At 62.0% G+C, this 57671-nt stretch carries 44 protein-coding genes, 1 tRNA gene and 6 rRNA genes (2 of these 51 running past the window's edge); 14 read left to right on the top strand and 37 right to left on the bottom strand.

What is annotated here, in order from left to right:
- Together AC3ANQ_RS22660 and AC3ANQ_RS22665 are read left to right on the top strand one after the other, a co-directional pair.
- Nucleotides 1-289, top strand: the end of a protein-coding gene (locus AC3ANQ_RS22660) for an IS1380 family transposase (RefSeq protein WP_488303123.1). The gene continues 1106 nt to the left of window position 1, outside the view; the window shows 289 of its 1395 coding nt (coding positions 1107-1395); its start codon lies beyond the left edge, outside the window; its stop codon occupies nt 287-289.
- 225 nt (nt 290-514) lie between these two features.
- Nucleotides 515-1219 carry a DUF3800 domain-containing protein gene (locus AC3ANQ_RS22665; RefSeq protein WP_488303124.1) on the top strand — a complete coding sequence of 235 codons (705 nt, stop codon included), beginning with the start codon at nt 515-517 and terminating at the stop codon, nt 1217-1219.
- Nucleotides 1220-1577: 358 nt separating this feature from the next.
- Here AC3ANQ_RS22665 and AC3ANQ_RS22670 read toward each other — a convergent pair.
- Nucleotides 1578-1650 (bottom strand) — tRNA-Lys (locus tag AC3ANQ_RS22670).
- Between the two features lie 254 nt (nt 1651-1904).
- Here AC3ANQ_RS22670 and AC3ANQ_RS22675 point away from each other — a divergent pair.
- From AC3ANQ_RS22675 to AC3ANQ_RS22685, 3 genes are all read left to right on the top strand, one after another.
- Nucleotides 1905-2564, top strand: coding sequence for a hypothetical protein (locus tag AC3ANQ_RS22675; RefSeq protein WP_265980649.1), 660 nt, complete (start codon nt 1905-1907; stop codon nt 2562-2564).
- 237 nt (nt 2565-2801) lie between these two features.
- Nucleotides 2802-3419 carry a DUF47 domain-containing protein gene (locus AC3ANQ_RS22680; RefSeq protein WP_488303125.1) on the top strand — a complete coding sequence of 206 codons (618 nt, stop codon included), beginning with the start codon at nt 2802-2804 and terminating at the stop codon, nt 3417-3419.
- A gap of 4 nt (nt 3420-3423) precedes the next feature.
- Nucleotides 3424-4434, top strand: a complete 1011-nt coding sequence (locus tag AC3ANQ_RS22685) for an inorganic phosphate transporter (protein WP_488305394.1) — start codon at nt 3424-3426, stop codon at nt 4432-4434.
- A 213-nt stretch (nt 4435-4647) separates the two neighbouring features.
- On the opposite strand, the gene pstB is transcribed toward AC3ANQ_RS22685, so the two are convergent.
- The 4 genes from pstB to pstS all read right to left on the bottom strand — a co-directional run bounded on the left by pstB (nt 4648) and on the right by pstS (nt 8774).
- Nucleotides 4648-5427 (bottom strand): phosphate ABC transporter ATP-binding protein PstB, encoded by a 780-nt coding sequence (pstB, locus tag AC3ANQ_RS22690; protein ID WP_488303126.1) that lies wholly within the window; start codon nt 5425-5427, stop codon nt 4648-4650.
- 48 nt (nt 5428-5475) lie between these two features.
- Complete coding sequence (pstA, locus tag AC3ANQ_RS22695; RefSeq protein WP_488303127.1) at nt 5476-6585, bottom strand: phosphate ABC transporter permease PstA; 1110 nt, start codon at nt 6583-6585, stop codon at nt 5476-5478.
- Nucleotides 6585-7517: a phosphate ABC transporter permease subunit PstC gene (gene pstC / locus AC3ANQ_RS22700; protein ID WP_488303128.1), complete on the bottom strand. Its 933-nt coding sequence runs from the start codon at nt 7515-7517 to the stop codon at nt 6585-6587. The genes pstA and pstC overlap by 1 nt, the downstream gene beginning before the upstream one ends.
- A gap of 138 nt (nt 7518-7655) precedes the next feature.
- Nucleotides 7656-8774: a phosphate ABC transporter substrate-binding protein PstS gene (gene pstS, locus AC3ANQ_RS22705; RefSeq protein WP_488303129.1), complete on the bottom strand. Its 1119-nt coding sequence runs from the start codon at nt 8772-8774 to the stop codon at nt 7656-7658.
- Between the two features lie 282 nt (nt 8775-9056).
- Here pstS and AC3ANQ_RS22710 point away from each other — a divergent pair, with 282 nt between their 5' ends.
- Complete coding sequence (locus tag AC3ANQ_RS22710; RefSeq protein WP_488303130.1) at nt 9057-10187, top strand: FUSC family protein; 1131 nt, start codon at nt 9057-9059, stop codon at nt 10185-10187.
- Between the two features lie 41 nt (nt 10188-10228).
- A complete protein-coding gene (gene radA, locus AC3ANQ_RS22715; protein ID WP_265980657.1) occupies nt 10229-11602 on the top strand; it encodes a DNA repair protein RadA in 1374 nt (457 codons plus the stop codon).
- 162 nt (nt 11603-11764) lie between these two features.
- On the opposite strand, the gene AC3ANQ_RS22720 is transcribed toward radA, so the two are convergent.
- Entirely contained in the window at nt 11765-13378 is a 1614-nt protein-coding gene (locus tag AC3ANQ_RS22720) for a peptide chain release factor 3 (protein WP_488303131.1), read from the bottom strand.
- 855 nt (nt 13379-14233) lie between these two features.
- On the opposite strand from AC3ANQ_RS22720, the gene disA reads away from it, so the two are divergent.
- Nucleotides 14234-15310 carry a DNA integrity scanning diadenylate cyclase DisA gene (gene disA, locus AC3ANQ_RS22725; RefSeq protein ID WP_184740662.1) on the top strand — a complete coding sequence of 359 codons (1077 nt, stop codon included), beginning with the start codon at nt 14234-14236 and terminating at the stop codon, nt 15308-15310.
- Between the two features lie 27 nt (nt 15311-15337).
- On the opposite strand, the gene AC3ANQ_RS22730 is transcribed toward disA, so the two are convergent.
- Complete coding sequence (locus AC3ANQ_RS22730; protein ID WP_488303132.1) at nt 15338-15907, bottom strand: hypothetical protein; 570 nt, start codon at nt 15905-15907, stop codon at nt 15338-15340.
- A 312-nt stretch (nt 15908-16219) separates the two neighbouring features.
- On the opposite strand from AC3ANQ_RS22730, the gene AC3ANQ_RS22735 reads away from it, so the two are divergent.
- On the top strand, nt 16220-17188 hold the full coding sequence (locus AC3ANQ_RS22735) for an HhH-GPD family protein (protein WP_488303133.1): 969 nt from the start codon (nt 16220-16222) through the stop codon (nt 17186-17188).
- 22 nt (nt 17189-17210) lie between these two features.
- Here AC3ANQ_RS22735 and AC3ANQ_RS22740 read toward each other — a convergent pair whose 3' ends face one another.
- From AC3ANQ_RS22740 to AC3ANQ_RS22755, 4 genes are all read right to left on the bottom strand, one after another.
- Nucleotides 17211-17912 (bottom strand): class I SAM-dependent DNA methyltransferase, encoded by a 702-nt coding sequence (locus AC3ANQ_RS22740; RefSeq protein WP_488303134.1) that lies wholly within the window; start codon nt 17910-17912, stop codon nt 17211-17213.
- A gap of 551 nt (nt 17913-18463) precedes the next feature.
- Complete coding sequence (locus AC3ANQ_RS22745) at nt 18464-19042, bottom strand: hypothetical protein (protein ID WP_488303135.1); 579 nt, start codon at nt 19040-19042, stop codon at nt 18464-18466.
- A 161-nt stretch (nt 19043-19203) separates the two neighbouring features.
- Nucleotides 19204-20451, bottom strand: coding sequence for an MFS transporter (locus AC3ANQ_RS22750; RefSeq protein ID WP_488303136.1), 1248 nt, complete (start codon nt 20449-20451; stop codon nt 19204-19206).
- Between the two features lie 4 nt (nt 20452-20455).
- Nucleotides 20456-21592, bottom strand: a complete 1137-nt coding sequence (locus AC3ANQ_RS22755; RefSeq protein WP_488303137.1) for a radical SAM protein — start codon at nt 21590-21592, stop codon at nt 20456-20458.
- Nucleotides 21593-22005: 413 nt separating this feature from the next.
- Between AC3ANQ_RS22755 and AC3ANQ_RS22760 the strand changes: the two genes are divergently transcribed.
- Together AC3ANQ_RS22760 and AC3ANQ_RS22765 are read left to right on the top strand one after the other, a co-directional pair.
- Complete coding sequence (locus AC3ANQ_RS22760; RefSeq protein ID WP_488303138.1) at nt 22006-22626, top strand: helix-turn-helix domain-containing protein; 621 nt, start codon at nt 22006-22008, stop codon at nt 22624-22626.
- A gap of 179 nt (nt 22627-22805) precedes the next feature.
- The gene (locus AC3ANQ_RS22765) at nt 22806-23291 is read left to right on the top strand and encodes a hypothetical protein (protein WP_488303139.1); all 486 of its coding nucleotides are present in this window, start codon (nt 22806-22808) and stop codon (nt 23289-23291) included.
- A 58-nt stretch (nt 23292-23349) separates the two neighbouring features.
- Here the strand turns inward: AC3ANQ_RS22765 and dhaM are convergent, their stop codons facing one another.
- The 9 genes from dhaM to lysS form a co-directional block, all read right to left on the bottom strand.
- Nucleotides 23350-24045 carry a dihydroxyacetone kinase phosphoryl donor subunit DhaM gene (dhaM, locus tag AC3ANQ_RS22770; RefSeq protein ID WP_488303140.1) on the bottom strand — a complete coding sequence of 232 codons (696 nt, stop codon included), beginning with the start codon at nt 24043-24045 and terminating at the stop codon, nt 23350-23352.
- Nucleotides 24042-24692, bottom strand: coding sequence for a dihydroxyacetone kinase subunit DhaL (dhaL, locus tag AC3ANQ_RS22775; RefSeq protein WP_488303141.1), 651 nt, complete (start codon nt 24690-24692; stop codon nt 24042-24044). Before dhaL ends, dhaM begins: the two co-directional genes overlap by 4 nt.
- 2 nt (nt 24693-24694) lie before the next feature.
- Nucleotides 24695-25696, bottom strand: coding sequence for a dihydroxyacetone kinase subunit DhaK (gene dhaK / locus AC3ANQ_RS22780; RefSeq protein WP_268024133.1), 1002 nt, complete (start codon nt 25694-25696; stop codon nt 24695-24697).
- Between the two features lie 518 nt (nt 25697-26214).
- Nucleotides 26215-26724, bottom strand: coding sequence for an amino-acid N-acetyltransferase (locus AC3ANQ_RS22785; protein WP_488303142.1), 510 nt, complete (start codon nt 26722-26724; stop codon nt 26215-26217).
- A gap of 87 nt (nt 26725-26811) precedes the next feature.
- On the bottom strand, nt 26812-28914 hold the full coding sequence (locus tag AC3ANQ_RS22790) for a S9 family peptidase (protein ID WP_488303143.1): 2103 nt from the start codon (nt 28912-28914) through the stop codon (nt 26812-26814).
- Between the two features lie 170 nt (nt 28915-29084).
- Nucleotides 29085-31577, bottom strand: coding sequence for an ATP-dependent Clp protease ATP-binding subunit (locus AC3ANQ_RS22795; protein ID WP_488303144.1), 2493 nt, complete (start codon nt 31575-31577; stop codon nt 29085-29087).
- Between the two features lie 380 nt (nt 31578-31957).
- Nucleotides 31958-32284: a histone-like nucleoid-structuring protein Lsr2 gene (locus tag AC3ANQ_RS22800; protein ID WP_488303145.1), complete on the bottom strand. Its 327-nt coding sequence runs from the start codon at nt 32282-32284 to the stop codon at nt 31958-31960.
- A 127-nt stretch (nt 32285-32411) separates the two neighbouring features.
- The gene (locus AC3ANQ_RS22805) at nt 32412-32588 is read right to left on the bottom strand and encodes a hypothetical protein (RefSeq protein WP_488303146.1); all 177 of its coding nucleotides are present in this window, start codon (nt 32586-32588) and stop codon (nt 32412-32414) included.
- 2 nt (nt 32589-32590) lie between these two features.
- Nucleotides 32591-34120 (bottom strand): lysine--tRNA ligase, encoded by a 1530-nt coding sequence (gene lysS / locus AC3ANQ_RS22810; RefSeq protein ID WP_488303147.1) that lies wholly within the window; start codon nt 34118-34120, stop codon nt 32591-32593.
- 75 nt (nt 34121-34195) lie between these two features.
- On the opposite strand from lysS, the gene AC3ANQ_RS22815 reads away from it, so the two are divergent.
- Genes AC3ANQ_RS22815 through AC3ANQ_RS22825 form a run of 3 tightly spaced genes read left to right on the top strand, consistent with a single transcriptional unit; the run spans nt 34196 to nt 36815 of the window.
- Nucleotides 34196-35086, top strand: a complete 891-nt coding sequence (locus AC3ANQ_RS22815; RefSeq protein ID WP_488303148.1) for an alpha/beta fold hydrolase — start codon at nt 34196-34198, stop codon at nt 35084-35086.
- A gap of 9 nt (nt 35087-35095) precedes the next feature.
- Nucleotides 35096-35950: an alpha/beta fold hydrolase gene (locus AC3ANQ_RS22820; RefSeq protein ID WP_488303149.1), complete on the top strand. Its 855-nt coding sequence runs from the start codon at nt 35096-35098 to the stop codon at nt 35948-35950.
- Nucleotides 35951-35981: 31 nt separating this feature from the next.
- Nucleotides 35982-36815, top strand: coding sequence for an alpha/beta fold hydrolase (locus AC3ANQ_RS22825; protein WP_488303150.1), 834 nt, complete (start codon nt 35982-35984; stop codon nt 36813-36815).
- A 309-nt stretch (nt 36816-37124) separates the two neighbouring features.
- Here the strand turns inward: AC3ANQ_RS22825 and rrf (AC3ANQ_RS22830) are convergent.
- The 17 genes from rrf (AC3ANQ_RS22830) to folB form a co-directional block, all read right to left on the bottom strand.
- Nucleotides 37125-37241 (bottom strand): 5S ribosomal RNA (gene rrf / locus AC3ANQ_RS22830).
- A 172-nt stretch (nt 37242-37413) separates the two neighbouring features.
- A 23S ribosomal RNA gene (locus AC3ANQ_RS22835) occupies nt 37414-40550 on the bottom strand.
- A gap of 539 nt (nt 40551-41089) precedes the next feature.
- Nucleotides 41090-42614 (bottom strand): 16S ribosomal RNA (locus AC3ANQ_RS22840).
- Together the 16S, 23S and 5S rRNA genes form the textbook arrangement of a ribosomal RNA operon.
- A gap of 811 nt (nt 42615-43425) precedes the next feature.
- Nucleotides 43426-43539, bottom strand: a complete 114-nt coding sequence (locus AC3ANQ_RS22845; protein ID WP_488303151.1) for a helix-turn-helix domain-containing protein — start codon at nt 43537-43539, stop codon at nt 43426-43428.
- A complete protein-coding gene (locus AC3ANQ_RS22850) occupies nt 43536-43745 on the bottom strand; it encodes a hypothetical protein (RefSeq protein ID WP_488303152.1) in 210 nt (69 codons plus the stop codon). Before AC3ANQ_RS22850 ends, AC3ANQ_RS22845 begins: the two co-directional genes overlap by 4 nt.
- A 9-nt stretch (nt 43746-43754) precedes the next feature.
- Nucleotides 43755-43970 (bottom strand): hypothetical protein, encoded by a 216-nt coding sequence (locus AC3ANQ_RS22855; protein WP_488303153.1) that lies wholly within the window; start codon nt 43968-43970, stop codon nt 43755-43757.
- A gap of 986 nt (nt 43971-44956) precedes the next feature.
- Nucleotides 44957-45073 (bottom strand): 5S ribosomal RNA (rrf, locus tag AC3ANQ_RS22860).
- Between the two features lie 172 nt (nt 45074-45245).
- Nucleotides 45246-48382, bottom strand: a 23S ribosomal RNA gene (locus AC3ANQ_RS22865).
- A 542-nt stretch (nt 48383-48924) separates the two neighbouring features.
- Nucleotides 48925-50449 (bottom strand): 16S ribosomal RNA (locus AC3ANQ_RS22870).
- Between the two features lie 707 nt (nt 50450-51156).
- Nucleotides 51157-52605, bottom strand: coding sequence for a DHA2 family efflux MFS transporter permease subunit (locus AC3ANQ_RS22875; RefSeq protein WP_488303154.1), 1449 nt, complete (start codon nt 52603-52605; stop codon nt 51157-51159).
- A gap of 115 nt (nt 52606-52720) precedes the next feature.
- Nucleotides 52721-53623, bottom strand: a complete 903-nt coding sequence (gene panC, locus AC3ANQ_RS22880) for a pantoate--beta-alanine ligase (protein ID WP_488303155.1) — start codon at nt 53621-53623, stop codon at nt 52721-52723.
- A gap of 2 nt (nt 53624-53625) precedes the next feature.
- Nucleotides 53626-54576: a Rossmann-like and DUF2520 domain-containing protein gene (locus tag AC3ANQ_RS22885; protein WP_488303156.1), complete on the bottom strand. Its 951-nt coding sequence runs from the start codon at nt 54574-54576 to the stop codon at nt 53626-53628.
- The gene (locus AC3ANQ_RS22890) at nt 54569-56071 is read right to left on the bottom strand and encodes a PH domain-containing protein (RefSeq protein WP_488303157.1); all 1503 of its coding nucleotides are present in this window, start codon (nt 56069-56071) and stop codon (nt 54569-54571) included. Before AC3ANQ_RS22890 ends, AC3ANQ_RS22885 begins: the two co-directional genes overlap by 8 nt.
- On the bottom strand, nt 56068-56580 hold the full coding sequence (locus AC3ANQ_RS22895) for a PH domain-containing protein (RefSeq protein ID WP_488303158.1): 513 nt from the start codon (nt 56578-56580) through the stop codon (nt 56068-56070). Before AC3ANQ_RS22895 ends, AC3ANQ_RS22890 begins: the two co-directional genes overlap by 4 nt.
- On the bottom strand, nt 56561-57082 hold the full coding sequence (locus AC3ANQ_RS22900; protein ID WP_488303159.1) for a DUF3180 domain-containing protein: 522 nt from the start codon (nt 57080-57082) through the stop codon (nt 56561-56563). The genes AC3ANQ_RS22895 and AC3ANQ_RS22900 overlap by 20 nt, the downstream gene beginning before the upstream one ends.
- A 3-nt stretch (nt 57083-57085) precedes the next feature.
- Nucleotides 57086-57625, bottom strand: a complete 540-nt coding sequence (gene folK, locus AC3ANQ_RS22905) for a 2-amino-4-hydroxy-6-hydroxymethyldihydropteridine diphosphokinase (protein WP_488303160.1) — start codon at nt 57623-57625, stop codon at nt 57086-57088.
- Nucleotides 57622-57671: the 3' portion of a dihydroneopterin aldolase gene (gene folB / locus AC3ANQ_RS22910; protein WP_265978274.1), read on the bottom strand. It continues 310 nt past the right edge of the window; 50 of the gene's 360 nt are visible here — the last part of the coding sequence; its start codon lies beyond the right edge, outside the window; its stop codon occupies nt 57622-57624. The genes folK and folB overlap by 4 nt, the downstream gene beginning before the upstream one ends.

Consider the following 57671-nt stretch of genomic DNA (forward strand, 5'->3'; position numbering starts at 1 on the left):
GGACACCGGCCTGAGGAACCTGCCCTTGCACTCCTTCGCCGCGAACACGCTCTGGTGCCACCTGGTCATGCTCGCGGCCGAGATCACCGCATGGGCGCAGATGCTCGCTTTCCCCGGAACCAAGGCGCGGCGGTGGGAACCCAAGAAACTCCGGGCCCGGATTTTCGAGATCGCCGGCAAGATCAGCCGGCACGCCCGACAGATCACCCTTCACCTGGCATCCAAGGCACCCGAAACGTCTCTGCTGATAAACGCTCTCGCGAGGCTGAGGGCTATCACCCCGCCATAGCCGGCAACCGGACCGGACAACAGGGAACCACGGGAAGCAAAAGCCGCACCCCGGGTGGTAGTGGAACCGCCCGCGCCCAGCCGCCATCGGTCAGCGGCCCTTCCGTCACACCCTCATGCAAAAATCGACCACGTCAGGCCGCCGGTAAGCCCTGACCCCGCCGAAATCCTGCCTCATGAAAGATCGAGGTTAGTAACTTTGATTTATCTTCTATAGGATCAGCGAATGATCCTTGCTTTTCTAGACGAATCCGCTCGGAGCGGACAGCTCTACTATATGGGTGCACTAATGGTAGGCGCTGAGGAAGCAAGAAAGCTTGAGAAGAGCCTAGATGCAATTGTCGCGGCTGTAGTCAATGACGTCCCTGGCTTCGATCCCGCAACTGAGCTTCATGGTTACGAAGTCTTCCACCAGAAAGAGGGTTGGGAAGACGTCCCAGTGTGGCTGGCAGTGAACGTATGCAAGCAAGTCGCCCAGGCCATACATGACTCAGGCGCAGTCTTCGTTTTCCGTGGCATTGACGTCCAGAAGCTCAAAGACAAGTACGCAAATCCACATCCAGCCCACGCGCTTGCGCTCTCGCACGCACTTGAGTCTGTACAGCGCGTCCTCAACCTTGACCACACGGACGAAAGTGCCCTGGTTCTTGCCGACGAGCACCACACTGCGCCGGACAGCAGGACCCGATTCCGCGGTATGCGGGCCGCCGCGCAAAGGGGATATACAAGCATTCCGTTGAGCGACCTCATAGATACGATCTATTTCGGCCCGTCGAACCACAGCCGCCTGCTTCAGGCCGCGGATATGGCGACTTTTCTCACTAACCGCTCGGTCACGATCGCGGAGAGGCATCCTGCCGCGAAGAAGGCAATGCAGGCGATCAAGGGCAATCTCGACAAAGCTACACGGTTTAGCTATGTCTGGCCGTGAGCGCATAGGGCTAACCGCTTAAAACGCGAAACCCCGTGCTTCTGCATCGGGGTTTCGGTCTATGCGGGAGACGTTTCCGCGTCCTGCGTTCACCACGCTAGCAATCATCGACGGCCCGTGCAAGACATGCCGCACTTCACGTCTGCGATCCCCACTGTGCTTAGCATCTTGCGTCGGACCGGCCCTGTACGGACACCCACACCAGCGTCGGCGAAGGCCTCTGGAACCGCAAGGGTGGGCCGGACGGACTTCAAGCACCCGGGATTTACACACATTCTGTCCTGTAACCCCTACTACCCGCAGTTTTGGCGTGGCGCAAGAAAACCCCCGGAACCGCATGGTTCCGGGGGTTTTAGGGTGGGCCCTGTGGGGATCGAACCCACGACCCACGGATTAAAAGTCCGATGCTCTACCAACTGAGCTAAAGGCCCCTGCCGACTGTAGAAACAGCCATAAATACTGTACCTCAAGCTCAGGGGCGTTTTGACACGGCGGACCCCCGCGCCGTCGTGACCTCTTTTGAACCGGCCGCCGACGGCGACGCGCGGCAACTCCGGCGTGTCGCGGCCCCCGCGGATTCAAACCTGGGGAGAACGCTCCCCCACCGCAACAGCCACCGCAACAGCCACCGCAACAGCCACCGTTCAAGAGTGCACGAGCGAAGGCACAGGAGTAGCGTTGGGGCATGAGCGAACAATCGGGACCTCCTGTGTACGGCGGGGCAAATAGGCATCACAAGCCGAAACCCTTCGCGCCGATTGACTTCGAGCCGTTCGCCGGCGGAGCGGACCCCGCGCGCGTGTCCGAAGCCGCACACCTTGCGGCACAGGCTCTCGTGCGGCGCGGCCGCGATAGCGACGATCCCAAGATCACCAGGCGCCTTGTGAAGCTCGCTGACGAGCAAGGCCTCGAAGCCATTGCCGAGATGTGGGCCGAGAGCCCGGCACGGTCCTTGCCGGGCGCTTTGTGGCGGCTCTATGCGCTGCGCGCGGCCACTATGCAGAACTCCGAGCGCATCTCGGTGTACTTCAAGGCCGGCCGGGACACCGCACAGGTTTCACACGTTGTGGCAGGAGCCGCGGAGCCGCCGGGAGCCGACGAAATGAAGCAGATGGCGGACGCCATCCTTTCAGGAGCGTTCGACGGCGATTTCGACGTCGCGCTGGAACGCTCGGCTGCGTTTTGCCGCGTCGTCGCGCTCGGCCAAGCCACCCTGGCGGACAGCGCCGAACATTCCAATGAGGGTCACGCGAGCAAGTTGACCCGGAACTCGCACCAGCTCGTCAAGACCGCTGAGGACCTTGAGCACGCGGCCAACGCATGGCGCCTCGGTGAGTTGGATTAACGTGAAAAATGAGGGTGAAGGGCCGCCGAAATCACCCCGAGCGCCAACTGTCAATGTTGACTTAGCTCGGCCGACGTAGAAAACTGAAACTGGTGTCGAACCGCGAAACCCCCGGGCTTCAACTTATAGCCGCTTCGAGCGGCCTACCGCCGAGAGGCGTATCCGGTTCGGCACCATTTTTATGCCTTTCGGCGAAGACGCCGCGAGTCCCCGTCCACCTCGCCCCCCGGAAGCCAAATGAAGCTGCGTCTCTTCCCTCAAGAACCCGCCGGTTTGCAGTTGCTTTCGCAGATGGCTCGTCAGATTCTTGAGGCCACAGGGACGCTTTCCGAGATTTTCGGAGCCCCTGTCTCAGAGCACGAACGGCTTGTGGAAGAGATGCACGAACACGAGGCGAAATCCACAGATCTGCATTTCGCCCTGCTGACCCACATGCGCACGAGCTTCGTGAACCCGCTCCCCCGCGAGGACATGTACGCCCTTTCCCGCTTCCTCAACGAGGCAATGGAGAAACTGGACGCCGCTGGCGACCTCGTGGCCCTCTACAAACTGGACCGGCTGCCGAAGCGCGCGGCGGATCAGCTGGAGATCATCAGCCGGCAGGCAGAACTCACCGTTGATGCCATGCGCCAGTTGGACGACCTCGACGAGCTCGAGGACTACTGGATCGAGGTCCTCCGGCTGGCCAAGCGTGCCGAGCGCAGCCACCGGACCTGGGTGGCAGAGATGCTCCGAGACATGAAGTCCGCACAGTTTTCGAGGAACCGTGACGTAGCCAACCAACTGGTGGACGTCACCAAGGACATGCGCCGCGTCGCCACCCAGGTAGGCAGCATCATCGTCAAGGAAGCATGACGTGATGGTCGCGTTCTTCGCCCTCGTGGTGACGCTGGCGGCTGGGTTCGCGTTCCTCAACGGCTTCCGCGATGTCTCCACCGCCGTCGCGCTCTCCGTGCGGACCCGTGCCCTCACTCCTTCTGTCGCCGTGGTTTTGGCTGCGGTTTTCAACTTTGCCGGCGTGTTGCTCAGCGGCGGGTTCGCCTTGATTTTCAGCCAATCGTGGGTGGTTCTTCCCTCGGGCATGAGCGGGCTAGCTGTACTTGCTGCAGGGTTGTGCAGCGCCATCCTTTGGGGAACCTACGCTTGGTGGCGCGGTGTGCCCCTCTCGTCAACGCACGCCCTGGTGGGAGGCCTGGCCGGCGCCGGAGCCGCGAGCGCAGTCATGGGAGGCGGCCACATCAACGGGGTGGACAGTATTTTGCTGGCGCAAGTGGTCCTGCCGCTGCTGCTATCCCCTGTGATCGCCTTCATCGGCGCCTACCTCCTCGTCTGGCCCGTCACGTGGGCGGCGCGCTACACCCAGCCCGACGTTGTGCACGGCCGTTTCCGCCATGCCCAGTCCGTCTCGGCCGCCGCGGTGGCATTCGGCCACGGACTGCAAGACGGGCAACGAACCGTGGCCGTGATACTGCTGGGCGCTGTGGCGGCAGGAGTGTCCGACCACGACGACCTCCCGTTCTGGGTCATCCTCCTGACGGCTGTCATGCTCGCGGCAGGGACGCTTTGTGGCGGGTGGCGCATCTCCTACACCTTGGGTTACAAGCTGACCAGGGTGGACCCGTTGCGGGGATTCGTCGCCCAGACCTTGACCTCGCTCATGCTGTTTGTCGGTGCCATCGGACTCCATTTGCCGCTTTCCACCACCCACACCGTGACGTCGGCAGTGCTCGGAGCTGGAACCAACCAGAACTTTTCGGTCACCAACCGTCGGATGGTGCTGCGGATCCTGGGGTTCTGGGTCGCGACGCCGATCGTCACCGCTGCGGTGGCCTTCGTCCTTGGATTAGCGCTCTCGCCGCTGTCGCGCTGACCGGCGAGCCGCGCCAGGCACGCAAAAGCCCGACGGCGGCAGTCACCCCCAAGGTGACCGTCGCCGTCGGGCTTTTTTCGCATCGATTGCTCCAAAACTGTCGTTTTGGACGTCTAAAACGACCCTTGCTCAGCAATCGATGGAGATTCCGAAGTTGGGCCCACAGCGGCGAGGGTCCCGGCCTGAGCTTGCGAAGGTTGGCAGCCGAAGTGGTTATCCGAAGCGGCCGGAGACGTAGTCTTCCGTGGCCTTCTGGGACGGGTTGTTGAAGATGGTGGTGGTGTCCGCGAACTCGATGAGCTTGCCCGGCTTGCCGGTGCCGGCGATGTTGAAGAACGCCGTCCTGTCGGAAACGCGCGCGGCCTGCTGCATGTTGTGCGTCACGATCACCACGGTGTACTCGTCCTTGAGCTCATTGATGAGGTCTTCGACCGCCAAGGTGGAGATGGGGTCCAGCGCCGAGCAGGGCTCGTCCATGAGGATAACCTGCGGTTCCACAGCGATGGCGCGGGCAATGCAAAGCCGCTGCTGCTGGCCGCCTGAGAGCCCGGAACCCGGCTTCTCCAGGCGGTCCTTGACCTCGTTCCACAGGTTGGCGCCACGGAGGGACTTCTCCACGAGCGCGTCGGCCGCACCCTTGGTGATCCTCTTGTTGTTCAGCTTGACGCCGGCTAGCACGTTGTCGCGGATAGACATGGTGGGGAACGGGTTGGGGCGCTGGAAAACCATGCCCACCTGGCTGCGGACAGTCACCGGGTCCACACCGGCACCGTAGAGGTTGTCGCCGTCGAGCAAGACTTCACCCTCGACGCGCGCGCCGGGCAGCACCTCGTGCATGCGGTTCAGGGTGCGCAGGAAGGTGGACTTGCCGCAACCGGACGGGCCGATGAACGCCGTGACCGATTTGGCTTCGATGTTGATGTTGACGCCTTCAACGGCCAGGAAACTGCCGTAGTAGACATTCAGATCCTTGACGTCGATCCGCTTAGACATGGTGTTCCTTCGGTGCTGTGGTTGGAAGTTTGCAGATGGCCTGGCGGCTCAACGGCCGGCCTTGGGGGCGAAGATCCGGGCGATCAGCCTCGCACCGAGGTTCAGGAGCATCACTAGGATGATCAGGACCAGCGCGGCACCCCATGCCCGCTGGCTCGACGCGTCCGGATTGGACGGCGAGGTCGGGTTCAGGATCTGCGTGTAGATGAACGTGGGCAGCGACGCCATCCAGCCGCCGAACACGTTGTTGTTGATGGTGGTCGCGAAACCTGCGGTAACCAAGATCGGTGCCGTCTCGCCAATAACGCGGGCAATCGCCAAGGTGACGCCGGAAGCGATGCCGGAGATCGCCGTCGGGATAACCACTTTGAGGATAGTGCGCCACTTGCGGACACCCAGCGCGTAAGCCGCCTCACGGAGCTCGTTCGGGACGATCTTGAGCATTTCCTCGCTGGAGCGGACCACAACGGGGATCATCAAGACTGAAAGCGCGACGGCGGCGACCGCACCGGTCTTGGTGCCCGGGCCGACCACGGCGAAGAAGAAGGCCGCGGCAAAGAGGCCTGCCACGATCGAGGGGATGCCGGTCATGACGTCGACGAAGAACGTGATCGCACGGGCGAGGGCCCGATCGTTGCCGTACTCCACGAGGTAGATTGCGGTCAGCAGGCCCACCGGCACCGAGATGACAGTGGCCAGCAGGGTGATCTGCACGGTGCCCAGGAGCGCGTGGTAGATGCCGCCGAGGACCTTTGTCCCTTCATCGACACTCTTGTTGTCGAGGGCGCCTGTGACACCGTTCATGGATGTCGTCAGGAAGCCGGGGGTGATGATGCCCGGGATGCCATTCACGAGGACGGTCCAGATCACCGAAATCAGGGGCAGCAGCGCCACAAGGAATGAGCCGACAATGAGGCACGTCGCAAGTTTGTCACTCGCCTTGCGGCCGCCCTCTACGGCCGCGCTCCAGCCGACCAGCCCGATCGTGAAGAGGATGGCGGAGACGAGGCCCCAGCCGAAGGGGTTGAAGCCGATCAGCGCAAGGATCGCCGCGCCGAGTACCAAGGCAACGGCCAGGACGACGTATGGTGCGAAGGCGGGCAACTGGCCCTTGGTCAGGGCAGAGCGTTTGCGCACCACGGGGGCTGTGACAGTCATTAGTTGGCTCCCGAGAATTCTTTGTGCCTGGTGATGATCCAGCGTGCAACCATGTTGACACCGAGGGTGATGACGAACAATACCAAACCGGCTGCGATCAACGTACTGACCTTGAGTCCGCTCGCTTCAGGGAAGTTCAAGGCAATTTCCGCGGCGATGGTCTGGTTGCCGGACTGGATCAGGCTTGCGGTCAGAACGCCGGAGGACAGGACCAACGCTACGGCCATGGTCTCGCCAAGCGCACGGCCGAGGCCCAGCATGACGGCGCTTACGATGCCCGGACGGCCGAACGGCAAAACAGCCATTTTGATCATTTCCCAACGCGTCGCACCGAGGGCCAGGGCGGCTTCCTCGTGGAGCTTCGGGGTCTGCAGGAAGATTTCACGCGACAGGGAAGTGATGATCGGCAAAACCATGACGGAGAGAACGATGCTCGCGGTCAGGATGGTCTTGCCGGTAGCCGAAGCCGGGCCTTGGAAAATCGGCAACCAGCCCATGGTGCTGGCCAGCCAGTTGTAGGCGGGCGAGATCTGGGGGGCAAGGAATGCCGCACCCCACGCGCCGTAGACCACGGAAGGAATGGCAGCGAGGAGGTCCACCACGTAGCCAAGGCCTGAGGCAAGCCTGCGGGGCGCGTAGTGCGAGATGAACAAGGCGACGCCGATGGCAACCGGGGTAGCGATGACAAGCGCGATGACCGCGGCAATCAGGGTTCCCACCACGATCGGCCCAATGTAGGCGAAGAAGCCGTGGCCGCCCTGGATGTCCGCAGGCGGAGCCATAAGAGCCGGAATGGCCTGGATTACAAGGAAAAGTGCGACGCCGAAGAGGACCAGGAGGATCAGGCACCCCGCGGCCAGGGTGGCTCCGGAGAAGACCTTGTCCCCGGCGCGTCCGGCACCTTGGGAAGTGGTCAAGGAGTTGGTGGTCACTTCACGATCCTTCAGATTCACTCAAAAATGGCCAAGTTCCCCGCCCCGCCCGGTGATGTTTCACCGGGCGGGACAGGGAACCTCGGTATTCAGGGTAGTGGTGCCGCGGTCCGCAGCACCACTACTCCATTGTGGTCCTTAGGCCTTGGCCTTGATGGAGTCGACAGCGGCCTTTGCCTTGTCCTGCAGCGCCTTGGAAAGCGGAGCGGACTTGGCAGAGCCGGCTGCAGCCTGCTGGCCGGCGTCGGAGACTACGTAGCTCTCGAAAGCCTTGACCAGGTCAGAAGTTTCCTTCTTGTCGTAGCTGGTGCAGACGACGTGGTAGGAAACCAGGACAACCGGGTAGACGCCGGCAGCGGTGGTGGTGCGGTCAAGCTTGATGGAGAGGTCGTTGGCAGCGCGGCCGGCGACGGGCTTGCCGAGTTCAACAGCCTTGGCGGCAGCGTCAGCGGAGATCTTGACGAAGTCCGAGCCAACCTTGATCTGCGCGGTGCCGAGCTTGCCGGAGACTGCGGAGTCGTCAGCGTAGGTTACGGCACCCGGGGTGTCCGTGACGGTCTTGACGACGCCGGAGGTACCCTTGGCGTTCTCGCCCTTCAGGGATGCGGGCCAGAGGCCAGCAGCCTTGTCGGTCCAGACGTCCGGAGCCGCTGCGGCGAGGTAGTCGGTGAAGTTCTGGGTGGTTCCGGAATCGTCAGAGCGGTTGACCGGGGTGACCTTGAGGTCCGGAAGGGTGACGCCAGCGTTCAGGGCGGCGATGGCGGGATCGTTCCAGTTGGCGATCTGGCCGCGGAAGATCTTGGCAACGGTGGTTGCGTCGAGCTTCAAGTCCTTGACGTTGGGAATGTTGAAAGCTACGGCGATCGGGGAGATGTACACCGGGACGTTGATGGCGCCATCGGTGCCGCACTTGGTCTTGGAGGTGGCGAGCTCGGCGTCAGTCAGGTAGGCGTCAGAACCTGCGAACTGAGCGGAGCCGTCAAGGATGGCCTTGCGGCCAGCTCCCGAGCCGTCCGGGGAGTACTGGACAGTGGCACCCGGGTTGGCGGAAGCGAAGTTGGTCTTCCAGGCGTCCATTGCGGCGCCCTGCGCCGAGGAGCCGATACCGGTCAACGTGCCGGTGACTTTGACGCCCGCGGCAGACTGGGTGGCTGCCGGCGCGTTGGTTGCGTTGTCCGAACCGCAAGCGGTCAGCGCAAGGGCGCCGACTGCGAGGACCGCGATTGCCGCGTTGCGGCCGAAGCGAGTTACCTTCACTGGATGTACCCCTTCCAGGGATTCTCTGATGCGTGCCGAGGGAGAAAGTCGGCATACGAAAGACTTGCGTACGATTTTGTACCTTGATCGACGGTATGAGGCGCAGGTAACGGGACCGGCCGTCCAAAGTGAACAGAAGGTTAACGGCTGTGGACTATTGGCTTACATGTGCAGCGTTGCCCTTGCGCTCAGTACGAGATGAGGGATTAAGTGACACCCCTCACTTTTCCGCAGCGCCCGGCCTGCGACGTCCCGATTCGGCCGTCTGAATAGACTTGAGGCATGGCCGCCCCCCAAGGACTTTCAGCAAGCAAGAAATTCCTGCGGGCGCGCCTCCGCACCGGGTTTGTCCGCAGCCGGAACTCGCTGGTTCCAGCAATGCAGATGACCGTGTGTGCGGTGGGTGCCTACGCGTTCGCTGAATACATCCTGGGGCACAAGGGACCGCTTTTCGCCGCCACCTCGTCCCTGATCGCCCTCGGCTTCTCGCGGGATCCACGGCTTCGCCGGGTCATGGAAGTCGGGCTCGGCTGCACCCTCGGGATAGTCATCGGTGATCTGCTGCTGCACTGGCTGGGCCCTGGGATCCCGCAGGCCGCCGTCGTACTTCTTTTCTCCATCCTCCTGGCCCGATTCCTGGACAGCGGCACCATCTTCACCACGCAGTTGGGCCTGCAGTCACTCCTGGTGGTACTGCTGCCAGCGCCGGAAGGCGGGCCGTTCACACGGAGCATCGACGCCGTGGTGGGCGGGGTCTTCGCGCTCCTGGTCACCATGCTGGTCCCCAAGGATCCTCGCCGGGAACCCCGCCAGGACGTCCGCAAGCTCCTGCACGAACTCTCCGAAGTTCTCCGCGAGTGTGCCGACGCATTGATCAACAGCGACTCGACCCAGGCCTGGCACGCACTTATCCGTGGGAGGAATTGCCAGCCCCTCGTGGACCGGATGCGCCAATCACTCAAGGCGTCCGGTGAGGTGGCCACCCTCGCGCCTGCGTACCGGAGGCACCGTGACGAGCTGACCATGCTGGAGGAATCGTTGGATTCCATCGATCTAGCCCTCCGCAACAGCCGGGTTTTCGCCCGGCGGCTGACCAGCGCCATTAACCATGCGGCCCTGACCGACGAGGCAACGGACAGCATCTCCGAGGTCCTCCAGGACACTTCTGCCGCTGTCGAGGAACTATCGCTTGGTCTCGCGGAAGTGCACGACGGCGCGCGCCGCGCCCACATGCGCGGTGCGCGGCAGGACCTGGCCGACATTGCCACCCGCCTCCATCCGAAAATGCTGCACGTCCAGAAACTCGAGGGCGAAACGGTGGTGATGCTCTTCCGCCCGCTCATGGTGGACCTGCTCGAAGCCGCAGGCATGGACCCCCTTGAGGCAAGGGACGTGCTGCCTCCGCTGCAGTGACGGGGCTTTGACTGTCCTACCCCTCCACTAGCCTTGTACGCATGGCTTCCAAGACCTCACGCACTTCCAAGACACCCGCGTACAAATGTGCCGAATGTGGGTGGACCACGGTCAAGTGGGTGGGCCGCTGCGGTGAGTGCCAGGCGTGGGGCACCGTGGAGGAAACGGGCGCCACTGTTGCGCGTACGACGGCGGCAACAACAGTTTTGGAGCCGGCGCGCCGCATTGCCGAGGTAGACGGCACCACGGCCGCCTTCCTGCCCACCGGCGTAGACGAATTGGACCGCGTCCTGGGCGGAGGCTTGGTTCCCGGCGCGGTGATCCTGCTTGCCGGCGAACCCGGCGTCGGGAAATCCACCCTTCTCCTGGACGTGGCGGCGAAGTTCGCCCGCACAGGCCAGGACGTCCTGTACGTCACGGGCGAGGAATCAGCGGCGCAGGTCAAACTCCGCGCGGAGCGGATCGACGCCGTCGCGCACAGCCTCTATCTCTCTGCGGAAACGGACCTGGGGCAGGCACTCGGTCAAGTGGAGAAGCTCGAGCCGAGGCTGTTGATTGTGGACTCGGTGCAGACCCTGAGCAGCGCCGATGTCGAAGGCAGCGCAGGCGGCGTTTCCCAGGTTCGCGAAGTGGCCGCGTCCATCATCGCCGCCGCCAAGCGCCGCAACATGACCACTCTCCTGGTGGGCCATGTGACGAAGGACGGCTCCATTGCAGGTCCGCGCCTTTTGGAGCACCTGGTGGACGTTGTGTGCCAGTTCGAAGGCGAGCGCCATTCCCGGCTCCGCTTGTTGCGCGCGGTGAAGAACCGCTATGGGGCCACGGACGACGTCGGCTGCTTCGACCTGAACGAAGGCGGCATCGAGGGCCTCGCGGATCCCAGTGGCCTCTTTGTCTCCCGAACACGCGAGCCCGTCTCCGGCACCTGCATCACCGTAACCATGGAAGGCCGCCGGCCACTGCTGGCCGAGGTGCAATCCCTTCTGGCCGAAAGCGCCAGCTCACAGCCGCGCCGGGCCACCAGCGGCCTGGACAGCTCCCGCGTCTCCATGCTTCTGGCCGTGCTTCAACAGCGGGCGGGCTGCATCCTGCACAAGGACGACTCCTACGTAGCCACCGTTGGAGGAGTGAAATTGAGCGAACCGGCCACAGACCTCGCAGTGGCGCTTGCCGTGGCTTCGGCGAAGGCCCGCAAGCCGCTGCCGCAGCGGCTGATTGCCTTCGGCGAGGTTGGCCTCGCCGGCGAGGTCCGTCCTGTTCCCGGGATCAACCAGCGCATCCACGAGGCGCAGCGGCTTGGCTTCACGCACGCCGTGGTGCCCGCGAGTCCCAATGGACCGGGTCCGGTTCCCGAGGGGTTCTCGGTCCGCGAGGTGGGGCATCTGGCGGAAGCCCTGGAGCTGCTGATTACGTAACAGCGGGGTCAGCCTCGGAGTGTCGGGCGCGTCGGGTCGCTACTGACCACGCTTCCACGGACATGCCCCCTGCATGAACCAGGCATTGGACATAACACCACTATGTCCAGTCCTCGGTTTGTACAGGGGGCATGTCCAGAGGATTACTTCGTCTCCGCAGGACTATTTTGCGGGGTTGTGCGTGCCGATCGGCACCAGGGTGAGCTTCGGGTGGTTCTTCTCGATCCGGCGCAGCGCCCAGACGTCGTTGAACAAGGCCAGGTATTCGCCGTCGGACCGCAACAGCACCTCGGCGCCGGGGACGTTGGCGAGCGCCGGCATGGCGTCCGCCGTCGAGATCCTCGCCATCGAGTACGGGAGGCGCTCCAAACGCATCGGAGCGTTGAAGTCGTGGGCCATGCGGTCTTCCACCACTTCGAACTGCATGGGGCCGACGGCGGCGAGGACAGGTGCCTGATCGCCGCGGACGTCCGAGCGGAGCACCTGGATGACGCCTTCGTGCTCAAGCTGCTCAATGCCGCGGCGGAACTGCTTGAAGCGGCTGGGATCCTGGGACCTGGCCACTTGGAAATGCTCGGGGGCAAAGAGCGGAATGGCGGGGAACTCCACGGGTTCGTCCAGGAACAGGCTGTCGCCCACTCGCAGTGAGGATGCGTTGACCAAGCCAACGACGTCGCCGGGATAGGCCTCGTCGATGACTTCGCGTTCACGCCCGAACACCTGCTGGGCGTACTTGGTGGCGAAGGACTTCCCTGTGCGGGTCTGCGTGACCACCATTCCGCGCTCAAACACGCCGGAGCAGACGCGGATGAAGGCGACGTGGTCGCGGTGGGCTTTGTTCATGCCGGCCTGGACTTTGAAAACAAAGCCAGCAAAGGGCGCGTCAACGGAACGGGGCTCGCCGTCGACGTCCGGGCGTGGCGCGGCCGGGGGCGCGAAGTCCACCAGCGCGTCCAGGATTTCCTTGACGCCGAAGTTCAAAGCAGCCGAACTGAAGAGAATGGGCGTTGCCGTTCCTGCGTGGAAGCTCTCAACGTCGAACTCAAGGTTTGAGTCGATCACCAGTCCGGCCTCGTCGACGGCGTCGCCCCAGTTGTCGCCCTGGGTTTCCGCCGCTTCTTCCGGGGTGAAGTACTCGGTGATGGCGATGTTGGCGCCGGCGTTGTTGCGCGTGAAACGGGCGAAGCGGTCGTTGCGCAAGTCCCAGACCCCGCGGAAGTCGCCGGAAATGCCCACCGCCCAAGTCAAGGGCATGGGCTGAAGCCCGGTGCGTTCCGTGATCTCGTCCATCAGGGCGAGGGCGTCCAGGCCCGGGCGGTCCCATTTGTTGATGACCGTGATGATGGGCAGGTTCCGCTGCTTGCAGACCTCGAACAGCTTCATGGTCTGCGTTTCCAGGCCCTTGGCGGCGTCCACCAGCATCACTGCGCAGTCGACGGCGGCCAAGACGCGGTAGGTGTCCTCGGAGAAGTCGGCGTGGCCCGGAGTGTCCAGCAGGTTGATCACGGTGTCCCGGTAGGAGAACTGCAAGGCTGCGGAGCTGATGGAAATGCCGCGATCCTTCTCCATCTGCATCCAGTCGGAAACAGTTTCCTTGCGGTTGGCCTTGCCGCTCGACGCACCCGCGGTACCGATGACTTTGGCATGCAGGGCGAGGGCTTCCGTGAGCGTGGACTTACCCGCGTCAGGATGCGAAATGACCGCAAAAGTCCGACGCCGGGAGGCCTCATGGTGAATTGCCTGGACTCGGGCGGGGCTCAGGACTTCTTGGGACACGGTGCTACTTTCGCTGCGATCTGGGCGTTGCCCGCGCTAAGGAATGACGGGCCAAACGTGGAACGGAGGCTGGATACGGGCCCTGCGCTGGCCGGGGGCCAACTCAGGGAGCGGCACGATGATGCGCCAGCCAAGATACCAAGTTTATCCCAGCCCGCGGATCTAGCCGAAGGCGGCTATGGAAGGCGGCGTTTAACAGGATCGAAACGAGGTGCACAAACCCCCGAAATCACCAGCCGATAGCTTGAATTGACGGCGGTCCGGCTCATTGGGGCTGCGAAGACCTACCCGCCAGGAAAACACTCGATCAGGCCGGCGATGGCACGAAAGGACAAGGCACCAATGAAACCGGGGAATGACTTGTTCTACGATCCCTTCGGACCCCCCTCCGGTCCGGGCCCAGCTGCGAGCTCAGGCGCGAGCACCACTACGGGCACCGCTACGAGAACCGCTCCGGCCAGGAGCCGGCAGGGACACAGCCCGGACAATGCCCCGAGCGGAACCCAGGTTCCTGGCAGGCAGGTACGCCCTGATGCCGGAAGGGGTCCGGCGCGGGAAGCGGCGCTACTGAGTGTGCGACGCGACCTCGAGCGACTCGCACGGCTTCGGGCGGCTCCCTGAGGTCCCCGGAACCGAGCACAAAGTGGCAGTCTGGCGGCCGCCGTCGGACGCGTTTCGAAGCACCCGCCACATGACCTTCTTTGGGGCACTTTAAGGCTTGCCTGTGCGGTTCTTGCCGGTCTATACCTCTATCATTGAGCTTGCGGGAAACCTTGCACTTTGATCCTGCCGGCTCACTGCTGAAAACCAGCATAATCGCGGGCGCGTCTGCTTGCACCTTTGAAGGGAACACCTATGGCTCGGAGCCCCGAAGAATCGCTCAAGGCGACTCTGGGCAGGGTGGCCCCCGGAACGCCGCTTCGCGACGGCCTGGAACGCATCCTCCGTGGGCGCACTGGTGCCCTGATTGTGTTGGGTACGGACCGAACCATCGAGTCAATCTGCTCCGGCGGCTTTGAAATCGGCATCGACTTCTCCCCGACGCGACTCCGTGAGCTTGCGAAGATGGACGGCGCCATCATTTGCGACAAGGACGCCGGGAACATCCTTCGCGCGGCAGTCCAGCTTGTGCCGGACTCCAGCATCGAGACGCAGGAATCAGGGACGCGTCACAGGACAGCCGAGCGCGTGGCCATCCAGACCGGGGTCCCGGTGATTTCGGTCAGCCAGTCCATGCAGATCATCGCCCTTTACGTCAACGGTCTCCGGCACGTGCTGGAGGGTTCCGAGAAGGTCCTCGCGCGCGCCAACCAGGCCCTGGCAACCCTAGAACGGTACAGCGCCCGATTGGACCAGGTCACCAGCGCCCTCTCGGCACTTGAGATCGAGGCCATGGTCACTGTCCGGGACGTAGCAGTCACCCTGCAGCGCCAGGAAATGGTCCGGCGCATCGCGGAGGAAATCGCGCAGTATGTCCTGGAGCTGGGCGAGGACGGCAGGCTGCTCTCCCTTCAGCTGGAGGAACTAACCATGGGCCGCGGCCCGGGCAGCGACGTCATCATCCGCGACTACGCCGGCGCCGATGCCTCACCGGAGGAAATAGATGCCGCCGTCCAGGCCCTGCTTGACCTTGGCCCCACTGAGCTGATTGACCTCGGCAAGATCGCGGGCATCATCGGATTCGCCGGGGGCATGGATGTGCTCGACGCCGGTGTGCAGCCCCGCGGGTACCGCCTCCTGTCCGGGCTGAAGTCGGTTCCGAAGGCCGTCGCCGACCGTCTGGTGGAACACTTCGGGGGACTCCAGAACCTCATGGCGGCCACCATCGACGACCTCATGACCGTGGACGGTATCGGCGACCAGCGCGCCAGGACCGTTCGCGAAGGGCTCAGCCGCATGGCCGAGGCCAGCCTGCTGGACCGGTTCCTCTAGTCCCCACCGCCCCACCGGCTCCCAACCTCAGCCGAGTTGGAAGATGGCCTTGGTGCTCGCTTTGTTTCCCAGGACGGCCTTGAACGTGTATGTGCCGTTGGCCGGTTTGGCCGAGACCGCCCCGCAGCCTTCTAACGTCCTATTGCGTTGCCAGGGGAAGTTGGCCGTCTCGCTCTTGCCCGGATCAATCTGCTTAACGAGGTCTTCGCCCTTCGCTTGGCAGTCCTTCGAAGAGAAGATCCGGTCTTCGCCGCTCATCACCAGGAACTCCATCTGGGACGTCCCAACGTTGACCTGGCATGGAGCGGTTCCGCCGTTGGTGATCTTCATGCTCAGCACCGGGTTCTGCCCTGCCGCATAGGCGGGTTGGTCCGTGGATGCGGTAACTGTCACCAGGTTGAGGTCGCAGACCGGGGTCGGAGAGGGGGTCGTCGTGGCCGCAATGGGATCCGCCGAAGGAATCTGGACAACGGGGGACGCGCCGCTCGGATCGTTCTTGGACGCTCCGGAATCAGCCTTGCCTGAAAGCGACGAACTCATGGCCACGGCCGCAGCCACAAGCATCGCCAAGACCACCAGCAGGGCACCAAAAGCCACGAGCCTCCGACGGCGGTAAACGGCGGGACTCGGCCGGCGCCTTTGTGGCCGCGCTGCACTCCTGGAACGGTTTGCGCCTGCGGTCCGGGCAGCGCTTTTCGCCGGCGGCGACGTGCGCGCCCGTGGCGGTTGCTTGCCCTTGTTGACCATTCTTCTAGGCTAGGCAACACCGGGCCGGGATGGCGTCTCACCACGCCGCCGGGGCCTGATCGAAGCCAGTATGACGTCGGTCATCCTCGGCTGGCTCCACTACAGTGGATGGCAGGAATCGGCCGCCATCAGGGCCTGCCACGAACGCCGACGAGGATCCACATGCTATTGCCAGGCGCCGCTGAACTTGCCGGCACCCACCACCTCTCGGACTTACACCTGTCCATGGACCGTTGGTTCTCCGATATGGCCCGGGTGTTGCCGTGGCGGTCACCGGACTGCAGCCCTTGGGGAATCCTGGTCAGCGAGGTGATGCTGCAGCAGACTCCGGTAGTTCGGGTCTTGCCGGTGTGGGAAGACTGGATGGAACGCTGGCCTGAACCTGCGGATCTCGCGAGCGAGCCCTCGGGCGAGGCCGTGCGACATTGGGGCCGGCTCGGCTATCCCCGCCGCGCGCTCAGGCTCCATGCGGCCGCCGTCGCGATTGTGGAGAAGCATGGCGGCAAGGTCCCGGACACGCATGGCGCGCTGCTGAGCCTTCCCGGCGTCGGCGACTACACAGCAGCGGCTGTGGCCGCTTTCGCGTTCGGGCGGCGCGAAACCGTGGTGGATACGAACATCCGGCGCGTGCATGCCCGCCTCGTTTCGGGATTGGCACTGCCAGCGCCGTCCCTCACGGCGTCCGAGATGCGGCTCGCCCAATCCCTCATGCCCGACGACGCCCGGCTCTCCGTCCGGTGGAACGCCTCCGTCATGGAACTCGGAGCGCTGGTATGCACGGCCCGCTCCCCCAAGTGCACCGACTGCCCTGTCCGCGAGTCCTGCGCGTGGCTTGCCGCGGGCGAACCTGCTCCGACGTACACGCCCAAAGGCCAGGCCTGGCACGGCACAGATCGGCAGCTCCGGGGTGCTGTCATGGCCGTCTTGCGTGTGGCCGCTTCGCCCGTGGCACGGGACTTGTTCGAGCGCCCCGCAGCCGACCTTGGCTTCGCCGCAGACGGCATAGCGGTGCCCTTGGCCGCCTTGCACCGCTTGAATTCGGCCCCGGAGCAGCTGGAACGGGCGCTTGAAGGACTTCTGAGCGACGGACTGGCCGAAATGCACGACGGCGGACTGCGGCTCCCGGCCTAAGCTTCCGTAGACGCTGCTTCCTTTACACGCGGGCCGGCTTGCGGGCTAGAAGGTAGGCCTGCGGGGTTTTTTCGTGCTTGTCGTCTGGTTCGCGAAGCAGTTGTGCTTCCACAACAAGGCCTGCCTGACGCAGGAGTCCCGCGGTGCGGTCCGGCGGCAAGCGGTAGGCATCGAGGTCGATCTCGTGACCGTAAGCGAAATCCAGGTGCCGGGGTTCGTCTCCCGCCTGAAACGCAAGCAGGAGCAGGCCGCCGTCCCGGAGGGCCCGATTGATTTGGGCGAACACTCCGGGCAACCGTGCCGGCGGAGTATGGATAATCGAATACCAGGCGACAATGCCACCCAGCGCGCCGTCCGCCAGGTCCAGGGCCTCCATGGAGCCTTCATCAAACTGCAGGCCGGGGTGGTCCCGGCGGGCTATCGCCACCATCTCCGGCGACAGGTCGATGCCGAAAGCCGTGAGGCCAAGCGAGTCCAAGTGCGCGGTAATCCGTCCGGGACCGCAACCAAGGTCCGCAACTGCCCCTCCGCCAGCCGCCTTTACGAGTTCCGCAAAGGTGCCGAGCATGGCCCGGTCAAACGGCTTCGAGGCTAGTTCGTTGCGCAGGAGTTCGGCGTAGTCCGCAGCTACCGTGTTGTACGCGGCGCGGGTGGAATGTACGTCCGCGGGTTCGGTCATGCCCAGTTCAGTCATGCCCAGTTCAGTCATGCCCAGTTCAGTCATGCCCAGAACCCTACTGCTTCTTCGCGCGCTGACCGAGGAAGACCTACCGGCCCTATTCACGGCTATCGGAAGACCCGAGATTTTCGCTGGCGGCCGGGGTGGGGATATGGGGTGTATCGAGAGGACTTCGAGCAGTGGTCGGAATTCCTGAGCAATGTTGCGTTGGCAGCAAAGCAACATGTACGCCGTGTGCCTTTGATCAGAGGGCGACAGGGCTATTGGCACCACCACCCCCGGCGACTTCGACTTGGGAAATGAGTCTGCGCGAGGGCCCAGCGGAAGGTTGGATTTACGGCGCCTACAATCCGGGGGCATCGGGCCCTCGCGACGTGTCCTTTCGGGGATTACTCGCGTGCCATGTTGGAGGCGCAGCGGTACTTCAAGTAGTTGCGCTGGAACCTGGCCTGCCCGCTACGCGGCGACGCGCTCCCACCGGCAGTCATTGTGCCTAACGTGCGTCGCTCGGCCGGCGCGCCCGAATGGCCGACGCCCGAAGGATTGCCCGAACACGCCTAAGCCCTGATCTTGTCAGTTGCTCGCGGTACATGGGGCTATGCATTTCTCAGGGCGGCATCCATGAGAAGAAAGAACAATCCTGAGGCAAAGGCAACCGTGATGGCGACGACGAGCAGATTCCCGAACCAGTCCTTCAACCCACGACTTTCGAAGCGTTTCGCGCGCCGTTCCAGACGCTGACTGCCTGGGCCGTGGATGAACCCGACATACGCGCACCAGTCAAAGAGGGAGGACCAGCTCCGGAGGAGAAGGACCCCTGACATGACGACAGCGCCGAGCAGCACAACGACGAAGAAGAAACTGTAAGGGGGGTCGGCTTTGAAGAGTTCCATTGCCCGGCCGACGAGGTCAGGCAGTTCTCTCAAGATTCCCGGAGGTGCGGGGTGTGCCGCCGATGCCGCTTCGACTTTCTGACTGATGGATTCAATGCTGTTGCCACGCCAGCTCTGCGCGGATACACCGATCCAGGAGTAAATCGCGGCTGCCACGGCAATCACAACCTCAACGACGGTTCCCACGGCTTGCCAGCTCCAGAGACCAGAGGCCGACGTTCTGCGCACGGCGATGAACAAAGTGACCAAAAGCCCGCAGGCCATGCCGGCGGTGAACCACATGTTTGATGTCCCTTCTCCGGGCGCTTCCACCGTGTTTTTCGTGTGAGGAGACCGATCAGCGCTGAGAACACCCATCCGATGGCCGCAGCCGTGACGCTCGAGAGCGTACCGCTCCAAAAACTATCCATTGAACGTCCTCATATCTGCTAGGTATCGATCTTCTATTTCAACTGGCGGATGGTTTTGATGTTGAGCGCGATTGTCGCGGTGAGGATCATGATGATTCCTCCAGCGAGGAAGGTTCCTCGGAGGAACCCGGCATCGGCGAGGGCTCCGAGCAGCACGGTTCCGACGGGCTGGAGCAGCAGCCCCCCGGTCATGAGGAGGGACATGACCCGTGATTGCATGTCTTTGGGTGCTGCCCGTTGAACGACGGAGATGTAGTACGTCATCGCTGCGGCGTTCAGGATTCCGCCGATGGCCAGGGAGGCGACCGCGCCTGCAAAAGGGACGAACGGCAGGATGGTCAGGAAAGGGGCCTGGATGATGTTTAGCCACAGAACTGCCCTGACACTGCGCAGGGATTCGCTTTTCAGGTAGGCGCTTGCTACCGATCCGATGACGGCGCCGGCTCCGTACCCGGAGAGCAGGATCCCCATGGACAGGCTTCCGCCGGACTGCTGCGCCAGAAGGGGCAGTCCCACGTAAAGCTGCCCGGCAGTGACAAGGTCGGTGACCGAATCAACGCAGAGCAGCGCAAGCAACCATGGGGTGGCGAGTGCATATCTCAGTCCGGCCATGGTGGATGCGAGAAGACCGGCGCACTTCTGAGGGTCGGGTAGTTGGCCTTTTGTGGTTTTGCGGGCTGCAGCGAGGACGGATGCAGAAGTGAGCGCACCGAGAAGGAAGCTGGCGCTGTTGACGGCGATCGCCGCTGCAGCGCCGAGCAGGGCGACGGCGATACCGCCCAACAGAGCCCCGAAGAGTTGCGATGAACTTGTCACCGCGCCAAATACGCTGTTTCCCTTTTCGAAGTCCCTTTCCGATAGGAGTTCCGGGGTGAGCGACCGCAGCGCGGGGCTGAAGACCCCGGAAATGATGCTGCTGCAGAAACTGATGCAGACAATCGCCGGATAGCTGTACCCGGCTTGCAGAAGGACAAGAAGGGCTATGGCACCTGAGAGGAAAAATCTTGCGAGGTCACATCCGAAGATGGTTTTCAACGCTCCGTACCGGTCTGCGGTTGCCCCGCCGAAGACGGTGCCCGCGAGGGTTCCTAACAGTCCGGAGGAGGTGATGACAGAAACGCCGATGGCACCGTGCCCGCTGTTCAGCGCCCACATGGCAAGTGCGATCATCTGGAACGGGCCGGCGAACTTCGAGACTGCCTGCCCGCCCCAGGTGAAGTAGAACTGTTTCCACAGGGAGACCTCGACTCCCGCGTGTTCGGCAACCTCGGCGGTCGACATGGGTTTATGCCGCTGCTTGCTGGCGGCGCTTGTCCAACACGGTCTCTATGTGCTCGAACAGGCTATAGAGCGTTTCGCAGTGCACGGTCTTGCGTGAGAACCCGTCCTTTTCCGAGTAGCGGGTACTGATGCGCCCTCCGCCGCAGATGTCCAGAAACTTACAGCCGGAACATTCCTCCGGAACGAGCAGTTGCTGGTCCCGGCAGAGTTGGAAGAACTCATGATTGTAAAGATCATCGAAGGAATCGCGGTAGATGCTGAGCCCGAGCTCAGTCATTCCGTCGGCGCACGCCCGGAAGTTGTCTGTCGGCTGCATGGAACCATCCGTTTCGAGGACCGCAACGTTGACCGGCGCGAAGCCGAACTGGTCGCTGTAGCTCGGAAGTCCGGCGACGGCCCGGATGGCGTCCTGGAAGAACCGGATACTTACTTCGGCGTTGTCCTCCTGGATCCACGCATCGAAGATATCGATCACCAGGTCCTTGTGCGCGTAGCCGTCCAACGGAGCATCCAGCGGCTGGACGTAGTTGGCCTCCGGAAGGACAAGATTGATGGTCTTCACCCCCAGGCCACGAAGGTGCTCGTAGATCAGCTTGCCACTTTCGAAGGGGTTCAAGACGCTGATGGTCCCGACCTTGAGGCCTTTGTCGCCGAATTTTTGTGCAGACTTCAGTCCCCGGATTACCCTGTCGTAGGAGCCTCTTCCGGCAAGGTCGACTCTGGCTGAATCGTGGGCTTCACGGGTGCCGTCCAGGCTGATGCCGACGCTGACCGAGTATCTGGCCAGCAGCTCGGCCCACTCATCGTTAAGCGTGACGGCGTTGGTGGTGATCTTTCGGTGCGTGGTGATGCCGGCGGCGTCGATCTTGTCGAACTGCTCCATCATCCACAAAAAGTCCTTCTTGGGCTGAAGAAGTGGCTCGCCGCCGTGGAGGGTCAGATGGATGTCGGAGATTCCGTTGGCGAGGCAGTGTTCGATGATCTTGGGAACTGCGTGTTCGATGGTCTTGCGCGGCATGAAGCGGGGCCGGTTCTCAAACGACGTATCCTGCCCGTGGTAGAAGTAGCAATACGAGCAGTTCAAATTGCACCACTCCACTGTCTTGATGATGAACGTGTCGATTCCGCTGCCTGCACCCATGGATTTCACCTTGCTAGTCCTAGTCCGGCCTCGGCGGAAGACTCTTCGACTCCCCCGCCGAGGCCGGACTAGGACTACTGCCGTGGAGGATTACTCGCTTGAGAACGCCCAGGCGGTGATCTTGTCGTTGGACTCGCCGAGTGCCTTGGTGATGATTTCCATGTGATGCTCCGTTTCTTCATTGATTTTGATGACTCGCCGAGACCAGCCGCTTTGGTACCGGCATCTGACCCCGACCCAGGACAGCGCCCCGGGTCCGGGTCAACCTTCATCGCGTTCCGGCCACGAGTGGCCGCCCCCAAATCCAGCTCTGACGACGCCTGCAAACAAATATTTGCATAGATTCCTTTGCAGACCAAGCTTTGCAAAGGAATCTATGCAATGGTAAGTTGTGTCTCATGGACGTCTCCGGCATGGATCAAGAAAGCTTTGTCGCTGGCCAGCGACAGAGCCGGATCATGGGTTCGGCTTCCCTGAAAGCCCTCGCGCACCCGCTAAGGATCGAGATTCTGGAGGTGCTCACGGTCCAGGGATCCCAAAATTCCTCCAGCCTGGCCACACTCCTGGGCGAGTCCAGCGGAGTGACGAGCTATCACCTCCGTCAACTTGCCAAGCATGGATTCGTGCACGAAATCGAGGGCAAAGGCTCCTCCCGGGAACGCTGGTGGGAGCGTTCCCGGGGCTCGGTGGGGTTGGATACAGGCGAGAGCTCCGAGACGCCGGCCGACGACGAGACCGTCCGGATGGTCGCCAAAGAGTTCGCCCAACGGCGCACGGAAGCGCTGATGGACTTCCTCGACAATGCCTGGCAGGTCACCGACGGCGAATGGAAGGACGCCGGGGTCATCACGACCTTCAACCTGCGGATGACACCGGGGCAACTGGAAAAGCTCGCAACACGTGTCCGGGACCAGATCGCAGGTCTAGCCGCGGAACTGGACGAGGAAGGCGAGCAGGAAGGCTCCCGCCCGGTCCAAATACACTTCAACGCCTTCCCGCTGCTCCCCTACCAACAGCACCGAAATCAAGCCTGAGTCAGTACCCGACGATGCCAGCCACGGGCGCTCCGGTTTTTTGGGCGTCTGCAACGCCTTGTAGCGGCCTTGCGCCGTGAGGTCGCAGAGCTGCAACGGTCCATGGATGTCTGTAACGATGTACCTGCCAGTTGCCGGAACGGCGGTCCGGGCAGCCGCCGCGGGAATACGCTCAAATTATGCGAAGGTTGTGGGCCATAATCGCATTGATCATGACGGCGCTCGGTTCGGGATGCCAGCCTCAGGTGACCGTGTGCCCGGCGATTGCCATGGCCCCGGTGGTGTCCCTGACTATTGAGGCAGAGTACGCTCCAACCGTCAAAACCGTGCACTTGAAGGCGTGCCAGGACGGGAAATGCCGTGAGGCCGATTTGGAGCTGCGCCCGGGCAGCGTGTCAGTTCCTCAATCCTGCAGTCCCGAACCCGAGGGGGCGTGCTCAGCCGTTTCGTCGCCGGATGGCACACGCTACGGTTTCCTGAACATGGGGACACTGACGGCGTCGCCCATCAATGCCGAGGTAACGGGTTCCAACGCCAACGGCGGATCCTTGCCGCTCAGGACATTGGACTTCACCCCCAAGAGCGCCAAACCCTGGGGCGAACAGTGTCCCACTGTCATCGCGGCAAGCCTCTTGCTGGACGCCAACGGTCTACGCCAGGCATGAGCTCCAGGACCTTCCAAACCGGAAGGAGCCACTTGCGCTTCCTTTTCCCGGACCGCCCTCAGATCTCCCCGAAGCCCTGTTCCACGAGTCGCCGGACGTAATTCACGGCTTTCGACGCATCTTTGCCCCAGGCCTCGATCCTGAGCTTGCCGCCCTGGCCGACGGCAAGGCTCATGAGTTCCATGATTGATGTGCCATCGACGCCGTTCACCGTTGCCTCGACGTCCAGGCCCGCCAGTCCACCCGCAATTTTCGCAGCAGGCCTGGCGTGCATTCCCATGGGGTTGATGAGCTCGAATTCGTCACTTTCCGCCGGCTCACCCCTGCCCTGGGATTGAGCCGACCCCGCGGCGTCAAAGGTGGGCTCCGGACCGAATCGAATCGATTCTGCAGCGGCCTTCACGCTGGCAGCCGCAGCCCCACCTTGGGTGGCCACGGCAGCGGCAACGAGGCCTTCCACCAAGGGGGCGTCGGCAAGGAGAACCCTGTCCGGCTCACTGCAGAACTCCACCGCTGACTCCGCTGTCATGACTGCGGAGCCAAGGTCCGTCAGTACAACCACCCCGTCCCCGGAAGCCTCCGCAAGTCCGGCCTCGAATGCGGCGATTGTTCTCTCTAAGTCCGTGCCAATCCGGCCATCATCCGTTCCACCCACCGCGTAGAACCTCACATCTGGGGCCATCTGTGCGGCTAATTCCACCGCGCCTTCCGCGATCTTCCGGCTGTGCGAGACCACCACCAGGGCCACCGTCATTCAGCGGCCACCTCGGGGAACCCCGCGGCTGTGGCAGCTGCCCGCAGCAAGAGCGCCGAAGACGCGGCCCCGGGGTCACGGTGGCCCGCGCTGCGTTCACCGAGGTAGCTTGCCCTGCCCTTGCGCGCCACCAGGGGATCTGTTGTCACGGCGCCCACCTCGGCGGCCTCGGCTGCAGCCGCCAGCACGGCCACGGCATCCCCGCCGGCTACCAGGACCTCATCCGCTGCTTCGACGGCCGGGGACCACGCATCCACCATGGTTTTATCGCCCAGCTCCGCCTTGCCGCGGGCGACAATTCCGTCACGTGCCGCGGTCAATGCTCCAGCGAGCGCCGCAGCGTCAATCTCCGAGCTCTCTCCGAGTGCCGTGGCTGCCCGAAGATACGCGGTTCCGTACAACGGGCCGGCTGCCCCGCCCACCTTGGACATCAGGGCCATCGCGGCCAGCTTCAGTGCTGCCCCAGGTGTTTCCGGCGGAGTTTGGGCAAGCTTCTCCATGACGGCCTGGAATCCGCGGTCCATGTTTTCGCCGTGGTCAGAGTCGCCAATCGCACGGTCCAACGCAATCAGCTCCTCACGATGCTCGGACATGAGCCGCGCGGAGAGCGTCAGCCATTGAACCGCCCAGTCGACCCCCAGACGCACAGTCACATCCCCCAACGCAGGGCCGGAGTGTGGACGGGCGCATCCCACAGGGCAGTCAGTTCGTCGTCGAGCCGCAGCACCGATATGGAGCAGCCCTGCATCTCAAGCGACGTGACGTAGTTGCCCACCAGCGAGCGCTCCACTTTGGCTCCTCTTTCCGCGAGGATCTGGGCCGCCCGCCGGTAAACAATGTACAGCTCGCTGAGGGGCGTACCACCCATGCCGTTGACGAAGAGCAGCACTTCTTCACCGGCTCTGATCGCCAGGTCGTCCAGGACTGGATCCAACAAGCGGCCAGTGATGGCGTCGGCGCTCTCCATGGCGATCCGGTGTCTGCCAGGCTCACCGTGAATCCCGATTCCGATTTCAATTTCGTCATCAGCAAGCTCAAAGCTAGGCACCCCGGCATGCGGAACGGTGCAGCCGGACAAGGCCACGCCCATAGTGCGCACGTTGCGGACAACCCCTTCTGCCACTCCCGCGACGGCGTCCAGCGAATCCCCCCGTTCGGCGGCCGCTCCGGCAATCTTTTCCACCAGCACGGTGCCTCCCACGCCGCGCCGGCCTGCGGTGTATAGCGAATCTTCCACCGCGACGTCGTCGTTGACGAGAACCGTGCGGACGCTGATTCCTTCGGCCTGGGCCATCTCCGCCGCTGTCTCGAAATTCAGGACGTCACCGGTGTAGTTCTTCACGATGTGCAAGACGCCGGCCCCCGAGTCGACTGCCGCAGTGGCCGGAATGATCTGGTCAGGCGTCGGCGAGGTGAAGACGGCACCCGGCACGGCGGCGTCGAGCATTCCGTGCCCAACAAAACCGGCATGAAGTGGCTCATGGCCGCTCCCTCCTCCCGACACCAGCGCCACTTTGCCGGCCACGGGCGCGCCTTTTCGGACGACGAAGATGGGATCCGTATGGACGTCCACGAGCTCGGCATGGGCCATGCCAAATCCCTCGACGGACTCATCCACCACGGAACGGGGATCGTTGATGAGCTTTTTCATGACGTGCTCCTGGGGCGTGGCTGGTAGGTGATCTGACCCTACTACCAGCGCCCCGGGCACGGTAGGGGAATGGTTCCGTATCCGGAAGCTGCGAACCCGGAAACGCAGAAGGGACAGCCCCCAATGGCCGTCCCTTCTGAAACGTTCCGGTTTGCACCTTGTTAGTGCGGCGGCGTTAGCGCGCCCGCGTTAGTGCGGCGGCCCGCCAACCATCAATCGGCCGGCACTGGGGTCCTGGGCTGTTACGCCCTTGGCCAACGAGTCCGGCCAGAGACCGGTGCACGCTTCCCGCATGCAACCCCCGGTCCCCCGCTTGCGCGACTCCGATGTGGAGCCATGGCGCGGCATGTCTATCTGGAAACCTGAAAAGTCCGGAAACATAACGTGGTACTTCATTTCTCGCCTCCACAGTGTGGTTGGCCCGCCGCAACCGAGCCTCGAACAGTTTATACATCAAGTTGATATACGTAAAGACTTGATGCCTGGGACATTACGGAACCCGCGAGAAATACCGGGGGCTAGAGGAACTTGATCATGCGGGTGTTGCCCAGGGTGTTGGGCTTCACCCGTGCCAGATCGAGGAACTCGGCCACGCCTTCGTCATGGGAGCGGAGCAATTCCGAATAGACCTGGGGGTCAACTGCTGATTGGTCCGCCATGACTTCGAATCCGTGGCGCTTGAAGAAGTCCACTTCAAACGTCAGGCAGAAAACCCGGGCAACGCCCAAGGCGCGCGCGTCCTCCAGCAGCTGCTGGACAAGGACGTGGCCCACGCCCTTGCCGCGCCAATTGTCGTCCGCCGCCAAGGTGCGCACCTCGGCCAGGTCCTCCCACATCACGTGCAAAGCCCCGCAACCGATCACCTCGCCGTCGGACGATTCGGCAATCCGGAACTCCTGAAGGCTTTCGTAGTAGGCCACGGTCTCCTTGGCCATCAGGATTCGCTGCTCTGCCAGCGGGGCTACAAGCCTTTTGATCGCGGCAACATCACCGGTACGGGCAGGGCGGATACTGAACGTCGAAGTCACAGCCCAATCTTACGAGGCGAGGGAGGCTGGAACGGTTACCCCCGCGCTCGGGGCGACTTTCCGCACCAGCCTCCGAGCCGGAGGCGTCTATAGCCCCAGTTCCTCAGGAACGGGGACGTCTTGCCCCAGTACCTGCTTAGCCAGGAAGTGCTCCACCACGCCGTACCAGACCTTGGCGTGCTGCGGCTGCAGGATCCAATGGTTCTCGTCCGGGAAATACAAGAAGCGGTGTTGGGTCTCGCCGTTGTCGTCGGCAGGTAGCCCGGAGCTGGAGAGCAGTTCGTACCAAAGCCTCAGGCCTTCGCCGATGGGCACCCGGTAGTCCTTGTCACCGTGGATCACCAGCATTGGCGTATTGATCTTTCCAACATGGAGATGCGGCGAATTCTCCATAGCCATCTCCGCGGTCATTTCCTTGAGCCAATACTGCGAAGCGTCCGTGGTGGGGCCGAACTGGTCCAGGGCCCACAAACTGGCGTGGGTCACGATCGCTTTGAAACGGTCCGTCTGTCCGGCCACCCAGTTGGCCATATATCCGCCGAACGACCCACCCATCGCGGCAGTCCGCGTCTGGTCAATGTCGGGCCGCTGGATCACCGCGTCGGTGATAGCCATAAGGTCCGTAAACGGAGCCTTGCCCCATTCACCCCAGCCGCGCTGGATGTATTTTTGCCCGTACCCGGTGGACAATGCGGGGTCGGGCAGCAGTACGGCGTACCCCTTCGACACGAGCAGCCACGGGTTCCACCGCCAGGTCCAGGCATTCCATGAGCCCAGGGGTCCCCCGTGGATCCACAGCAGCAGGGGCGCCTGATTCGCCTCCGAGGCCCCTTCCGGCAGTGCCAGGTAGGCCGGAACCCGCGAGCCGTCCACCGCCGCGGTCTCCACCCGCTCCAACGAACCCTTGATCTTGGGGCGCTGGGCCGGCGCGGGGAGTCGCTCCACGTCCCCCGTCGCGAGGTCGATCCGCACGGCTTCCGCCGGGAATTCGTAAGAACTTCGCAGCGCGAAGGCGCTCAGCCCGTCCGGGGAAACCACGACGTCGGTGTACGCCGCCGCGTCCTGCGTCACCCGGGTGACGGTACCGTCAGCGACGCTGACCCGGAAGACCGGCGCGGCGCCGTCGTCGTCGGCTGTGACGAGGAGCGAGCGCGCATCCGGGAGCCAAGCCGCAGGACTGCCCCAGCGGTCCCAACCGGGTGCGATCGGCTCAAGGTCAAGGGTTTCTCCGGCCGCGACGTTCAAGATATGGAGCTTGACCTGGGGCGCCGCCCCCGGAGTGCTGTCACTCTCGCTAACGACCGCAATCCTGTTGCTGTCAGGGCTGACCGGCCCCGGGAAATAGCTCATCCCCTCCTGGTCCAAAAGCACCTTGAGGGAGCCAGAGGCGACGTCGACGGCGGCGAGCACAAAGCGCGTATCGGCCTTCGAGAGCGGCTTGGCCAGACTCGTGTAGATCGTGTTGCCGTCAGGACTGACCACCGCGTGGGTGTTGCGGAGGTTGCCGCCGACGTCGGGAGTCAGATTGCGCAGCTTCAGGGGCGCAATAGCGTCCACGGTCGCGGGCTTTCCGGATTCAGCCAGGTCCCCGTTTTCCACGGCAAACAGCCTGGGCTGAGCCGGGCCCAGATCGGCGTCCCAGTAGCGAACCGGGTAGCCGGTGTGCAGAATGGCCGCCACTTTGTTGTCCTTGCGGCTCTTGCGCCGCTCCTCATCATTTTCCTCATCGGTGGAACCGGCCAGGACCGAGGCGGTCACGAAGGTGGCATCAGAGGCTGACGCGGCCATGACGCCTCCGACGCCGCCTGCGCGGGAGTGCACCACCCGGGCCTCCCCGCCGTCTGCCGGGAGGAGCCACAAAGCGCTCACCGGATCGGCCTCAGGGCTGTCTGGGTCGGGGCGGGCCGAAGTGAAGTAGAGGTCACCGTTGGCGGCAAACACCGCGCCGGTCTCGCCTTTGGTGCTGCGCGTGATGCGGCGCGCGTGCTTCTTCCCCGCAGGATCGAGTTCCCAAAGAGCCGTCACGTATTCCGTGCCCTTGGCGTTGAGGGTGGAAACCGTCGTGACCAGGCGGCTTCCATCCGGGCTAAGAGCCAGGCCGCCAACCCGGGGGATGGCCAGGTAGTGGTCGAGATCGTGGAAAGGAGTTTCGGGGTGTGTGCTCGGGGTCTCTGAGGCATTCGAATCCATGCTCCGATTCAACACGCAATGTGCGCCAGATCACAGAAGGTTCACTAAGAGTGAAACAGTGCTTTCAGATATTCCGGGGGTTTACCCAGAGCCGGTTCGAACCTCGGAGTTCGGGAACGCAAAAGCCCCATCCATTCCTTTCGGAACGGACGGGGCTTTTGAGTCGGAGCTTAGGCGCTCGGAGCGATTTCCGGGATGCGCGGCTTGGCATTGCCGGCGAACGTGAACTTGGCGTCGTCTCCTTCGCCGTCCACGTCAACCACCACGATGTCGCCCGGGTGCAGTTCGCCGAAGAGGATCTTCTCGGAGAGCTGGTCCTCGATCTCGCGCTGGATGGTGCGGCGCAGAGGCCGGGCACCCATCGCGGGATCGTAGCCACGCGTGGCCAGGAGCACCTTGGCGGCCGTGGTGAGTTCGAGGCCCATGTCCTTGTCCTTGAGGCGTGCCTCGAGGCGCGTGACGAACAGGTCGACGATCTCGATGATCTCGTCCTGCGTGAGCTGCGGGAACACCACGACGTCGTCAACGCGGTTGAGGAACTCGGGGCGGAAGTGCTGCTTGAGCTCTTCCGTGACCCGTGCCCGCATCCGGTTGTAGCCGGTGGTGGTGTCCGTGCCGGACTGGAAGCCGGTCGCCACGCTCTTGGAAATATCGCGGGTTCCCAGGTTGGTGGTCATGATGATCACGGTGTTCTTGAAGTCCACCACGCGGCCCTGGGAGTCGGTCAGGCGACCATCTTCCAGGATCTGCAGCAGCGAGTTGAAGAGATCGGCGTGGGCCTTCTCCACTTCATCGAACAGCACCACGGAGAACGGACGACGGCGGACCTTCTCGGTCAGCTGCCCGCCCTCTTCGTAGCCGACGTAGCCCGGAGGGGCCCCGAAGAGACGCGAAACCGTGTGCTTCTCGGAGTATTCGGACATGTCCAACGTGATGAGGGCATCCTCTTCACCAAACAGGAATTCGGCGAGGGCCTTGGCGAGTTCGGTCTTGCCGACGCCGGTGGGGCCAGCGAAGATGAACGAACCGCCCGGACGCTTGGGGTCCTTGAGACCTGCACGGGTGCGGCGGATGGCCTGGGAGAGGGCACGGATGGCCTCGTCTTGGCCAACGACGCGCTTGTGCAACTCGTCTTCCATTTTCAGCAGGCGGGAAGACTCTTCCTCAGTGAGCTTGAAGACCGGGATGCCGGTTGAGTTCGCGAGAACTTCGGCAATCAGGTCTTCGTCTACCTCGGAGATATCGTCCATGCCGCCGGACTTCCAGTTGCGTTCCTTTTCGGCACGCTCGGCAATGAGCTTCTGCTCCTTGTCGCGCAGCGAGGCGGCGCCTTCGAAGTCCTGGGCGTCGATGGCGGATTCCTTCTCCATCTTCACTTCGGCGATTCGCTCATCCATGGCCTTGAGCTCCGGCGGAGCCGTCATACGGCGAATGCGCAGGCGGGCACCGGCTTCGTCGATCAGGTCGATCGCCTTGTCCGGCAGGAAGCGGTCCGAAATGTAGCGCTCGGCCAGCGTTGCCGCTGAAGCAAGGGCACCGTCGGTGATGGTCACGCGGTGGTGCGCTTCGTAGCGGTCACGCAGGCCCTTGAGGATCTCGATCGCATGCGCGACGGAAGGCTCCTTGACCTGGATCGGCTGGAAGCGGCGCTCCAGGGCGGCATCCTTCTCGATGTGCTTGCGGTACTCATCCAGCGTGGTGGCACCGATGGTCTGGAGTTCGCCACGGGCCAGCATCGGCTTAAGGATCGACGCGGCATCGATGGCACCCTCTGCCGCACCGGCGCCCACGAGGGTGTGGATCTCGTCGATGAAGAGGATGATGTCGCCGCGGGTGCGGATTTCCTTGAGGACCTTCTTCAGCCGCTCTTCGAAGTCACCGCGGTAGCGGGAACCAGCCACCAGGGAACCGAGGTCAAGCGTGTAAAGCTGCTTGTCCTTGATGGTTTCCGGGACGTCCCCGCGGACGATCGCCTGGGCGAGGCCTTCGACGACGGCGGTCTTGCCGACGCCGGGCTCGCCGATCAGGACGGGGTTGTTCTTGGTGCGGCGGGAGAGGACCTGCATGACGCGTTCCATCTCCAGCTCGCGGCCGATCACCGGATCGAGCTTGTTTTCGCGCGCGGCCTGGGTGAGGTTGCGGCCGAACTGGTCCAGCACCACCGAACCAGCCGGAGTGCCTTCCTGCTGGCCAGGTCCTGAGCCGGGGCCTGCGGCTTCCTTACCCTGGTAGCCGGAGAGCAGCTGGATGACCTGCTGGCGGACCCGGTTGAGGTCCGCGCCAAGCTTGACGAGCACCTGCGCGGCAACCCCTTCGCCCTCACGGATGAGGCCCAGCAGGATGTGCTCGGTACCGATGTAGTTGTGGCCGAGCTGCAGGGCTTCGCGGAGCGAAAGCTCAAGTACCTTCTTGGCACGCGGGGTGAAGGGGATGTGACCGGACGGGGCTTGCTGGCCCTGGCCGATGATCTCCTGTACCTGCTCGCGGACGCCATCGAGCGAAATGCTCAGGGACTCAAGCGCCTTGGCGGCAACGCCTTCACCCTCGTGGATCAGACCCAAGAGGATGTGCTCGGTACCGATGTAGTTGTGGTTGAGCATGCGTGCCTCTTCTTGGGCAAGCACAACAACGCGACGGGCACGGTCCGTAAATCTCTCAAACATTTCGCCACACTCCTAGCTACGACGTACTTTGATGCTACGTGGCAACGCAGGAATTTTGGGGCGTGTTCGCCACAGGGGAAACATGGGCGCACCGGGAATAAGTTCACTCACGCCATGGAGCGTCCTTGGCATGGCTCTGGTGGACTGAACACCATGCTCCACAGCCAAGCGGAGGCTCCCTCTACCGCCGTCGCGGGCCGGCTACCAGCCGTCGTTGTTCCCAGCGAACGTCGTCACTTCATACCCGACATTCACAGCCTGCCCCATGCCTTCCGATAAATAGCGCGAGCCGGTCAGTCAAACTGATACCGGCCGCCGGACGAAACGGGTGGGGAAATGACAATACCCCGGCCCTAGGGCCGGGGTATTGATACTTCGTGTCAGGAATTGGCCTTCTGGTAGGCTTCCTGAATTTCGGCCTGAATGCGGCCACGGCTGTTTACGGTATAACCGTTCTCACGCGCCCATTGACGGATCTGTGCGGAGTCCTGGTTTCTCCCTGCGGCAACGCGGCTGCGCGTTGCACGACCGGTCGAAGTTTTGCGCGCTTTGGCTACGAACGGCCCGAGAGCGTCCCGCAGCTTGCCAGCGTTGGCACTGGACAGGTCCATTTCGTAACTGACTCCGTCAAGGCCGAAACGGACAGTTTCATCCGCGGAGCCCTCATCCAGGTCGTCAACGAGGATAATTTTGACTTTCTGTGCCATGAAAAGACTCTCTTTTGGAGGGGGCCGGATATGCAGAATAGCTGAACTACTAATTAAACATTATCGTCCAGGGCATGGCAGATCGTCAAAGCCTCTATTAAATCTTGGGGAGCGGCCCCGGAAAGAGCTATTTGGCAGGCGTTGAACCGTCGCCCGCCGGGTTCGCAATTCCGGAACCGGCTTCTTCCTGGGCCCGTGCTTCTGCTTGGCGCTCTGATTTGTCCGCGTTGAAGATAGCCTTCATGGCAAACCAAAAGAGAAGCCCGACAACAACGGACGGCGCAAGAACGGCAATGTATTCCATAGTCAGTGCCCTTCGGGCTTGAGGAGTGGGAACAAGATGGTTTCCCGGATGCCTGCTCCGGTGAACAGCATGACCAAGCGGTCGATGCCCAGGCCGATGCCGCCCATGGGCGGAGCACCGTACTCAAGGGCTCGGAGGAAGTCCTCATCCAAGTGCATGGCTTCGACGTCGCCGGCGGCCGATCGGCGTGACTGCTCAGTGAGCCGTTCGCGCTGGATGACGGGGTCGATCAGCTCTGAGAAGGCGGTGCCGCGTTCCATGCCACCGATGATGAGGTCCCAAGCCTCAATCAAGCGGCCGTCCTCCCGATGCGGGCGGGCGAGGGGCTGCGCGGAGGGCGGGTAGTTGTAGACGAAGGTGGGGTTGAGCAGCGTGGGCTCGACGATCTCACCGAACAGTTCGACCACCAGCTTTTCGGCATCCCACTTGGGATCCACCTTGACTTCGTGCTTGGCGGCAATCGCCAGCAGTTCCGCCACCGTGGTCTCAGGCGTGATCTCTTCGCCAATCGCCTCGGAGAGCCCCGGGTAGACGGCAACCCAGGCCCATTCGCCGTCGAGGTCAATCTCTCCGGCGTCCGTCTGGATGGTGCGGGTACCCACGACGTCGGCGACGTTGAGGATGATTTCCTTCATCCGCTCGGCCATGACGAACTGGTCTGCCCACGCCTCGTAGCATTCCAAGGTGGTGAATTCCGGGCTGTGGGTGGAATCGACACCTTCGTTACGGAAGACGCGGCCCATGTCGTAAACGCGGTCAATTCCGCCCACTACGGCGCGCTTGAGGAAGAGCTCGGTGGCGATGCGCAACGTCATCTTCTGGTCGAAGGCATTCATGTGCGTCTCGAACGGACGGGCCGTAGCACCACCGTGGACCAGCTGCAGGATGGGCGTCTCCACCTCGACATAGCCACGACGGTCCAAGGTGTCGCGCACCGAGCGGGTAATCGCCGCACGGGTGTAGACCATCTCCCGGGCTTCATCGCGGACCATCAGGTCCACGTAGCGCTGCCTGACGCGGGTCTCCTCATTGAGTTCAGCGTGCAGCACCGGCAGCGGGCGCAATGCCTTGGAGGCCATGGACCAAGAGTTGGCCAGGACGGACAGCTCGCCGCGTCGGGATGAAATGACCTCGCCCTTGATGAAAACGTGGTCTCCGAGGTCCACCAGCGCCTTCCAGTCCGCGAGGGTCTCCTCGCCGACGTTCGCCAGGCTGAGCATGGCCTGCAGGCGTACGCCCTTCCCGTCTACCCCGCCTTCCTGCAGGGTGGCGAAGCAGAGCTTGCCGGTATTGCGCACGAACACGACCCGGCCAGTGATGCCCACGGTGTCGCCGGTGGTCTCGTCAGCCTGGAGATGCGCGTACTTCTCGCGGATCTCGGCGAGGGAATGCGTCCGCTCAACACCCACCGGGTAGGCCTCGGCACCGCGTTCGATCAGCTTGCTGCGCTTTTCCATGCGGATACGCATCTGTTCGCTGGCGTCGGCGGGCTCTGCGGCGTTGTGCTGGGCTGGGGTGTTTGCGGAAGTCACAATCCCCAAGTTTACCGGGGATTCCTTGGAGTTCCCTACCCTCGCCCCCGGCGGCCGGCGACATAGACTCGGGCTGTGGAGACATGGACAGTTGAAACGAACGACGGCGGCGGTCACCTTGAGGTGCATTCCTTCCGTCCCGGGGCCGCAGCCTCCATTCCCGGCGCGCCGAGCGTGGCTGAGGGACCCGGCGTCGTACTTGTCCACGGCACCTTGGTGACCGATTCCCTCTACTGGCCATTCGCCAGGAACCTCAGTGTCCTCCTTGGCCGGCCGGTGCATTCCTACAACCGGCGCGGCCGCGGCCGCTCGGCGCCGCAGCCGCCCGACTACTCCGCCGCGACTGAAACCAGCGACCTTCTTGCCGTGATGGAGGCCAGTGGCTCCACGGACGTTGTTGGGCACAGCTATGGCGGATTCGTGGCATTCCAAGCAGCCCTGCGCGCACCCATTTCACGGCTCGTCACTTACGACGCTGCAGTTTCCCTGTCCGGGAGCCTGAACGGGCGTTGGCGTCCGCAACTGGAAGAAGCAGTCACAGCTGGCCAACTTGACCACGCATGGGCGCATTTGGTCCAGGGGCTTGCTACCGCCGGTCCGATTTCCTACTTGCCGCTCGGAGCGCTGCGGGTGCTCAGCATCCTCTGCGCCAAGACCAGGTTGGGATCCGAGATGAGGGAACTGTTGCCGACGGCGGTGTCCGAGATGCGCGCGATCATCGAGGCTGACTCGCACATCCAAGACTATGCGGAGATGAAAACGCCGACCCTGATGCTCAGTGGCGGCTGGAGCCCGTCCTACTTTGCCGAAACCGGCCGGCTGCTCGCCGCAGCCATCCCAGTGGTGGACTTCGCGATAGTCCCCCTGCAGTTCCATGAGGGTCCCCTCCGGCCGGGGAAGCAGCTCGCGGTGAGAATCGCCCGCTACCTCGCCAAGGCCCCGGGGACGCCGACGTCGGCACCCTAGGATGAAACGGTGAGAGAACGTGAGGTCCCTACTCCCGACGGCGGCAAGCTGGCCTTGTACAGTTACGGCACCGTGGATGCGCCCGGAGAGCGCCGCGTCGTGCTCATTGGCGGCGCATTTCTGACCGCACTCATGTACCGTCCCTTCTCCATGGCGCTGGCCAGTGGACTCGGCGGGGGCTGGGCGGTTGACGTCTTCGACCGCCGAGGCCGGGGCAGCTCGACGGAGCTGCCCGCAAACTACTCAATGGCCACGGAGATCGCGGACGTCCGCAGCATCATGGACGCAACGGGCGCCAGAAACATCCTTGGCCACAGCCTTGGCGGATCCGTGGCACTGAACGCCGTGCAGGAGTTTGCAGGAACAAGCTACGAGCCGAACAAAGTTGCCGTCTACGATGCCGCAGTCAACATCGACGGCAGTATGGACACCGGCTGGCTGGACGGCTTTGCCCAGGCCGTAGATAGCGGAAATGTGGGACATGCCATGGCCCGGTTGAAGCGGGGCATGCAGCCCGGCACCGCCTTGGCCAGAGTCCCGGAGCCCATCCTGGCCAGCCTCATGGCAATCGTCTCCCGGACGAAAGTCAACAAGGTCCTCAAGGAACTCATGCCAACGGGCGTGGCCGAACTCAAAGCCGCCTACGACGAGGCCGCACACCCCCGGGACTTCTCCGTATTGCCTCGAAACACGCGGTTCATGGTGGGTAGCAAGAGCCCCAAGTACTACAAGGTGGCCGCCGAACGGCTGTACGCGGCGGTTCCTGGAAGCTCGCTGGTGGTATCGCCAAAAGGCTTCCACGGATCCATCCCGGCAGCGGCGAAGGAACTTGTGGTGGACATCTCCAGCTATTTCAAGGACTGACGGAACCCTGCGGCTCCGTTAGGCTCGAAGCATGACGCGCGAGAACATCACAACGGCCGACGGCGGAACCCTCGAGCTATTCACGACGGGCGGTGACCTGGCGGCTGCCGGCTCCGGCGTCGTCGTCGTGCCTGCCTCCATGGTGACCGCCGCAGACTACTCCAAGTTTGCGCAAAAGCTCAGCGCCGCCCTTGGCCGCCCAGTCCACACTTTCAACCGCCGGGGCCGCGGCGAATCGTCACCGCAGCCGGACGACTACACCCTCGACGTGGACATCCGGGATCTTGCCGAGATCATGAAGCACACGTCTTGCACCGATGTCTTCGGGCACAGCTTCGGAGGCGCAGTGGCGCTGCACGCGGCACGCACGCTGCCCGTGGAGCGCCTGGCGGTCTACGACCCCGCAGTTTCCGTCAACCACAGCGTGAAGGCCGGGTGGACGAGCGAATATGAGCGCGCGACGGCGGCCGGAGACTTTGACCGAGGGCTCGCAGTGCTGGTGAAGGGCGTCGAAACCGAGGGTGCGTTTGCCCGGATGCCGCTCTCCATGCTGACCCTCGTCAACAAGCTGACGTCTGGCACCCCCATGGGCAAACAAATGCGCGAACTCATGCAGGCCGGCGTACGCGAGATAAAGGCGGTCATCGCCGCCGACATGCCCGCAGAACCATTCCTCGAGCTCCCGCTGGAGACGCTCATTGTGGTGGGCGAAAAGAGCCCGGCATACTTCGGGGTGGCGTGCGGTCAGATCCACGACGTCCTCTCCGGATCGAGCTACACCATCCTGCCTGGCCACGGCCACGACGGAGTGATCCGGGCACCCGACAAACTCATCGCCGAGCTTTCCGACTTCTTCTCGGGCTAGCCTGCGGGTCCAGCTCAAGGTCCCGACCGGACGCTCGCTCAGCTATGGCGGGTCCTGACCGGACGCTCCTGCAGCTTTGGGGCCTTCCGGCCGGACGCTCGCTCAGCTATGGCGGGTCCTGACCGGACGCTCCTGCAGCTTTGGGGCCTTCCGGCCGGACGCTCGCTCACTTATGGCCGGTCCTGACCCGGCGCTCGCTCACCTATAGCCGGTCCTGGCCGGACGCTTCTGCAGTTGTGGTGGGTGTTTAAATGCGGGAGACCCCCCGGCCACCATGGTGGTGGTTGGGGGGTCTCGACCTGGATGGTTGTCCGGCGGTGTCCTACTCTCCCACACCCTCCCGGGTGCAGTACCATCGGCGCTGTGGGTCTTAGCTTCCGGGTTCGGAATGGGACCGGGCGTTTCCCCCACGCTATGACCGCCGTAACCCTGTTGCCCGTCACCGCCGCACCCTGCGGGGGGTGGTGGTGTGGGAAGACTGGTTACAACATTGTGGTGTTGTTATTCAGTTGTGTTGGTTCCTGGAACGGGCAAACAGCCGTGACGGGTGTTTGTTGTCCGGGAACCACATAGTGGACGCAAGCAGTGTTGTGTTTGTGTGGTGTAAGTTGTCGGCCTATTAGTACCGGTCAGCTTCAACAGTCTTTGGTCCTGTCTTCCACATCCGGCCTATCAACCCAGTGGTCTGGCTGGGGGCCTCTCACACACGAGGTGCATGGAAATCTCATCTTGAAGCGAGCTTCCCGCTTAGATGCTTTCAGCGGTTATCCCATCCGAACGTAGCTAATCAGCGGTGCACTTGGCAGTACAACTGACACACCAGAGGTTCGTCCGTCCCGGTCCTCTCGTACTAAGGACAGCCCTTCTCAAATTTCCTGCGCGCGCAGCGGATAGGGACCGAACTGTCTCACGACGTTCTAAACCCAGCTCGCGTACCGCTTTAATGGGCGAACAGCCCAACCCTTGGGACCTACTCCAGCCCCAGGATGCGACGAGCCGACATCGAGGTGCCAAACCATGCCGTCGATATGGACTCTTGGGCAAGATCAGCCTGTTATCCCCGAGGTACCTTTTATCCGTTGAGCGACGGCCATTCCACAATGTACCGCCGGATCACTAGTCCCGACTTTCGTCCCTGCTTGAGATGTCTCTCTCACAGTCAAGCTCCCTTGTGCACTTACACTCGACACCTGATTGCCAACCAGGCTGAGGGAACCTTTGGGCGCCTCCGTTACTTTTTAGGAGGCAACCGCCCCAGTTAAACTACCCATCAGGCACTGTCCCTGACCCGGATCACGGGCCGAAGTTAGATGTCCAAAGTGACCAGAGTGGTATTTCAACGATGACTCCACCCGGACTGGCGTCCGGGCTTCAACGTCTCCCACCTATCCTACACAAGCCACTCCGAACACCAATACCAAACTATAGTAAAGGTCTCGGGGTCTTTCCGTCCTGCTGCGCGTAACGAGCATCTTTACTCGTACTGCAATTTCGCCGAGTTTATGGTTGAGACAGCGGGGAAGTCGTTACTCCATTCGTGCAGGTCGGAACTTACCCGACAAGGAATTTCGCTACCTTAGGATGGTTATAGTTACCACCGCCGTTTACTGGGGCTTGAATTCTCAGCTTCGCCTTGCGGCTAACCGGTCCTCTTAACCTTCCAGCACCGGGCAGGAGTCAGTCCGTATACATCGTCTTGCGACTTCGCACGGACCTGTGTTTTTAGTAAACAGTCGCTTCCCCCTGGTCTCTGCGGCCCCGATCCCCTCCCACCAGCAAGTGGTGTTCAAGGTTGGGGCCCCCCTTCTCCCGAAGTTACGGGGGCATTTTGCCGAGTTCCTTAACCATAATTCTCTCGATCGCCTTGGTATTCTCTACCTGATCACCTGTGTCGGTTTGGGGTACGGGCGGCTGGGACCTCGCGTCGATGCTTTTCTAGGCAGCATAGGATCACCGGATCCCCCCGCAAGGGGGTCCCGTCAGATCTCAGGATCGTCATCAAAGACACAGCGACGGATTTGCCTATCGCTGACCCTACATCCTTAGACCGGGGCAACCATCGCCCGGCCCGGCTACCTTCCTGCGTCACACCTGTTAATACGCTTACCTCCCGGGATCAGGTCCCGCGCTCGGCCAAAACCCGCACACCACAAGGGTGCTTGGGCAGGCTCCGGGCGGTTAGTATCCCCCGCTTGGCATGGGCGGTCCTTCGCCGGTACGGGAATATCAACCCGTTGTCCATCGACTACGCCTGTCGGCCTCGCCTTAGGTCCCGACTTACCCAGGGCAGATTAGCTTGACCCTGGAACCCTTGATCATTCGGCGGACGGGTTTCTCACCCGTCTTTCGCTACTCATGCCTGCATTCTCACTCGTGTAGGCTCCACCGCTGGTTTACACCGCGACTTCACCGCCCACACGACGCTCCCCTACCACTCCAGACGACTGAACCACGAAGGCTTGTCTACTATCTGAAATCCACAACTTCGGCGGTGTACTTGAGCCCCGCTACATTGTCGGCGCGGAATCACTTGACCAGTGAGCTATTACGCACTCTTTCAAGGATGGCTGCTTCTAAGCCAACCTCCTGGTTGTCTTCGCAACTCCACATCCTTTCCCACTTAGCACACGCTTAGGGGCCTTAGTTGGTGGTCTGGGCTGTTTCCCTCTCGACTATGAAGCTTATCCCCCACAGTCTCACTGCTGCGCTCTCACTTACCGGCATTCGGAGTTTGGCTGACGTCAGTAACCTTGTAGGGCCCATCGGCCATCCAGTAGCTCTACCTCCGGCAAGAAACACGCAACGCTGCACCTAAATGCATTTCGGGGAGAACCAGCTATCACGGAGTTTGATTGGCCTTTCACCCCTACCCACAGCTCATCCCCTCCATTTTCAACTGAAGTGGGTTCGGTCCTCCACGACGTCTTACCGTCGCTTCAACCTGGCCATGGGTAGATCACTCCGCTTCGGGTCTAGATCACGCCACTACGATCGCCCTGTTCAGACTCGCTTTCGCTACGGCTACCCCACACGGGTTAACCTCGCGACGTAACACTAACTCGCAGGCTCATTCTTCAAAAGGCACGCCGTCACAACTACAAGGCTGCTCCGACGGATTGTAAGCACACGGTTTCAGGTACTGTTTCACTCCCCTCCCGGGGTACTTTTCACCTTTCCCTCACGGTACTGGTCCGCTATCGGTCATTAGGAAGTATTTAGGCTTATCAGGTGGTCCTGACAGATTCGCACGGGATTTCTCGGGCCCCGTGCTACTTGGGATCCTCTCCAGGCGGCACACAACATTACGGTTACGGGGCTCCCACCCTCTACGGCCGGCCTTTCAAGACCGTTCACCTATGTCCATGCTCTCACCCCACCGGTCCGGCAGAACCAGCACGGAAAGTCCCACAACCCCGCCCATGCAACGCCCGCCGGCTATCACACATGGAACGGTTTAGCCTCATCCGCGTTCGCTCGCCACTACTAACGGAATCACTCTTGTTTTCTCTTCCTGCGGGTACTGAGATGTTTCACTTCCCCGCGTTCCCCCCACGCACCCTATGTGTTCAGATGCGGGTCACCAGATCACCTCACAGCGTCTGGCGGGGTTTCCCCATTCGGACATCCTGGGATCAACGTTCGGTTATCAACTCCCCCAGGCTTATCGCAGATTCCTACGTCCTTCTTCGGCTCCTAATGCCAAGGCATCCACCGTGTGCCCTTAAAAACTTGACCACACAAAGATCAAAAAACTTCTCGAGAGAACCAGGCCACAAGGGCCAGGTTCATAAAAAGAAATTGCTGTAGACACAAACAAGCACAAAGGCCTGCCCGTGTCAGATGCTCGCGTCCACTATGTAGTTCTCAAACAACAACCCCGTACCACACCCCCCGCACCAACCACCCCCACAAAAAAGGGGACAGCCGCCACGCACGAAGACATGCAGCCAGGAAACCAGAAACACCAAACCCGCAACCCCGCACCCCCCAAAAAGGAAGGACCCGCAGGCCGCGGCCCTGTTGCCTCAGGACCCAACAGTGTGCCAAACACGAAAACCGGCCCTCCCCCACCCGCACCGTTCCAGGACGCCCCGCCCCGCAAAGGGACAAGACAACCGTACTAGGGGCGGAAAAGGAAACCACCGGCCGCTATCTGCTGATATTCCACCCATGAGCACCCACCGCAGAACAGACGCCTGCGCAATGGGCTTTGCTTCCACCCACCCCCCAACCAACCATGCGGCAGGACAGGAAGCGGAAATGGTGCTCCTTAGAAAGGAGGTGATCCAGCCGCACCTTCCGGTACGGCTACCTTGTTACGACTTAGTCCCAATCGCCGGTCCCACCTTCGACGGCTCCCCCCACAAGGGTTAGGCCACCGGCTTCGGGTGTTACCAACTTTCGTGACTTGACGGGCGGTGTGTACAAGGCCCGGGAACGTATTCACCGCAGCGTTGCTGATCTGCGATTACTAGCGACTCCGACTTCATGGGGTCGAGTTGCAGACCCCAATCCGAACTGAGACCGGCTTTTTGGGATTAGCTCCACCTCACAGTATCGCAACCCTTTGTACCGGCCATTGTAGCATGCGTGAAGCCCAAGACATAAGGGGCATGATGATTTGACGTCGTCCCCACCTTCCTCCGAGTTGACCCCGGCAGTCTCCCATGAGTCCCCACCACTACGTGCTGGCAACATGGAACGAGGGTTGCGCTCGTTGCGGGACTTAACCCAACATCTCACGACACGAGCTGACGACAACCATGCACCACCTGTAAACCGACCGCAAGCGGGGCACCTGTTTCCAGGCGTTACCGGTTCATGTCAAGCCTTGGTAAGGTTCTTCGCGTTGCATCGAATTAATCCGCATGCTCCGCCGCTTGTGCGGGCCCCCGTCAATTCCTTTGAGTTTTAGCCTTGCGGCCGTACTCCCCAGGCGGGGCACTTAATGCGTTAGCTACGGCGCGGAAAACGTGGAATGTCCCCCACACCTAGTGCCCAACGTTTACGGCATGGACTACCAGGGTATCTAATCCTGTTCGCTCCCCATGCTTTCGCTCCTCAGCGTCAGTTAATGCCCAGAGACCTGCCTTCGCCATCGGTGTTCCTCCTGATATCTGCGCATTTCACCGCTACACCAGGAATTCCAGTCTCCCCTACATCACTCTAGTCTGCCCGTACCCACTGCAGAACCGGAGTTGAGCCCCGGTCTTTCACAGCAGACGCGACAAACCGCCTACGAGCTCTTTACGCCCAATAATTCCGGATAACGCTTGCGCCCTACGTATTACCGCGGCTGCTGGCACGTAGTTAGCCGGCGCTTCTTCTGCAGGTACCGTCACCCGAAAGCTTCTTCCCTACTGAAAGAGGTTTACAACCCGAAGGCCGTCATCCCTCACGCGGCGTCGCTGCATCAGGCTTCCGCCCATTGTGCAATATTCCCCACTGCTGCCTCCCGTAGGAGTCTGGGCCGTGTCTCAGTCCCAGTGTGGCCGGTCACCCTCTCAGGCCGGCTACCCGTCGTCGCCTTGGTAGGCCATTACCCCACCAACAAGCTGATAGGCCGCGAGTCCATCCAAAACCGCAAAAGCTTTCCACCACCACACCATGCGGTGGCCGGTCATATCCGGTATTAGACCCAGTTTCCCAGGCTTATCCCAGAGTCAAGGGCAGGTTACTCACGTGTTACTCACCCGTTCGCCACTAATCCCCGGTGCAAGCACCGGATCATCGTTCGACTTGCATGTGTTAAGCACGCCGCCAGCGTTCATCCTGAGCCAGGATCAAACTCTCCGTTGAAGTAAAACAAAAACAGACACAACCCCCGCACCGGAAATAACGGACACGGGAACTGCACAAAATTTGAAACCAGCTGTAAAAAACCAGCCCCGCACCACGGAGGTGACACAGGACCAGCCAAAACAACCAATTCATATAAAATAAACCGGTATCAACAAACTTGGCACACTATTGAGTTCTCAAACAACAGACACACCCGACACCACCCACACCCACAAAGGGCCCGGGATCGCTCCGGAGCAACTTTACTAAGTTACCCGAATCATCACCGTCTTGCAAATCAGTATCTCGACCGATTTCAGGGTAATAATTCGAATTCCCCTCGAATTACGGCGCACAAAGCACCAGCCGTTTCAGGCTCAATTCGAAAGGGTTGGCCACACGTGGTTCCCAGCTCTAGGCTGTCTCCCTCGCGGCGACTTAGAAGACATTACACGGCTTCCGCACCCTGCGCAAATCCAGCAAATGATGCCCCGCTATTCACCACGGGTTCAGCTGCCTTTCCGTGCGGCACAACCTCGCTACGATTACCAGCGACACTAGCAGCCGGCACGGACCGTTCCAGCCGGACCCCTGGGTCTTTGCGCATCCTCAACTGACCGAGATCACAATCGAATGCCGGAAGGAGCCGGGTAGCCCAGCGGCTGTCCGTCCTTGGATTCCACCAGCCAGCGGGTAGGAAAACGGCGGTGTCGCAGCTTCGAATCGGTACTTCCGCAGTTGTGCCTATGTCTGAACTGGCAAGTTACCGCTCCGACATCGCGAGATCATGGTGGTCGGGGCGCAAGAGGTTTTACCTGAGCGCGGCTGGCTAGTTGTGCTTTGCCCAGAGCTGCAGCCACACGAGCAGCCGGGTCTCCGGATCCTCCAGGTTGATGCCGAACAGGGGCTCAATCCTGGTGAGCCGGTAGCGCACGGTGTTCACGTGCAGGCCAGCCGCTTCGCGGTCTCGATTGCGTTGCCCCCTTGATCAAGATAGGTGCGGACCGTCTCCTCGAAGGAGGTCTTCCGGCGTTCATCGTGGGCGGTGATTCTGGCGGCGTAGTCGCCCGGCAGGTGTCCGGCGCTCTGCAGTTCTGTGACTAGCTGTCGCAGGTAAAGCCGGGAGCCGAGCGATTCGTGGTCCGCCACCACCTCCTGTTAGTCGGCGCAGACCCGGCCCTCCTCGATGTCGCGGAAGAGTTCCGCGAGCACCGTCTCGGCATCAGTTCGTGACTGTCCCAGCATCGCAAGCGCAGTTGCGCGACCCAGACCGGCCAGGACCGGTCGTGACAGCAATCGGCGGCAGTTGTGGACAATCCGCAACATGGCCTCGCCGGAACGCCCGGGACGATTCGGCGCTCTGAGGAAGGGCAATATAGACAATGTTGTCCGCGAGGCCGCACACCGCCGTCGGAAGCCCGACAGCGCAGGCGGTCCTCACGACGTCGAACAGGCGGAGCCTCGACTGCAGTGTTTCAGGGGCGGTGGCGTGCGCCGGCAAGGAGCTGATGGCCGCAATCCGCACGGAGGATGCAGAGGTGCCCAGCCGAATGGCAGCCAGCTCCACCTGATCGGCCTCGAACAGCAGCGGCTGAACCAGATCGATCTGCCGTGTCAGGCTGGAGACGTAGGTTGTCCGGCGATGCGTATTGAAACGAGTCCCGGCGGCCTTACGCCGAATGCCGGGTCCTTGGTACCGCTTCGTTGTTTCCGTGGGTCCGGGGCTGCCGGACCAGCCTCAATGCATCCGTGGTTGCCACCTGTACAAAGCGGTCCATCCCCAACAGCGGCTATGTGACCGATTTCGCCAGCACCGCCCCACTGCCGCGCGCGACAGCACCATCCATGACAAATCCCGCGCCGACGCCTTCGCCGAGTGTCACAACCAGGAACTCGGCATGCTCGCGGCCTGATCCATAGAGTTCGTTCGGCTACTGCGAGGGAGTTGACATAGAACGGCTCCAACGGGCACCTGCCGCCGCCAAACAAGGCTGGAATCAACACTGCTCTGCGCGTCCACGGACCCGGGAACGCCCACATGTGAAGGAGGGTTCGTGGGAACCGGCGCATATGTGATGGAGCGTTGGTCGTGACCGGCGCATATGTGATGGAGCGTTGGTCGTGACCGGCGCATACGTGAAGGAGGGTCCGGGGTTTCCGGCGCATACGTGAAGGAGGGTCCGGGGTTTCCGGCGTATATGTGATGGAGGGTCCGGGGTTTCCGGCGTATATGTGATGGAGGGTCCGGGGTTTCCGGCGCATGTGTGATGGAGGGTCCGGTGGTGTTGTGGTGGGTGGTTAAATGCGGGAGACCCCCCGGCCACCGTGGTGGTGGTTGGGGGGTCTCGACCTGGATGGTTGTCCGGCGGTGTCCTACTCTCCCACACCCTCCCGGGTGCAGTACCATCGGCGCTGTGGGTCTTAGCTTCCGGGTTCGGAATGGGACCGGGCGTTTCCCCCACGCTATGACCGCCGTAACCCTGTTGCCCGTCACCGCCGCACCCTGCGGGGGGTGGTGGTGTGGGAAGACTGGTTACAACATTGTGGTGTTGTTATTCAGTTGTGTTGGTTCCTGGAACGGGCAAACAGCCGTGACGGGTGTTTGTTGTCCGGGAACCACATAGTGGACGCAAGCAGTGTTGTGTTTGTGTGGTGTAAGTTGTCGGCCTATTAGTACCGGTCAGCTTCAACAGTCTTTGGTCCTGTCTTCCACATCCGGCCTATCAACCCAGTGGTCTGGCTGGGGGCCTCTCACACACGAGGTGCATGGAAATCTCATCTTGAAGCGAGCTTCCCGCTTAGATGCTTTCAGCGGTTATCCCATCCGAACGTAGCTAATCAGCGGTGCACTTGGCAGTACAACTGACACACCAGAGGTTCGTCCGTCCCGGTCCTCTCGTACTAAGGACAGCCCTTCTCAAATTTCCTGCGCGCGCAGCGGATAGGGACCGAACTGTCTCACGACGTTCTAAACCCAGCTCGCGTACCGCTTTAATGGGCGAACAGCCCAACCCTTGGGACCTACTCCAGCCCCAGGATGCGACGAGCCGACATCGAGGTGCCAAACCATGCCGTCGATATGGACTCTTGGGCAAGATCAGCCTGTTATCCCCGAGGTACCTTTTATCCGTTGAGCGACGGCCATTCCACAATGTACCGCCGGATCACTAGTCCCGACTTTCGTCCCTGCTTGAGATGTCTCTCTCACAGTCAAGCTCCCTTGTGCACTTACACTCGACACCTGATTGCCAACCAGGCTGAGGGAACCTTTGGGCGCCTCCGTTACTTTTTAGGAGGCAACCGCCCCAGTTAAACTACCCATCAGGCACTGTCCCTGACCCGGATCACGGGCCGAAGTTAGATGTCCAAAGTGACCAGAGTGGTATTTCAACGATGACTCCACCCGGACTGGCGTCCGGGCTTCAACGTCTCCCACCTATCCTACACAAGCCACTCCGAACACCAATACCAAACTATAGTAAAGGTCTCGGGGTCTTTCCGTCCTGCTGCGCGTAACGAGCATCTTTACTCGTACTGCAATTTCGCCGAGTTTATGGTTGAGACAGCGGGGAAGTCGTTACTCCATTCGTGCAGGTCGGAACTTACCCGACAAGGAATTTCGCTACCTTAGGATGGTTATAGTTACCACCGCCGTTTACTGGGGCTTGAATTCTCAGCTTCGCCTTGCGGCTAACCGGTCCTCTTAACCTTCCAGCACCGGGCAGGAGTCAGTCCGTATACATCGTCTTGCGACTTCGCACGGACCTGTGTTTTTAGTAAACAGTCGCTTCCCCCTGGTCTCTGCGGCCCCGATCCCCTCCCACCAGCAAGTGGTGTTCAAGGTTGGGGCCCCCCTTCTCCCGAAGTTACGGGGGCATTTTGCCGAGTTCCTTAACCATAATTCTCTCGATCGCCTTGGTATTCTCTACCTGATCACCTGTGTCGGTTTGGGGTACGGGCGGCTGGGACCTCGCGTCGATGCTTTTCTAGGCAGCATAGGATCACCGGATCCCCCCGCAAGGGGGTCCCGTCAGATCTCAGGATCGTCATCAAAGACACAGCGACGGATTTGCCTATCGCTGACCCTACATCCTTAGACCGGGGCAACCATCGCCCGGCCCGGCTACCTTCCTGCGTCACACCTGTTAATACGCTTACCTCCCGGGATCAGGTCCCGCGCTCGGCCAAAACCCGCACACCACAAGGGTGCTTGGGCAGGCTCCGGGCGGTTAGTATCCCCCGCTTGGCATGGGCGGTCCTTCGCCGGTACGGGAATATCAACCCGTTGTCCATCGACTACGCCTGTCGGCCTCGCCTTAGGTCCCGACTTACCCAGGGCAGATTAGCTTGACCCTGGAACCCTTGATCATTCGGCGGACGGGTTTCTCACCCGTCTTTCGCTACTCATGCCTGCATTCTCACTCGTGTAGGCTCCACCGCTGGTTTACACCGCGACTTCACCGCCCACACGACGCTCCCCTACCACTCCAGACGACTGAACCACGAAGGCTTGTCTACTATCTGAAATCCACAACTTCGGCGGTGTACTTGAGCCCCGCTACATTGTCGGCGCGGAATCACTTGACCAGTGAGCTATTACGCACTCTTTCAAGGATGGCTGCTTCTAAGCCAACCTCCTGGTTGTCTTCGCAACTCCACATCCTTTCCCACTTAGCACACGCTTAGGGGCCTTAGTTGGTGGTCTGGGCTGTTTCCCTCTCGACTATGAAGCTTATCCCCCACAGTCTCACTGCTGCGCTCTCACTTACCGGCATTCGGAGTTTGGCTGACGTCAGTAACCTTGTAGGGCCCATCGGCCATCCAGTAGCTCTACCTCCGGCAAGAAACACGCAACGCTGCACCTAAATGCATTTCGGGGAGAACCAGCTATCACGGAGTTTGATTGGCCTTTCACCCCTACCCACAGCTCATCCCCTCCATTTTCAACTGAAGTGGGTTCGGTCCTCCACGACGTCTTACCGTCGCTTCAACCTGGCCATGGGTAGATCACTCCGCTTCGGGTCTAGATCACGCCACTACGATCGCCCTGTTCAGACTCGCTTTCGCTACGGCTACCCCACACGGGTTAACCTCGCGACGTAACACTAACTCGCAGGCTCATTCTTCAAAAGGCACGCCGTCACAACTACAAGGCTGCTCCGACGGATTGTAAGCACACGGTTTCAGGTACTGTTTCACTCCCCTCCCGGGGTACTTTTCACCTTTCCCTCACGGTACTGGTCCGCTATCGGTCATTAGGAAGTATTTAGGCTTATCAGGTGGTCCTGACAGATTCGCACGGGATTTCTCGGGCCCCGTGCTACTTGGGATCCTCTCCAGGCGGCACACAACATTACGGTTACGGGGCTCCCACCCTCTACGGCCGGCCTTTCAAGACCGTTCACCTATGTCCATGCTCTCACCCCACCGGTCCGGCAGAACCAGCACGGAAAGTCCCACAACCCCGCCCATGCAACGCCCGCCGGCTATCACACATGGAACGGTTTAGCCTCATCCGCGTTCGCTCGCCACTACTAACGGAATCACTCTTGTTTTCTCTTCCTGCGGGTACTGAGATGTTTCACTTCCCCGCGTTCCCCCCACGCACCCTATGTGTTCAGATGCGGGTCACCAGATCACCTCACAGCGCCTGGCGGGGTTTCCCCATTCGGACATCCTGGGATCAACGTTCGGTTATCAACTCCCCCAGGCTTATCGCAGATTCCTACGTCCTTCTTCGGCTCCTAATGCCAAGGCATCCACCGTGTGCCCTTAAAAACTTGACCACACAAAGATCAAAAAACTTCTCGAGAGAACCAGGCCACAAGGGCCAGGTTCATAAAAAGAAATTGCTGTAGACACAAACAAGCACAAAGGCCTGCCCGTGTCAGATGCTCGCGTCCACTATGTAGTTCTCAAACAACAACCCCGTACCACACCCCCCGCACCAACCACCCCCGCCACAAAGGACAGGGACAGCCGCCACGCACGAAGACATGCAGCCAGGAAACCAGAAACACCAAACCCGCAACCCCGCACCCCCCCAAAGGAAGGACCCGCAGGCCGCGGCCCTGTTGCCTCAGGACCCAACAGTGTGCCAAACACGAAAACCGGCCCTCCCCCACCCGCACCGTTCCAGGACGCCCCGCCCCGCAAAGGGACAAGACAACCGTACTAGGGGCGGAAAAGGAAACCACCGGCCGCTATCTGCTGATATTCCACCCATGAGCACCCACCGCAGAACAGACGCCTGCGCAATGGGCTTTGCTTCCACCCACCCCCCAACCAACCATGCGGCAGGACAGGAAGCGGAAATGGTGCTCCTTAGAAAGGAGGTGATCCAGCCGCACCTTCCGGTACGGCTACCTTGTTACGACTTAGTCCCAATCGCCGGTCCCACCTTCGACGGCTCCCCCCACAAGGGTTAGGCCACCGGCTTCGGGTGTTACCAACTTTCGTGACTTGACGGGCGGTGTGTACAAGGCCCGGGAACGTATTCACCGCAGCGTTGCTGATCTGCGATTACTAGCGACTCCGACTTCATGGGGTCGAGTTGCAGACCCCAATCCGAACTGAGACCGGCTTTTTGGGATTAGCTCCACCTCACAGTATCGCAACCCTTTGTACCGGCCATTGTAGCATGCGTGAAGCCCAAGACATAAGGGGCATGATGATTTGACGTCGTCCCCACCTTCCTCCGAGTTGACCCCGGCAGTCTCCCATGAGTCCCCACCACTACGTGCTGGCAACATGGAACGAGGGTTGCGCTCGTTGCGGGACTTAACCCAACATCTCACGACACGAGCTGACGACAACCATGCACCACCTGTAAACCGACCGCAAGCGGGGCACCTGTTTCCAGGCGTTACCGGTTCATGTCAAGCCTTGGTAAGGTTCTTCGCGTTGCATCGAATTAATCCGCATGCTCCGCCGCTTGTGCGGGCCCCCGTCAATTCCTTTGAGTTTTAGCCTTGCGGCCGTACTCCCCAGGCGGGGCACTTAATGCGTTAGCTACGGCGCGGAAAACGTGGAATGTCCCCCACACCTAGTGCCCAACGTTTACGGCATGGACTACCAGGGTATCTAATCCTGTTCGCTCCCCATGCTTTCGCTCCTCAGCGTCAGTTAATGCCCAGAGACCTGCCTTCGCCATCGGTGTTCCTCCTGATATCTGCGCATTTCACCGCTACACCAGGAATTCCAGTCTCCCCTACATCACTCTAGTCTGCCCGTACCCACTGCAGAACCGGAGTTGAGCCCCGGTCTTTCACAGCAGACGCGACAAACCGCCTACGAGCTCTTTACGCCCAATAATTCCGGATAACGCTTGCGCCCTACGTATTACCGCGGCTGCTGGCACGTAGTTAGCCGGCGCTTCTTCTGCAGGTACCGTCACCCGAAAGCTTCTTCCCTACTGAAAGAGGTTTACAACCCGAAGGCCGTCATCCCTCACGCGGCGTCGCTGCATCAGGCTTCCGCCCATTGTGCAATATTCCCCACTGCTGCCTCCCGTAGGAGTCTGGGCCGTGTCTCAGTCCCAGTGTGGCCGGTCACCCTCTCAGGCCGGCTACCCGTCGTCGCCTTGGTAGGCCATTACCCCACCAACAAGCTGATAGGCCGCGAGTCCATCCAAAACCGCAAAAGCTTTCCACCACCACACCATGCGGCGGGCGGTCATATCCGGTATTAGACCCAGTTTCCCAGGCTTATCCCAGAGTCAAGGGCAGGTTACTCACGTGTTACTCACCCGTTCGCCACTAATCCCCGGTGCAAGCACCGGATCATCGTTCGACTTGCATGTGTTAAGCACGCCGCCAGCGTTCATCCTGAGCCAGGATCAAACTCTCCGTTGAAGTAAAACAAAAACAGACACAACCCCCGCACCGGAAATAACGGACACGGGAACTGCACAAAATTTGAAACCAGCTGAAAAAACCAGCCCCGCACCACGGAGGTGACACAGGACCAGCCAAAACAACCAATTCATATAAAATAAACCGGTATCAACAAACTTGGCACACTATTGAGTTCTCAAACAACAGACACACCCGACACCACCCACACCCACAAAGGGCCCGGGATCGCTCCGGAGCAACTTCCCAAACTTACCAGACCTGCCCTCCCCGCACAACTCCCGAAACCGGGAACCGCGCCGGACAAAACACCATCCGAGACCCCCCGAAACCGCACCGGAACGCACAAAAGCGAACCAACAATTTGGTTTCCATTTGGAAGGGAGTCTGCCGCAATTTTTCCGCATCAGCGGCGGCGACTCGAATCACTTTACACACCCCGAAGACCACAGGCAAATCGCTCCGATATCACGGCCCTGGGCCCCAAGAGCCCCTACAACACGGCGATTTCGGACCCGGCCCCACCAGCCGGGAGGCCTTTCGAGTCGCAATCAACGAACATGCCGTGCGTCACATCAACCCGTGCCCCTCACTGCAGCCGCGGCAGGCAGCAAAACGGCGCCGCATCACGAAAGGTGAGCGGCGCCGTCGGGCCCCAGGGAAAGGGCCCGGGGAAAGGCACGTGCGAAAGCGAGCGGGCAAGCGATCTAGTGCCCCGCAGCCCCCTCGGTCTTGCGCATCATCGCGGACAGCACCACGGCAACCATTGCAATCACGGTTGCCGTCAGGAAGGCGGCCTGCATTCCGGCCACAAAACCGGACGCGACCGACACAACAGCGAAGATCGAGACCAGAAGTGCAGTGCCTGCGGCGCCCGCCACCTGCTGCAGCGTGCTCATGATGGCCGAGCCGTGCGAGTAGAGGTGGGGCGGGAGCGGGTTGAGGCCCGTGGTGAACGCTGGCGTGAACAGCAATGCCAGTCCCAAGCTGAGCACCGCGTAGAGGACGACGACCCACCACAACGGGCTGCTCGCGGTGAGCATCGAGAACTGCCATAGCGTAAGGACCAGCAGCACGGAACCGGTCAACGTGAGCGGGAGTGGACCGACTTTGTCGAACAGCCTGCCGACCACTGGGCCGAGCAGACCCATCGCCAGGCCTCCCGGAAGGAGTGCCAGGCCGGTCTCCATCGGCTGCAGGTGGAGGACGTTCTGCAGGTAGAGCGGCAGCAGGATCACTCCGCCGAAGAGGGCCATCATGGCAACCACCATGAGGAGTACCGACACCGTGAACATGCGGAAGTTGAAAGCCCTCAGGTCAAGCAGAGGCGAATCGGACTTCTGCAACTTGAGCTGGCGGAAAACGAAAACCACCATGCACAAGACGCCGATCACCAGGGCAGCAACCGGCAGGGCAGTTGCACCGCCATGGCCGCCGATCTGGCTCAGGCCATAGACCAGGCCACCGAAAGCCGGGACGGTCAGGACCACAGAGACGAAGTCCAACTTGACGTTGCCGCGTTCACCCACGTTGGTCAGGAAGCGGGCACCGATGGCCATGGCCAGCAAGGCGACCGGCAGCACGAAGACGAACATGAATCGCCACGAGAAGTGGTCAAGAATGATGCCGGAAACCGTGGGACCCAAGGCCGGCGCAACCGAGATCGCGATGGTCACGTTGCCCATCACTGCGCCGCGTCGGGACAGCGGAACGAGCGTCAAGATGGTGGTCATCAGCAGCGGCAACATGATCGCCGTGCCACCCGCCTGGATGATTCTCGCCAGCAGGAGCACGCCAAAACCCGGGGCCAGGGCCGCGAGCAGGGTGCCGCCGCTGAAGAGTCCGATTGCGAGGAGGAAAGCAGCTCGAGTGGTGAGCCGCTGGAGGATGAAGCCCGTAGTGGGTATGACCACGGCCATGGTCAACATGAATCCAGTGGAGAGCCATTGGACCGTGGGCGCGTCAACGTTGAGGTCCGTCATGAGCCGCTGCAAGGCGACGTTCATGATGGTTTCGTTGAGGATCACCACGAAGGTGGCGATGAGGAGCGTGACGATAACGGTGACAGACTCGCGCGACATTTTGTCGCTGACTTGTAGTGTCCCCGTTTCCGGCACGGGGTTGCCGTGCGCGTCTGACGTGACATCGGTAGACATGAGGATCCCTCAGCTTTGGGTGCGGTTGTTTCCGGCGCTCGGCACCGGTGAAGACTGCAACAGTCTAAGCTTCAAAGGCATTCCCGTCAGCAGTTAATCCAAACGTTTTCAGCGGTCAAGAACTCAGCGGCACGTTGTCGATCAACCGCACGGGACCCACCTTCGCCGCGATGATCGCGAGCCCTTCACCGCGGAACGGAGTGTCCTTGCAGTTTTCGGCGAGCGGTTCCAGCGTTCGGGGATCCACGACGTCGAAATAGTCCAATCGCACCAGGGGTTGCGATTCAACGAGTGCGACGGCGGAGTCCAGCCCCAGCGGTTCGTTCGCCAGGGCGCGGGACTCAAGAAGGCGAAGGGCGCGGGACAGCACCAAGGCGGCCTCCTGCTCTTCTTCGGAAAGGAAACGGTTCCGGCTGGAGAGCGCGAGCCCTTCCGCGTTGCGCACGGTGGGCACTGCCACGATCTCCACCGGAAAACTGAGATCGGCAACCATCCGCTTCACGAGGGCCAACTGCTGGGCATCTTTCTGGCCGAAGTACGCGCGGTACGCGGCTGCACCGCCGTCGACGGCTGGACCGCCGGGCAAGCCGTAGTGCAGCAGTTTGGCGACCACCGTGAGGGCGCCGTCGAAGTGCCCGGGGCGCGAGGCGCCCTCCCATTTCTCGCCGAGCGGCCCCGAGGTCACGCGGACCGCCGGCTCCCCGCCGGGGTAGACCTCGTCAACTGAAGGGGCGAAGACGAGATCCACGCCCTCGGCGTCGAGCAGTGCCATGTCCGCATCAAGCGTGCGCGGGTAGCGTTCAAGATCCGCGGCCTCGCCGAACTGCAGGGGGTTCACGAAAATGGAAGCCACCACCACGTCGTTCTGCTCGACGGCGGTACGGGCCAGGGCTGCATGACCGGTGTGCAGGGCTCCCATCGTGGGGACGAGGCCCTGCGAGATGCCGCGCTTTTCCGCGAGCAACCGGGCACTTTCGGCCCGCAGTTCCGCCGCGGTGGTGACGAGTTTGATGGCCATCCTCAGGTTCCTTCCTGCGCCCCGGCAGCGTCGTTGCCTGGAGGGGCTTCACCCTTGTCCGGCGTATTTGAGCCGTCCAGGGCGTTGTTGATGTCGTCGAACTGGCCCTCTTTGAGCAGGCCACGGTTGACCGCGCGGCGGGCCGTTGCCCGGGCCATGGCCAGGTAGGCGGCGAGAACATCGCCGCCGGAACCGGCGTCGTACTCGTTGAGGGCCTCGGCATGGGCGGCGACGGTCCCCACATCCCCGCGGGCCACGGGTCCGGTCAACGCGGACTCGCCTGAGGCCAGCGCGTTCTCCAACGTGGCGCGCAGCAAGGGGCCGAGCATGCGTTCCGGCGTGTCGACTCCGATCTCCCGTAGCAGCTGGGAGGCCTGCGCCACGAGCGTGACCAGATGGTTCGAACTGTGCGCGAGCGCTGCGTGGTAGAGGGTCCGGTCGGCTTCGGCGATGGCCACGGGTTCGGCGCCCATCTCCACTACCAGGGCCTGCGCGATGGGCAACATGGCGGCGTCGGCAGTAACCCCGAACGTGCAGTCCATGAGCCGGGTCAGGTCAAGGCTCATACCCGTGAAAGTCATGGCAGGGTGGAGGGCGAGCGGGATGGCCCCGGCAGCCCGGATCGGCTTCAGTATCCCGACGCCGAAACGGCCGGAAGTGTGCGCTACGAGCTGGCCCGGCTGCCACGCTCCGAGCTTGGCCAGCCCATCCACGAGTTCGCCAAGGGCATCGTCCGGGACGGCAAGGAGCACCAACTCTGCCCGCTCCACGATGTCCTGGATCTCGAGGATGGGGACACCGGGAAGAAGCGTTTCGGCCCGCTCCCGGCTCGCCTCCGACACCGCGGAAACCCCGACGACGGCGTGCTCGGCACCGCGCAGCGCCGCCCCCAGGACGGCACCCACCTTGCCGGCGCCAATGATTCCAACGCCGAGCCGTCCTGGCCTAGCCATGGTCCTGCTCCTCCTGGGTTGATGCGTGCTGTACTGCTCCCGTGGTTGGCGGGGCCGGGAGCACCGGCCTCGCCGCCGGTGGCAGCTGGGCTAGCCATTGCTCGCTGCTTTGTAGTTTGCGGGCTTCCCTGGCCCGGGCCGCCTGCTGGTCGAACAAGCCGACGGCTCCTTCTGTGGCTGCCTGGATGAGCCTGGGCGCCACAGGACCCGGGGTGGTGTGCAGCACGAGGTCGGCCACGCCGAACAGCCGGGCCAAGGGACCTTGGTGGAGAGCCATGGACTGGGTCCGCTGATGTGGGACCAGTACCAAATGCCGCCACCAGCGCCCCGAGCGCAGCAGCAATGCCGTGTCCGTTGCGAGGAAGCCGTTTCGACGCCAACCCAACGGCGAAAGAAGCCACGCACGCCTTGGCGTGGTGACAAAACCGCCGTCGGAATCCAGGCCTTTCAAACCGGCCGTGAACACGCGATCCGGGTCGGCCGTGCCTGGATCGGGCAGGACGAGGGAGAGCATCATCATCACCTCGGGCTTCCGCCCGACCGGAAGGAGCATGGTGCGGTGCTCGCCCTCGTTGCGGTGGTGCTCTCCGTAGCCGGCGACATTCACGCGAATCCGATACCAGCCAAGAATGCGCCATAACGGGGGCTGGCTGACTTTGACTGCCTGGATTCGGCCCGGAGGCACGGTCTGGGCCCGGGTATCCAGGAGCCCGTAGCGCAGACGGATGCCGTCCGGGGAAATTGCCGCCGTAAAGTTGTAGCCCGTGTTGAACGAGCGCCAGTAGGCAGTACCCAAGCCAAGGATTGCCGGAATCAAGTAGAGGATGAAGGCGCGGGACTCAGTCAACACAGAGATCAGCACGGATGCAATGGCGCTGAGCACGATGAAGAAGCTTTGCTCGCTCAGGATCAGCGAACCGACAAGCCTTCCGGGCGGGAGGTACAGCACCACTTGTTCCGGCGCCTCGGGAACCTCGACCGTTTCGCTCCCATCCGCGATGCCGGCGGCCCGGCCCAAGATGGTGGCGCGGAGCTGTTTCGCCTGTGCGAGCTTGAGGTAGGAGAGCCGCATGGCCGAGTGCCCGGCGTCGGCGACCTCGAACTTCAGCTCGGCGAGCCCGAAAATACGTGCAAGCAAGGGCTGGACGATGTCGACGGCCTGGACCCGGTCAAGCCGGGCCTGGCGCTGCTGTTTGAACAAAAAGCCCGTCTTGACCCGGACGAAACCTTCGGCAAGCTGATAACGCGTGAAGTACCAATTGAGGACGAAGGATCCCAAGGCCAGCAAAAGCACGACGCCGCCCCCGACCAGCAGCCAGACGGTGCGCTCGTTGATGTTGTCGCCGATGGTCCCGCGGCCCTGGAGGGTTCGCTCGAAGGTGTCTCGGCCAAAGAAATAGACGATCGCAACCAGTGCCACCCACCCACGCACGAACGGCGACGCCGGGTGCACGCGGTGCCAGTCGCCGTCGACGGCGGTCTGTCCCTGGGTCACAGCCCGGCCAGCCTCGCTTCGCCACGGGCCGAAAGCTGCTCGCGCAGCCGTGCTCCTTCAGCGGCGGGGAGACCCGGCAAATGGGCGTTGGTTCCGGCTGAAGCGGTGTGGAGCTTGAGGGTGCAAAGCCCCAAGACCCGTTCGACGGGTCCAACCGCGACGTCGACATACTGCATCCGGCCGTAGGGAACCACCATGGTCCGCTGGAAGAAGATGCCGCGGCGGATCAGCAGGTCGTCGTCGCGTTCCGCATAACCGATGGCCCTCACTTGCCTCGGGATCAACACGAGCCTCCACAGGGCAAGCAGCAGAAGGACCGCGGGAACGGCGACGGCGAGCCATAGCGGTGGCCATTTCCACCATCCCAGTTCCACGAAGAGCAAGGGCAGGCTGAACAGGCCGACCCTGATCACGTTGCCGATGGTCCACTCGACGAGCCGCACCGTCACGTATTTCGGCGAAACGCGCAGCCACTGGATGCCAGGAGGATCAATCGCCACGGTATGCATATTCGCCTTCGCCCTTGGCCTCGCCACGGCGTGAATCCCGGACGCCGGGGCCGCCTTCCAGGTCTTCCGGAGGGATTCGGCAGAACCGCTCCACCACGAGCCCCACGACGGTCATGATGAGCCCGCCGCCGCCCATGATGAGCGCGAGCCACAAGATGCCTTGGTCACTGCGGAGGCTCCAGAGCCGGAGTTGCTCAATCACGATTCCCACATGCCAGCCCAGCAGCACCGTGCCTGTATAGGCGCAGGCCTGGGCCAGGACTAGCGTCCAGGCAGCCAGGATCGGGTTGAGCATTTTCTTTTTCTTGCCGTTGCGCCAACGCAGGACACGGATGCCCAAGATCAACGTAAGCACGGCGATGACGCCCATGGTCACCAATGCGGAAGGAGGAAGCACTGGCGTCGCCATGCTGTAGCGCGTGGTGAGCACAGTGGTCAGCCAGCCAACCGCGGCAAGCACGACGGCGATGATCGCCAACAAGAGCGGACGCATGGCCTTCATGGACTATTCCACCGCTCCCGCGGCAGCGACGCTGCCGGATCCGTCGAAACCGTCGAAAGGCCGAAGCCCTGGAAAGTCCTCGGCCTTGGTGGCCAGCTCGGCGACGCTCTCACCGTTGAGCCGCGCTGCAGGGTCCAGGAGGGCCCATGGATAGAGCACGAAGGCGCGCTCCGCAGCCCGCGGATGCGGCAAGGTCAGGTTTTCGTCGTCGCTTGTGAGCTCCCCGTAAAGGATGATGTCCACGTCCAAGGTGCGCGGACCCCAGCGAACTTCGCGGACCCGGTGGTGCTTTTGCTCGACGTCGTGGCAGTGCTGCAGCAGGTCCAGCGGCGCAAGGGTGGTCTCGACGGCGATCACCATGTTGAGGAAATCCGGTTGTCCCAATGGCCCGCCCACGGCTTTGGTCTGCACCACGGGAGAGACACCGAGCAGGCGGATTTCCGGGCGGTCAACGAGGTCGGCGACGGCGGTGGACAGGGTGTCGTTCCGCTCGCCCAGATTGCTGCCGAGGGCCAGGATGGCTTTCGTGAAACGGGAGGTCATGCACGCTCCCTGTGGACACTGACGGTGACATCACCGAAGGGTACTT

This window comes from Arthrobacter sp. DMZ02-1R, assembly GCF_057747935.1.

Bases quoted from the DNA above. Each gene is read 5' to 3' on its own strand.
- panC (WP_488303155.1), bottom strand. From the start codon at position 53,623: ATGGCCATCAAACTCGTCACCACCGCGGCGGAACTGCGGGCCGAAAGT.
- AC3ANQ_RS22680 (WP_488303125.1), top strand. From the start codon at position 2,802: ATGAAGCTGCGTCTCTTCCCTCAAGAACCCGCCGGTTTGCAGTTGCTT.
- AC3ANQ_RS22900 (WP_488303159.1), bottom strand. From the start codon at position 57,082: ATGAAGGCCATGCGTCCGCTCTTGTTGGCGATCATCGCCGTCGTGCTT.
- AC3ANQ_RS22750 (WP_488303136.1), bottom strand. From the start codon at position 20,451: ATGTCGACCGCCGAGGTTGCCGAACACGCGGGAGTCGAGGTCTCCCTG.
- AC3ANQ_RS22875 (WP_488303154.1), bottom strand. From the start codon at position 52,605: ATGTCTACCGATGTCACGTCAGACGCGCACGGCAACCCCGTGCCGGAA.
- AC3ANQ_RS22710 (WP_488303130.1), top strand. From the start codon at position 9,057: ATGGCCGCCCCCCAAGGACTTTCAGCAAGCAAGAAATTCCTGCGGGCG.
- AC3ANQ_RS22665 (WP_488303124.1), top strand. From the start codon at position 515: ATGATCCTTGCTTTTCTAGACGAATCCGCTCGGAGCGGACAGCTCTAC.
- pstA (WP_488303127.1), bottom strand. From the start codon at position 6,585: ATGACTGTCACAGCCCCCGTGGTGCGCAAACGCTCTGCCCTGACCAAG.
- pstB (WP_488303126.1), bottom strand. From the start codon at position 5,427: ATGTCTAAGCGGATCGACGTCAAGGATCTGAATGTCTACTACGGCAGT.
- AC3ANQ_RS22895 (WP_488303158.1), bottom strand. From the start codon at position 56,580: ATGCATACCGTGGCGATTGATCCTCCTGGCATCCAGTGGCTGCGCGTT.
- AC3ANQ_RS22745 (WP_488303135.1), bottom strand. From the start codon at position 19,042: ATGTGGTTCACCGCCGGCATGGCCTGCGGGCTTTTGGTCACTTTGTTC.
- AC3ANQ_RS22755 (WP_488303137.1), bottom strand. From the start codon at position 21,592: ATGGGTGCAGGCAGCGGAATCGACACGTTCATCATCAAGACAGTGGAG.
- AC3ANQ_RS22740 (WP_488303134.1), bottom strand. From the start codon at position 17,912: ATGACTGAACTGGGCATGACTGAACTGGGCATGACTGAACTGGGCATG.
- disA (WP_184740662.1), top strand. From the start codon at position 14,234: ATGGCTCGGAGCCCCGAAGAATCGCTCAAGGCGACTCTGGGCAGGGTG.
- radA (WP_265980657.1), top strand. From the start codon at position 10,229: ATGGCTTCCAAGACCTCACGCACTTCCAAGACACCCGCGTACAAATGT.
- folK (WP_488303160.1), bottom strand. From the start codon at position 57,625: ATGACCTCCCGTTTCACGAAAGCCATCCTGGCCCTCGGCAGCAATCTG.
- AC3ANQ_RS22800 (WP_488303145.1), bottom strand. From the start codon at position 32,284: ATGGCACAGAAAGTCAAAATTATCCTCGTTGACGACCTGGATGAGGGC.
- AC3ANQ_RS22795 (WP_488303144.1), bottom strand. From the start codon at position 31,577: ATGTTTGAGAGATTTACGGACCGTGCCCGTCGCGTTGTTGTGCTTGCC.
- AC3ANQ_RS22760 (WP_488303138.1), top strand. From the start codon at position 22,006: ATGGATCAAGAAAGCTTTGTCGCTGGCCAGCGACAGAGCCGGATCATG.
- AC3ANQ_RS22765 (WP_488303139.1), top strand. From the start codon at position 22,806: ATGCGAAGGTTGTGGGCCATAATCGCATTGATCATGACGGCGCTCGGT.
- AC3ANQ_RS22790 (WP_488303143.1), bottom strand. From the start codon at position 28,914: ATGGATTCGAATGCCTCAGAGACCCCGAGCACACACCCCGAAACTCCT.
- dhaK (WP_268024133.1), bottom strand. From the start codon at position 25,696: ATGAAAAAGCTCATCAACGATCCCCGTTCCGTGGTGGATGAGTCCGTC.
- AC3ANQ_RS22805 (WP_488303146.1), bottom strand. From the start codon at position 32,588: ATGGAATACATTGCCGTTCTTGCGCCGTCCGTTGTTGTCGGGCTTCTC.
- AC3ANQ_RS22885 (WP_488303156.1), bottom strand. From the start codon at position 54,576: ATGGCTAGGCCAGGACGGCTCGGCGTTGGAATCATTGGCGCCGGCAAG.
- AC3ANQ_RS22675 (WP_265980649.1), top strand. From the start codon at position 1,905: ATGAGCGAACAATCGGGACCTCCTGTGTACGGCGGGGCAAATAGGCAT.
- dhaM (WP_488303140.1), bottom strand. From the start codon at position 24,045: ATGACGGTGGCCCTGGTGGTGGTCTCGCACAGCCGGAAGATCGCGGAA.
- AC3ANQ_RS22685 (WP_488305394.1), top strand. From the start codon at position 3,424: ATGGTCGCGTTCTTCGCCCTCGTGGTGACGCTGGCGGCTGGGTTCGCG.
- AC3ANQ_RS22825 (WP_488303150.1), top strand. From the start codon at position 35,982: ATGACGCGCGAGAACATCACAACGGCCGACGGCGGAACCCTCGAGCTA.
- AC3ANQ_RS22735 (WP_488303133.1), top strand. From the start codon at position 16,220: ATGCTATTGCCAGGCGCCGCTGAACTTGCCGGCACCCACCACCTCTCG.